Annotated in this window: 48 protein-coding genes (2 of these 48 running past the window's edge); 21 read left to right on the top strand and 27 right to left on the bottom strand. The window is 62.8% G+C overall.

Annotation, left to right across the window (positions count from 1 at the left end):
- On the bottom strand, window positions 1-1,055 hold the start of the coding sequence (locus PRZ03_RS14655) for a hypothetical protein (protein WP_273600981.1). It extends 2,329 nt beyond the left edge of the window; the window shows 1,055 of its 3,384 coding nt (coding positions 1-1,055); its start codon is at window positions 1,053-1,055; the stop codon falls past the left edge of the window.
- 5 nt (window positions 1,056-1,060) lie between these two features.
- Window positions 1,061-9,733, bottom strand: a complete 8,673-nt coding sequence (locus PRZ03_RS14650) for a DUF5979 domain-containing protein (protein ID WP_273600980.1) — start codon at window positions 9,731-9,733, stop codon at window positions 1,061-1,063.
- A gap of 276 nt (window positions 9,734-10,009) precedes the next feature.
- Here PRZ03_RS14650 and PRZ03_RS14645 point away from each other — a divergent pair, with 276 nt between their 5' ends.
- Both PRZ03_RS14645 and miaB read left to right on the top strand, forming a co-directional pair.
- On the top strand, window positions 10,010-10,408 hold the full coding sequence (locus tag PRZ03_RS14645) for a hypothetical protein (RefSeq protein ID WP_263531682.1): 399 nt from the start codon (window positions 10,010-10,012) through the stop codon (window positions 10,406-10,408).
- An 86-nt stretch (window positions 10,409-10,494) separates the two neighbouring features.
- On the top strand, window positions 10,495-11,844 hold the full coding sequence (gene miaB, locus PRZ03_RS14640) for a tRNA (N6-isopentenyl adenosine(37)-C2)-methylthiotransferase MiaB (RefSeq protein WP_273600979.1): 1,350 nt from the start codon (window positions 10,495-10,497) through the stop codon (window positions 11,842-11,844).
- On the opposite strand, the gene PRZ03_RS14635 is transcribed toward miaB, so the two are convergent.
- On the bottom strand, window positions 11,828-12,115 hold the full coding sequence (locus PRZ03_RS14635) for a hypothetical protein (protein ID WP_263531680.1): 288 nt from the start codon (window positions 12,113-12,115) through the stop codon (window positions 11,828-11,830). The genes miaB and PRZ03_RS14635 overlap by 17 nt on opposite strands.
- Window positions 12,116-12,243: 128 nt before the next feature.
- Between PRZ03_RS14635 and hemA the strand changes: the two genes are divergently transcribed.
- The 6 genes from hemA to PRZ03_RS14605 all read left to right on the top strand — a co-directional run bounded on the left by hemA (window position 12,244) and on the right by PRZ03_RS14605 (window position 17,320).
- Window positions 12,244-13,551, top strand: a complete 1,308-nt coding sequence (gene hemA / locus PRZ03_RS14630; RefSeq protein ID WP_273600978.1) for a glutamyl-tRNA reductase — start codon at window positions 12,244-12,246, stop codon at window positions 13,549-13,551.
- Between the two features lie 76 nt (window positions 13,552-13,627).
- On the top strand, window positions 13,628-14,713 hold the full coding sequence (gene prfA, locus PRZ03_RS14625) for a peptide chain release factor 1 (protein ID WP_273600977.1): 1,086 nt from the start codon (window positions 13,628-13,630) through the stop codon (window positions 14,711-14,713).
- Window positions 14,714-14,774: 61 nt separating this feature from the next.
- Entirely contained in the window at window positions 14,775-15,605 is an 831-nt protein-coding gene (gene prmC / locus PRZ03_RS14620; RefSeq protein WP_273600975.1) for a peptide chain release factor N(5)-glutamine methyltransferase, read from the top strand.
- 98 nt (window positions 15,606-15,703) lie between these two features.
- Complete coding sequence (locus PRZ03_RS14615) at window positions 15,704-16,324, top strand: hypothetical protein (protein WP_273600974.1); 621 nt, start codon at window positions 15,704-15,706, stop codon at window positions 16,322-16,324.
- Window positions 16,325-16,406: 82 nt separating this feature from the next.
- Window positions 16,407-16,721, top strand: coding sequence for a Grx4 family monothiol glutaredoxin (gene grxD / locus PRZ03_RS14610; RefSeq protein WP_273600973.1), 315 nt, complete (start codon window positions 16,407-16,409; stop codon window positions 16,719-16,721).
- Window positions 16,722-16,732: 11 nt separating this feature from the next.
- The gene (locus PRZ03_RS14605; protein WP_273600972.1) at window positions 16,733-17,320 is read left to right on the top strand and encodes a UbiX family flavin prenyltransferase; all 588 of its coding nucleotides are present in this window, start codon (window positions 16,733-16,735) and stop codon (window positions 17,318-17,320) included.
- A gap of 2 nt (window positions 17,321-17,322) precedes the next feature.
- Here PRZ03_RS14605 and PRZ03_RS14600 read toward each other — a convergent pair whose 3' ends face one another.
- Together PRZ03_RS14600 and PRZ03_RS14595 are read right to left on the bottom strand one after the other, a co-directional pair.
- The gene (locus tag PRZ03_RS14600; RefSeq protein ID WP_273600971.1) at window positions 17,323-17,958 is read right to left on the bottom strand and encodes a lytic transglycosylase domain-containing protein; all 636 of its coding nucleotides are present in this window, start codon (window positions 17,956-17,958) and stop codon (window positions 17,323-17,325) included.
- Complete coding sequence (locus PRZ03_RS14595; RefSeq protein ID WP_273600970.1) at window positions 17,955-19,700, bottom strand: proline--tRNA ligase; 1,746 nt, start codon at window positions 19,698-19,700, stop codon at window positions 17,955-17,957. Before PRZ03_RS14595 ends, PRZ03_RS14600 begins: the two co-directional genes overlap by 4 nt.
- 122 nt (window positions 19,701-19,822) lie before the next feature.
- Here PRZ03_RS14595 and PRZ03_RS14590 point away from each other — a divergent pair, with 122 nt between their 5' ends.
- Entirely contained in the window at window positions 19,823-20,452 is a 630-nt protein-coding gene (locus PRZ03_RS14590; protein WP_273601036.1) for an RNA pyrophosphohydrolase, read from the top strand.
- A 13-nt stretch (window positions 20,453-20,465) separates the two neighbouring features.
- Here PRZ03_RS14590 and proB read toward each other — a convergent pair whose 3' ends face one another.
- From proB to rplU, 4 genes are all read right to left on the bottom strand, one after another.
- Complete coding sequence (gene proB, locus PRZ03_RS14585; RefSeq protein ID WP_273600969.1) at window positions 20,466-21,587, bottom strand: glutamate 5-kinase; 1,122 nt, start codon at window positions 21,585-21,587, stop codon at window positions 20,466-20,468.
- Window positions 21,584-22,672, bottom strand: a complete 1,089-nt coding sequence (obgE, locus tag PRZ03_RS14580; RefSeq protein WP_273600968.1) for an Obg family GTPase CgtA — start codon at window positions 22,670-22,672, stop codon at window positions 21,584-21,586. Before obgE ends, proB begins: the two co-directional genes overlap by 4 nt.
- Window positions 22,673-22,851: 179 nt before the next feature.
- Window positions 22,852-23,109, bottom strand: coding sequence for a 50S ribosomal protein L27 (gene rpmA / locus PRZ03_RS14575; RefSeq protein WP_263531670.1), 258 nt, complete (start codon window positions 23,107-23,109; stop codon window positions 22,852-22,854).
- 42 nt (window positions 23,110-23,151) lie between these two features.
- Entirely contained in the window at window positions 23,152-23,463 is a 312-nt protein-coding gene (rplU, locus tag PRZ03_RS14570; protein ID WP_263531669.1) for a 50S ribosomal protein L21, read from the bottom strand.
- 334 nt (window positions 23,464-23,797) lie between these two features.
- Between rplU and PRZ03_RS14565 the strand changes: the two genes are divergently transcribed.
- Window positions 23,798-24,727, top strand: a complete 930-nt coding sequence (locus tag PRZ03_RS14565) for a polyprenyl synthetase family protein (protein ID WP_273600967.1) — start codon at window positions 23,798-23,800, stop codon at window positions 24,725-24,727.
- A gap of 4 nt (window positions 24,728-24,731) precedes the next feature.
- Here PRZ03_RS14565 and PRZ03_RS14560 read toward each other — a convergent pair whose 3' ends face one another.
- The 3 genes from PRZ03_RS14560 to PRZ03_RS14550 all read right to left on the bottom strand — a co-directional run bounded on the left by PRZ03_RS14560 (window position 24,732) and on the right by PRZ03_RS14550 (window position 28,783).
- Window positions 24,732-26,888 (bottom strand): diguanylate cyclase, encoded by a 2,157-nt coding sequence (locus PRZ03_RS14560; RefSeq protein ID WP_273600966.1) that lies wholly within the window; start codon window positions 26,886-26,888, stop codon window positions 24,732-24,734.
- A gap of 63 nt (window positions 26,889-26,951) precedes the next feature.
- A complete protein-coding gene (locus PRZ03_RS14555) occupies window positions 26,952-27,959 on the bottom strand; it encodes an NAD-dependent epimerase/dehydratase family protein (protein WP_273600965.1) in 1,008 nt (335 codons plus the stop codon).
- Window positions 27,960-27,973: 14 nt separating this feature from the next.
- Window positions 27,974-28,783 (bottom strand): AraC family transcriptional regulator, encoded by an 810-nt coding sequence (locus tag PRZ03_RS14550; RefSeq protein ID WP_273600963.1) that lies wholly within the window; start codon window positions 28,781-28,783, stop codon window positions 27,974-27,976.
- 223 nt (window positions 28,784-29,006) lie between these two features.
- On the opposite strand from PRZ03_RS14550, the gene PRZ03_RS14545 reads away from it, so the two are divergent.
- Complete coding sequence (locus tag PRZ03_RS14545; protein WP_273600962.1) at window positions 29,007-29,441, top strand: DUF3224 domain-containing protein; 435 nt, start codon at window positions 29,007-29,009, stop codon at window positions 29,439-29,441.
- Between the two features lie 11 nt (window positions 29,442-29,452).
- Here PRZ03_RS14545 and PRZ03_RS14540 read toward each other — a convergent pair whose 3' ends face one another.
- From PRZ03_RS14540 to PRZ03_RS14515, 6 genes are all read right to left on the bottom strand, one after another.
- Window positions 29,453-30,748, bottom strand: a complete 1,296-nt coding sequence (locus PRZ03_RS14540; protein ID WP_273600961.1) for an acetyl-CoA hydrolase/transferase family protein — start codon at window positions 30,746-30,748, stop codon at window positions 29,453-29,455.
- 108 nt (window positions 30,749-30,856) lie between these two features.
- Entirely contained in the window at window positions 30,857-31,402 is a 546-nt protein-coding gene (locus PRZ03_RS14535; protein WP_273600960.1) for a pseudouridine synthase, read from the bottom strand.
- Between the two features lie 41 nt (window positions 31,403-31,443).
- Window positions 31,444-32,049: a chemotaxis protein CheW gene (locus PRZ03_RS14530; protein ID WP_273600959.1), complete on the bottom strand. Its 606-nt coding sequence runs from the start codon at window positions 32,047-32,049 to the stop codon at window positions 31,444-31,446.
- A gap of 145 nt (window positions 32,050-32,194) precedes the next feature.
- Window positions 32,195-32,773: a GNAT family N-acetyltransferase gene (locus PRZ03_RS14525; protein WP_273600958.1), complete on the bottom strand. Its 579-nt coding sequence runs from the start codon at window positions 32,771-32,773 to the stop codon at window positions 32,195-32,197.
- A 6-nt stretch (window positions 32,774-32,779) separates the two neighbouring features.
- Window positions 32,780-34,135, bottom strand: coding sequence for an MFS transporter (locus tag PRZ03_RS14520; RefSeq protein ID WP_263531660.1), 1,356 nt, complete (start codon window positions 34,133-34,135; stop codon window positions 32,780-32,782).
- Window positions 34,136-34,553: 418 nt separating this feature from the next.
- Window positions 34,554-36,179 (bottom strand): gamma-glutamyltransferase family protein, encoded by a 1,626-nt coding sequence (locus tag PRZ03_RS14515; protein ID WP_273600957.1) that lies wholly within the window; start codon window positions 36,177-36,179, stop codon window positions 34,554-34,556.
- A 220-nt stretch (window positions 36,180-36,399) separates the two neighbouring features.
- Between PRZ03_RS14515 and PRZ03_RS14510 the strand changes: the two genes are divergently transcribed.
- The 4 genes from PRZ03_RS14510 to PRZ03_RS14495 all read left to right on the top strand — a co-directional run bounded on the left by PRZ03_RS14510 (window position 36,400) and on the right by PRZ03_RS14495 (window position 41,633).
- The gene (locus tag PRZ03_RS14510) at window positions 36,400-36,873 is read left to right on the top strand and encodes a hypothetical protein (protein ID WP_273600956.1); all 474 of its coding nucleotides are present in this window, start codon (window positions 36,400-36,402) and stop codon (window positions 36,871-36,873) included.
- A 737-nt stretch (window positions 36,874-37,610) separates the two neighbouring features.
- Window positions 37,611-38,705 carry a ribosome small subunit-dependent GTPase A gene (gene rsgA, locus PRZ03_RS14505; protein ID WP_273600955.1) on the top strand — a complete coding sequence of 365 codons (1,095 nt, stop codon included), beginning with the start codon at window positions 37,611-37,613 and terminating at the stop codon, window positions 38,703-38,705.
- A 116-nt stretch (window positions 38,706-38,821) separates the two neighbouring features.
- Window positions 38,822-39,166: a nuclear transport factor 2 family protein gene (locus PRZ03_RS14500; RefSeq protein ID WP_273600954.1), complete on the top strand. Its 345-nt coding sequence runs from the start codon at window positions 38,822-38,824 to the stop codon at window positions 39,164-39,166.
- A 169-nt stretch (window positions 39,167-39,335) separates the two neighbouring features.
- Window positions 39,336-41,633, top strand: coding sequence for a TonB-dependent receptor plug domain-containing protein (locus tag PRZ03_RS14495; protein WP_273600953.1), 2,298 nt, complete (start codon window positions 39,336-39,338; stop codon window positions 41,631-41,633).
- Here PRZ03_RS14495 and PRZ03_RS14490 read toward each other — a convergent pair whose 3' ends face one another.
- Both PRZ03_RS14490 and PRZ03_RS14485 read right to left on the bottom strand, forming a co-directional pair.
- The gene (locus PRZ03_RS14490) at window positions 41,634-41,828 is read right to left on the bottom strand and encodes a hypothetical protein (protein WP_273600952.1); all 195 of its coding nucleotides are present in this window, start codon (window positions 41,826-41,828) and stop codon (window positions 41,634-41,636) included.
- Window positions 41,829-41,920: 92 nt separating this feature from the next.
- Window positions 41,921-42,058 (bottom strand): hypothetical protein, encoded by a 138-nt coding sequence (locus PRZ03_RS14485; RefSeq protein ID WP_263531653.1) that lies wholly within the window; start codon window positions 42,056-42,058, stop codon window positions 41,921-41,923.
- Between the two features lie 168 nt (window positions 42,059-42,226).
- On the opposite strand from PRZ03_RS14485, the gene PRZ03_RS14480 reads away from it, so the two are divergent.
- Window positions 42,227-43,240 carry a formylglycine-generating enzyme family protein gene (locus PRZ03_RS14480; protein ID WP_273600951.1) on the top strand — a complete coding sequence of 338 codons (1,014 nt, stop codon included), beginning with the start codon at window positions 42,227-42,229 and terminating at the stop codon, window positions 43,238-43,240.
- A 14-nt stretch (window positions 43,241-43,254) separates the two neighbouring features.
- Here the strand turns inward: PRZ03_RS14480 and PRZ03_RS14475 are convergent, their stop codons facing one another.
- Window positions 43,255-43,929 carry a histidine phosphatase family protein gene (locus PRZ03_RS14475; RefSeq protein ID WP_263531651.1) on the bottom strand — a complete coding sequence of 225 codons (675 nt, stop codon included), beginning with the start codon at window positions 43,927-43,929 and terminating at the stop codon, window positions 43,255-43,257.
- A gap of 130 nt (window positions 43,930-44,059) precedes the next feature.
- Window positions 44,060-44,494 carry a hypothetical protein gene (locus tag PRZ03_RS14470; RefSeq protein WP_273600950.1) on the bottom strand — a complete coding sequence of 145 codons (435 nt, stop codon included), beginning with the start codon at window positions 44,492-44,494 and terminating at the stop codon, window positions 44,060-44,062.
- Window positions 44,495-44,737: 243 nt separating this feature from the next.
- Here PRZ03_RS14470 and PRZ03_RS14465 point away from each other — a divergent pair, with 243 nt between their 5' ends.
- A complete protein-coding gene (locus PRZ03_RS14465) occupies window positions 44,738-46,411 on the top strand; it encodes a hypothetical protein (RefSeq protein WP_273600949.1) in 1,674 nt (557 codons plus the stop codon).
- An 11-nt stretch (window positions 46,412-46,422) separates the two neighbouring features.
- Here PRZ03_RS14465 and argJ read toward each other — a convergent pair whose 3' ends face one another.
- From argJ to PRZ03_RS14440, 5 genes are read right to left on the bottom strand one after another with little or no spacing between them, the layout of a single operon-like run.
- The gene (gene argJ, locus PRZ03_RS14460; protein ID WP_263531648.1) at window positions 46,423-47,652 is read right to left on the bottom strand and encodes a bifunctional glutamate N-acetyltransferase/amino-acid acetyltransferase ArgJ; all 1,230 of its coding nucleotides are present in this window, start codon (window positions 47,650-47,652) and stop codon (window positions 46,423-46,425) included.
- Between the two features lie 48 nt (window positions 47,653-47,700).
- Window positions 47,701-48,717: a S49 family peptidase gene (locus tag PRZ03_RS14455; protein ID WP_263531647.1), complete on the bottom strand. Its 1,017-nt coding sequence runs from the start codon at window positions 48,715-48,717 to the stop codon at window positions 47,701-47,703.
- 29 nt (window positions 48,718-48,746) lie between these two features.
- Complete coding sequence (locus tag PRZ03_RS14450; RefSeq protein ID WP_409993966.1) at window positions 48,747-49,145, bottom strand: Rieske (2Fe-2S) protein; 399 nt, start codon at window positions 49,143-49,145, stop codon at window positions 48,747-48,749.
- The gene (locus PRZ03_RS14445; RefSeq protein WP_273600947.1) at window positions 49,138-49,797 is read right to left on the bottom strand and encodes an HAD-IA family hydrolase; all 660 of its coding nucleotides are present in this window, start codon (window positions 49,795-49,797) and stop codon (window positions 49,138-49,140) included. The genes PRZ03_RS14450 and PRZ03_RS14445 overlap by 8 nt, the downstream gene beginning before the upstream one ends.
- The gene (locus PRZ03_RS14440; RefSeq protein ID WP_318014093.1) at window positions 49,794-50,741 is read right to left on the bottom strand and encodes an RluA family pseudouridine synthase; all 948 of its coding nucleotides are present in this window, start codon (window positions 50,739-50,741) and stop codon (window positions 49,794-49,796) included. The genes PRZ03_RS14445 and PRZ03_RS14440 overlap by 4 nt, the downstream gene beginning before the upstream one ends.
- A 967-nt stretch (window positions 50,742-51,708) precedes the next feature.
- On the opposite strand from PRZ03_RS14440, the gene PRZ03_RS14435 reads away from it, so the two are divergent.
- From PRZ03_RS14435 to PRZ03_RS14420, 4 genes are all read left to right on the top strand, one after another.
- Complete coding sequence (locus PRZ03_RS14435) at window positions 51,709-54,762, top strand: Rne/Rng family ribonuclease (RefSeq protein WP_273600946.1); 3,054 nt, start codon at window positions 51,709-51,711, stop codon at window positions 54,760-54,762.
- Window positions 54,763-54,905: 143 nt separating this feature from the next.
- Entirely contained in the window at window positions 54,906-55,301 is a 396-nt protein-coding gene (locus PRZ03_RS14430) for a GntR family transcriptional regulator (RefSeq protein WP_273600945.1), read from the top strand.
- Entirely contained in the window at window positions 55,298-56,164 is an 867-nt protein-coding gene (locus PRZ03_RS14425) for an ABC transporter ATP-binding protein (RefSeq protein WP_273600944.1), read from the top strand. The genes PRZ03_RS14430 and PRZ03_RS14425 overlap by 4 nt, the downstream gene beginning before the upstream one ends.
- Window positions 56,161-56,865: the 5' portion of a hypothetical protein gene (locus PRZ03_RS14420; protein WP_273600943.1), read on the top strand. It continues 699 nt past the right edge of the window; 705 of the gene's 1,404 nt are visible here — the first part of the coding sequence; the start codon lies at window positions 56,161-56,163; the stop codon falls past the right edge of the window. Before PRZ03_RS14425 ends, PRZ03_RS14420 begins: the two co-directional genes overlap by 4 nt.

Here is a 56,865-nt window from a genome sequence, read left to right as displayed (position 1 = left end):
TTCAGGGTGCGGTTGTATTGGCCCAGCTGACTCAAGGGGCTGCCGGCCACCAGGCCCGCCCCACCCGTTTGGGCAAAGCCCGCGCCGGTGTTGAAGTCGCCATACAAAACGTAGGAGCGCTGCTTGTCGACCCGCACAAAGAGCCGGCCGGAGCTGCGCGCCTCAAAGCCGCTGATGCTGGCGTCACCATAGACCGGGTAATAGGCATCCGGGCGCACATCTTGCAGCAAGCCGGCGCGGGTTTCTTTTTCCGAGTCATAGGCCAGGGTCAGCAGCGCCTCGCCACTGATCTTGCCCTTCAAGAACACAGCCGCGCGCGCCGCTGCCGTGCCCTCGCCGCCCTTGAACTTGCGGCTCCAGGCCCGGAGCTCGCGCTCGAAGCCGTCGTCCAGCCGAGCGGGCGTGACATTGCTGTCGTAACTCTGCTTGTTGATGCGCAAAATGCCTTCAACCAAGCCGGCAGCAATCATCTGGCGCAGTTCTGCGTCGAAGGGCACCAAGCCGTCCACCACCGCTTCGCCGGCCGTGGCCCGCAGCCGCACATCTTGCGGGTTAGGCGGCGCGACCAGCACAAAGCGCGCGGCGCCGTTTTCGAGCTTGATTTGCGTGCCCGGTGTGCGGCGGTCTTGATCCAGACGCGGCGAAATCAGGCTGCCACTGCCACCCACTTGCTCAATACGCCCGCCCGAATGCTCGACCGTGATCCAGCCGGCATCGGGCGCGGGCGCGCCCGTGGCGGTGAAGGCCTGCACCTGCACCGTGACTCGGCTGATGCCGTCGGCGGGCACACCGGTGCCGCTGAGCGTCATCTCAAGCCGCACGATTTGCGCGTTGGCGGCAAAAGGGCCATCGCGCAGCGCGACCGGTTTGCTTTCAAACACCAGCTCGCCCGCCGGGGCGCGGTAAAGCGTCGGGCGCTCGCCCAAGTCGTTCATCATGCGCAGCTGCAATTGCGGCTGCGCTTGTTGCTGGGCGTGGGCCAAGTTCAGCCCAAGAGCCAGCCATGCTGCATGGCAAAGCAGGCTGCGCGTGAATGCTTTTTTGCTGTTTTTCATGGCCATCACTCCGCGCACTCAGGCAGTGAGGGGGCCATGGGCGGCAGCGGCGGCATGGGCGGCATAGGCAAACGAGCCGATGCCTTGGGCAAGGCCTTCTTGGGTGGCGCGGCGCGTGGGGGCACGTCCGGTTTGGACGTTGCCACCGCAGCAGCTTTGACCGGCGGCTTGAGCTTGGGCCTGGGCCGCTCGGGCGGCGGCATGGCCAAGACGGGCGCGCGGCGCGGCATGCACAGCGTCGCCAAGGGCGCTTGCGTGGCTTCGGTCAGGTCTGTAGGAGCCGCCAAAGCGACCGGCGCGGCGTTGCTGGCCGGCACTGTGGGTGTCTCAATGCCGGGGTCAAATCGCAGCGCCAGTGCAGCCGCTGCGGGCGTGCGAAGTGGCAGGCCGGTCTCGCCCTGATTGCGGCGGCGCTGCACCTCGGCCACGACGCCGGGGGCGCAACTGCCTTCGATGAAGTCGGCCCGCTGCAAATCACCATGGCGCAGATCGAGGAAAAGACTGGCCGCATCACCGGCATTGCGGTTGCTGCTGGTCACCAGCCGGCTGCCACGCGGCAAGGTGCTGGAGTCGGTCACCAAGACATGGGTGTGAGGACTGAGGCCGCAGCGGCTGTACTTGCCTTCGACATCGGTGACGCTATAGCTGCCGTCCTCCATATACAGGCGCACGCCTGGGATGCCGATTTCTTCGTCGTCCTGCATCTGGTTGTGATTGCAGTCCAGATAGACCTTGCCGATCACGCAAGCCTCTTGCGAGAACACACCGCCGCTGACCTTGACCTTGGCCTGCGCTTCGTTGGAGCAGAAGCTCTTGGCTCCACCCACGCAGGCCTGCACACGGTTGATACCCGTGCCCTGTTGGCTACCGACGCCGATACGCACCCGGTAGCTCAGGCGCACCAAGGCCTTGGCTTGCAGATTGCCCAGTTTGAAGTGCATTTCGCTGCCGCCGAATTGAAGCGGGTCGGCGATGGCGCGGCCGTCGGCCTGGGCCGTGCCCGGGATGTACTTGAAGCCGGCCGGCAGCTTGTCGATCACTTGCGCGTCGATCAGCGGCTCTGTGCCCGCATCCGCGCGTTTGACGGTGACGGCATAGCGCACGCTCTCCCCGACTTCGGCCACTTGGCGATCAACCGTCTTGGCCACAAACAATTGCGGCGCGCTACACGCATCCAGCGCGATGTGGTTGTTGACCACATCGGGGCCGCGCGCGGGGTCCAGCTTCAACTGCAAATAGTAGGGAGTTGGCTGATCGAGCGCCGGCGGGCCGGCTTGGTCTTGCACCGTACACACGCCGCTGCTGCTGGCCGCCGCGCCATTGCTGCAATTGGCCGGGGCCAGCAGGCTGCCCGGGCGCGGCGGAATCATGCTGCTGGGGCCGCTGCCATCTGCGGCGGTGACACGCAAGCGGTAGTCACCTGCGCCGGGGCAATCAGGCGGCGGCGGGTTGACCAAGAACAGGCTGTAGCCACCATCAACCACCCCGTTCATGCCGATTTGCGTGGTGACGCTGTTGACACCACCCACCATGCAAGCCGCCGGCACGAGCCCGCCTGCCTTGTCGAGCAACTCGACCTTGACACCGGCCATCGGTGCACGGGTGCTACTGCAATAGGCGACACCGGCCGGGTCCAAGGGCAGACTTTGCTGCAGCCGGCCCGGGCCGCAGGCCGGTACCGTTACGTTCTGGATGGTGCCGCCGGCCACCACGCCGACACCGGGCGTTGCGCTGGGGTCATTGCCACCGGCCGGATCGCGCGAGACCGGGCGGCCGAAATAAGCCCCACTGGCCGGGTCTTTGAAGCGAACGCTATAGCCCTCACCCGGCGCCAAACCGTCGATGCGGTATTGGCCTTGGGGGTCGCTCAAGCCACTGCCCGCCAAATTACCGAGCGAATCCAGCACTTCGACCAACACACCGCCCTTGCCGCCTTCGCCCGCGTTCTTTTGCCGATCGTGATTGACATCCAGCCACACTTCGCCGCTGATCGAGCTCAGCGGCTGCACCGAGGCCACATCTTCATAGCGGTTGTTGCCGGTGACGGCTGGGTCGCTGCCCTCGCCACCGCCCGACACGGTGACCACATTCGTCAAGGTGCGCGGTGCGACCGCACAGCTCAGGGCCGCTGCGCTGCCTTCGGCTTTGGCCACTACAACTTGCAGCCGGATGGGGTTGGGGTTGTCGACGGGTTTGGTGCCGGCGGCCGCAATCTGGGTGCTGCTGGTGCAGGAGGCTAGATTTGAGCCCAGCACGGTGGCACTGCAGTCCCAGCCCTGACCGGCAGGCAGGGCTGCCACCGTCAGCCCGGCAGGCAAGGTGTCGACGATGCTGTAGGGCGCCGTGGTCGCCGCAGCGCCGCGATTGCTGACCACCACGGTGTAAGTCGCGACTCGACCTTCGGTCAAAACGCCGGCACCATGGGATTTGCGCACGATCAGGTCAACCTGAGGATCGGGCGGCGTGATGCGGTTGATGACGGTCGCGTTGTTGCTGCCGGCCACGATCTGCAAGCGAGCGCTGGGGCTGAATTGCGCCGTGTTCGCGGCGGCCAGCACAAAGCCGCCACTGAGTTGCGCGCCGCTGACCAGGGTTTCGCTCAGTTCACAGCTTTCACCGATGGCCAAGCCACCGATGCTGCCTGTGGCCGGCGGCCTGAAAGTGATGCTTTGCAAACCGCTGCTGCTGCACTGCGCCTGCACGGTGATTTGCGGCTGCACCAGCAGCCGCGCAGTGTCGCCCTGGTAGGCCTTCGCCACGGTCAGCACTTGCGGCATCAAGACCGCGTTGCTGATGAGTACGGCGTTGTCGCCCGTTTGCACGGTCACCGAGGCTGCCGGCGTGATCAGCGCGGAGCTGACTGGGGCCAACACATGGCCGCCACTCAGCACGGCGCCGGTGGCGGCCGTCTCAGTCAAAAGACAGGTCTCGCCGCTGCTCAAGTCCTCAATCGCCCCGAGGGCCGGTGGCGTGAAGCTCACCGTCTTCAAGCCCGACACCGAGCAAGCTGCTTGCACGCTGATTTGCGGCATCTGCGTCAAGGCGGCTGCATTGCCGTCAAAGCGCTTGCTGATCAAAATCCGCGCGGGCTTGGGCGCCTGCAAGGGGTTGGTAAGCGTGACCTGGGTGTTGGCCTGCAGTGGCGTGCTGGCCAACAGGCTCACCGCCGCCGCGCTGACCGGGGCGAAGCTGTAACCCGGGGGCAAACTGCCACCCTCCAGGCGGGTTTCGCTCAGCGCGCAGGTTTCGCCCAGCACCAAGCCGCCAAGTCGCGCCGTCTCTGCGGCGCTGAAGGTGACCGACTTCAAGCCGCTGACCGAACACAGGGCTTGCACGGTGATCATCGGCGGCGTCAGCACCAGACTGGGTAGCGCATCGTTGGCCCAGCGCTTGCTGATATTGAGCGCAGCCGCACCCGGCGGCAGCAAGGGATTGCTCAAACTCACCTCGTTCAAAGCGCTCAAGGCTTCGTTCGGCGCCAGGCTGAACTGCGCGCTCGCGGGCGGCTCGAAGGCGTAGCCCCCTGCCAGTGCCCCGCCCTCCACCGCGGTCTCGCTGAGCTGACAGGTTTCACCAACCACCAGGCCCGTCATGCGGCCCACGCTGCTGCTGGGGAAGCTCAAGCTGTGCAGGCCGGTGATAGCACACTGCGCCCGCACCGTGATGGTGGGCGCCAGGGTGACACGGCTCGGACTCGCGTCATTGAGCCAGCGTTTGGTGAAACGCAGTTCAGCTGCCGCAGGAGCTTGCAGCAAGTTGGTGATGTTCACATCGGTACTGGCCGTCAGCGGTGTGCCGGCGGCCAAGCTGACCTGGGCGGTTTGAACCGGGGCGAAGCTATAGCCGTCGGCCAACGTGCCGCCCGAGACGGCTGTTTCGCTGACCGTGCAAATCTCGCCCTCCAACAAGCCCGAAATGGTGCCGATGCTGCCGGCGGTGAAGCTGGTGGTTTTCAAGCCACTGCTCGAACATTGCGCCTGCACAAAAATGCTGGGCTGCTGCAGTACCCGACTGGGCACCGTGTCGTTCGCATAGCTTTTGCTCAAGTTCAGCACCGCCCCGCCCGGTGGCAGCAGTTGATTGGTGATGGTGACCGGCGTCAGCCCGGTCAAAACACTGTTGGCCCCCAAGCTGATCAATGCCGCGCTGGACGGCGCAAAGCGATAACCCTCGCGCAAGCTGCCGCCGCTGATGGCGGTTTCGCTGAGCACACAGGTCTCGCCGGCCAGCAAATCATTGATTTCGCCCACGCTGCCGGCGCGGAATCTGACGCTGCGGCTACCACTGGCCGAGCATTGCGCCATCACGCTGATGTCAGGCGGCACCAAGACCGCAGAAGGGCTGCTGTCATTGGCAAACAATTTGCTCAGGCGCAGGCTGGCCGGCGCGGGCGGCGGCAGCAGCGGGTTGGTGACCACCACCGCAGTGTTGGCAGTCAAGGGGCTGCTGGAGGACAAACTGATTTGCGCGGCTGCCGGCGCTTGGAAACGGTAGCCACCCGACAGCGCACCGCCGCTGACGGCGGTTTCGGACAGGGCGCAAGTCTCACCGACCACCAAGCCGGCGATGACGCCCGTGGTGCCGGCGGTGAAACTGGTGGAGCGTGTGCCGCTGATCGTGCACTGCGCCTGCACGGTGATGGTCGGCGGCGCGCTGACTTTGCTGGGCACGGTGTCGTTGCTGAAGGCCTTCGTGATGCTCAGCTGCGCAGGGCTTGGTGCGAGCAAGGGGTTGGTGATGGTGACGGCGGTGTTGGCGCTCAAGGCCGTGTTGGCGCCCAGGCTGATAAGGGCCTGCGCCAACGGGCCAAAGCTGTAGCCACCCGTGAGCACGCCGCCGCTCAGGCCGGTCTCGCTCAAGGCACAGGTTTCACCCACCACCAAGCCCGCCAACGTGCCGACCGAGCCGGCATTGAAGCTCAGCGTTTTGACACCGCTGACGGAACATTGCGCCTGCACGCTGATCGTCGGCGGCGTGCTCACAAGGCTGGGGCTGGCGTCGTTGGCATAGCGTTTGCTGATACTCAGCACGGCCGCCCCTGGCGCCAGCAAGGGGTTGCTGATGGTGACGGCGTTACTGGCACTCAAGGCGGTGGTCGGCGCCAAGCTGACGGCAGCCGCCGTTGGAGCCGCAAAACCATAGCCGCCGCTCAGGGCACCGCCGCTGATGGCGGTCTCGGTGACGGTACAGGTCTCGCCGACGATCAGGCCGCTGATGCTGCCCGTGCCGTCGGCTAGAAAGCTCGTGCTTTTGAGGCCACTGACCGAACATTGCGCCTGCACGCTGATGGTGGGCGGCGTGCTGACCTTGCTCGGCACGGTATCGCCGGTGAATACCTTGCTGAAGTTCAAGACGGCTGGCTCTGGCGCCACCAAGGGATTGGTGATCGTCACCGCCGTACTAGCCGTCAAAGGCGTTGCGGCACTCAGGCTGACGGCCGCAGCCGTAGGCGACGCAAATCGGTAGCCCCCTGCCAGCGTGCCGCCGCTGATGCCGGTCTCGGTGACGGTACAGGTTTCTCCAACAATCAAGCCGGTGATGCTGCCGGTCGAATCCGCTGTGAAGCTGGTGCTTTTAACGCCACTGACCGAACAAATCGCCTGCACGCTGATGGTCGGCGGTGCCGTCACTTTGCTGGGTGCTGTGTCGTTGGTGTAGCGCTTGACGAAGCTCAGTTGCGCCGGCGTTGGCACTAGCAGAGGATTGGTGATGACCACCGCCGTGTTGGCAACCAAAGGCGTAGCGGCATTCAGGCTGACACTAGCGGCGGCGGGCGAGGCAAAGGCATAGCCCCCTGCCAGCGTTCCGCCACTGATGGCGGTCTCGGTCACGGTGCAGGTTTCGCCAACAATCAAGCCGGTGATGCTGCCGGTCGTGCCCGCCGTGAAGCTGGTACTTTTGACACCGCTGACCGAACAAACCGCTTGCACCGTGATTGAGGGTTGGCTCGTCACCTTGCTGGGCGCGGTGTCATTGCTGAACGCCTTGGTGAGGTTCAGCCGCGCCGGGGTGGGCGCCACCAAGGGGTTGGTGATCAGCACCGAAGTCGTGGCCGTCAGTGGGGTTGCGGCGCCTAAGCTGATGGTTGCGGCCGCAGGTGCGGCGAAGGCATAGCCCCCGCTCAGGGCGCCGCCGCTGATGGCGGTCTCGGTGACGGTGCAGGTTTCCCCCTGCACCAAGCCGGCAATCGTGCCAATGGTGCCGGCGTTAAAGCTGGTGGATTTGCTACCGCTGATGGAACATATCGCCTGCACCGAAATGCTGGGCAGGGTGCTGACCTTGCTCGGGCTGGTGTCGTTTGAAAATGCCTTGCTGATACTCAAGAGCGCGCTGCCCGGCGCCACCAGCGGGTTGGTGATGGTGACGGCCGTGCTGGCCACCAAGGGTGTTGACGGGCTCAGGCTGATGGTCGCGGCTGAGGGGCTGGAGAAGGTATAGCCGCCACTCAGGCTGCCACCGCTCACCGATGTCTCTGTGACCGTACAAGTCTCGCCCACCACCAAGCCGGTGATGCTGCCGGTGCTGCCGGCCGTGAAGCTCGTCGTCTTGCTGCCGCTGACCGAGCAGACCGCCCTGACGCCTATGGTGGGCTGAGCCGTCACGCGGCTGGGGCTGGTGTCGCCAGAATAGGCTTTGGTGAGCCGCAGCGCCGCAGGCGCCGGCGCCACCAAAGGGTTGGTGATGCTGACCGCTGTGTTCGCCACCAAGGGCGTGGAGGTGCCCAGGCTGATCACGGCAGCCGACGGCGCCGCAAAGCTGTAACCGCCCGACAAGGTACCGCCGCTGATGGCGGTTTCCGTGACCGTACAGGTTTCACCAACGATCAAGCCGCTGAGGGTGCCAGTGGTACCGGCTGTGAAACTGGTGGTCTTGGTGCCACTGACCGAACAGACCGCCTGCACATTGATGGTGGGCTGGGTGCTCACCCGGTTGGGACTGTTGTTGGAGAAGCTCTTGCTCAAGCTCAACACGGCCGGCGTGGGCGCCACCAAGGGGTTGGCGATGCTGACGGCCGTGTTGGCCGTCAAAGGCGTGGCGGCATTGAGGCTGATCACCGCGGCGGCGGGGCTACCAAAGCTGTAGCCGCCGGACAGCGAGCCACCGGTGATGGCGGTTTCGGTCACCGTGCAGGTTTCTCCGACGATCAAGCCGCTGATCGTGCCGGTGCTGCCCGCCGTGAAGCTGGTCGTCCTGGTGCCGCTGACCGAACAAACCGCTTGCACAGTGATGCTGGGCTGCGTGCTCACGCGGTTGGGGCTGTTGTTGGAGTAACTCTTGGTGAGACTCAAGACGGCCGGTGTTGGCGCGATCAGCGGATTGCTGACCGTCACGGCATTGCTGCCGGCACTCAAAACCCGGGGATTGCTGCCGCTGAAACTGGCTGCACTGAGCACTGAAAACTTGTAGCCCCCGCTCAAACTGCCGCCGCTCAGGGCCGTTTCAGACAAGGTGCAAGACTCTCCCGAACTCAGACCCGCGATCGTGCCCGTGGCGGGCGGCGTAAAGGTCACCGTGCGCGTACCTGCCGCGCTACACACCGCGCGCACAGTGATAGCGGGCTGGCTGCTGATCTTGCTGGGACTGGGGTTGTTGGTGTAGGCCTTGGTGAACACCAGGCTGGCGGGGCTGGGCGGATTGGGCAAGTCGCCGGTGAAGTCATAGCTGTGAAACTCGCTGCCTGCGCTGTTTTGCGTCAAGTCGCCGGACACAATCAAGCGCCCATTGGTGCCCGGTACGGCTTGCATCAAGCTGCCATTGGGCACGACGACACTGCCCTTGAACTGTGCCGTGCCGGTTAAATTCACTTGGCTTGCGTTGGCGAAATTCCAGACGATACGGCGAGTCAAGCTGGTGCTGAAACTGCCCAGATTCTCAAAAAAAGCATTGCTGTTGATACTCACCGTGCCTGCTGCGGTGACGTTGATCAACACCGTCGCATTGGCGGGTATGGATTGAAAATCAATCGCCACGCCGGACACACCGGCACTCAAGGTGAACACCTGCAGGCTGGCGCTGCCCGAGCCGGTGAAGGTCAGCGTGCCGAATTGATTGACCGTGCTGCCGTTGGCGGGCAAGCTGGCCCAGTAGGCGCTGTTGCTGCGCAAACTGGCAAAGTCCACCGGCGAGGCCGGCACCAAGGCGCCGTAGTTGATGGCACCCAGGGAGGTAACCTGGCCGGTGCCTGATTTAGTGCCGCCGACGAGCGCATTGGTCACCAAGCCCAAGCCATCCAGCGCAAAGGTGGACCCCGAACCGACGCTGATGCCGCCGCCGACGACCAAACCCGGCTGCCCGGTCACGCTGGAATTGCGCGGCACCACGCAACTGCCTGCGCCGACCGCAATCAGGTTGTAGAAACGGCTCGGCGCGATGCTCAGACTGCCGCCGATATACATCCGCCCTTCGGCCTCCGAGCCCTGGCTGATGTCCATATTGCCGCCGGTGACGATGGCGTAGCCCTCGTCATAACCGTTAGCACCCAGGGCACCACAGGCATTGACAGCGGGATAGCTGACCGGGCAAGCAGAGCCCAAGCAGGCGCTGGTTTGTGCACCCAGATTGGCGGCCAAAGCCTGCGCGCTGAACAGCAACTGCCCCAGTACCAGGGCCAGCGGGAGCGCCATCGGGAGGCGCGAGGCCCACCCAAAACGCAAGCTTCGGCTCGTCTTCACAGTCATCGTCAGGTTCCCGGCTATTGTGTTTTTCTGCCCCCGACGCTGCGCCCGGCCCAGCAGGCGCATCCCCCGCAGAGGGTCAGAAATTGTCGCCAGCACGCAGACTAGACAGACCGACCAAAAGCACCTGGAAAGCCGGTCTTTATTGGCAGTTCGAGCAAGGCAGCGCCGATGATTCGCACCCAATGCCTTGTTGCCACCGTGCGCAAAGAGGGGGCTCGACTACAATCCCCCACCCTTTTGCCCCGTTCATCCCTTCAACAGCCACTGGAAAATACCATGTACCGCTGTGCCCAATCCCTGGTCTCGTGCGCCTTTGTTATAGCAACGCTGACCGTCAGCGCCCCGGCCCTGGCGCAGACCCATCGCCCTTTCCCTGCGCAGGCCTTGCGCGGCGACTTGGTGATTTTGCAAACGCCTGATGTCAGCTTGAACGGCCATGCCGCCAGGCTGGCCCCCGGTGCCCGCGTTCGTGGCGACACCAACCTCTTGCAGCAACCAGCCTCCTTGAGTGGCGTCAAGCTGACCGTCCATTACACGCTGGACCCATCGGGGCTGCTGATGGATGTCTGGGTGCTGAACCCGGTCGAATTGGCCAACAAACCTTGGCCACGCAATCTGCAAGAAGCCGAAAGCTGGTCCTTCGATCAGGCGTCTCAGGTCTGGACCAAGCGCTGATTGAGCGCTGCCCTGCTTTTCCATTGAATACCAGGTCGGCACGCAGCTCTTGCGCGCGCCGATCTACACACAATCGTGAGTCCCCCATGTCCAAAAAAGTCTTCATCAAAACCTTCGGCTGCCAAATGAACGAGTACGACTCGGGCAAGATGGCCGACGTGCTGGGCGCGGCCCAAGGCTACGAAAAGACCGATGACGTCGAGCAGGCCGATCTGATTCTGTTCAACACCTGCTCGGTGCGCGAGAAGGCGCAGGAGAAGGTCTTCTCCGATCTGGGCCGGGTCAAGCACTTGAAGGACAAAGGCGTGTTGATAGGCGTCGGCGGCTGCGTGGCCAGCCAAGAGGGTTCGGCCATCATCGACCGCGCACCCTATGTCGATCTGGTCTTCGGCCCGCAAACCCTGCATCGCCTGCCACAGATGATCAAGGCGCGCCAGGATGAGTTGCGCCCGCAGGTCGACATCAGCTTCCCCGAGATCGAGAAGTTCGACAATCTGCCGCCCGCCAAGGTCGAGGGCGCCTCGGCCTTTGTTTCCATCATGGAGGGTTGCTCCAAATATTGCTCCTACTGCGTCGTACCCTATACGCGCGGCGAAGAGGTGTCGCGGCCCTTTGACGACGTCTTGACCGAGATTGCCGGCCTGGCCGACCAAGGCGTGCTGGAGATCAATCTGCTGGGCCAAAACGTCAATGCTTACCGGGGCAAGATGGGAGATTCGGGCGAATATGCGGATCTGGCCTTGCTGCTGGAATACGCGGCCGAGATCCCCGGCATTCAGCGCCTGCGCTTCACGACCAGCCACCCTAACGAGTTCAGTCAGCGGCTGGTGGATGCCTATGCCAAGATTCCGCAGCTGGTCAACCATCTGCATCTGCCGGTCCAGCATGGCAGCGACCGCATCCTGATGGCGATGAAGCGCGGCTACACCGGCATCGAGTTCAAAAGCACGATCCGCAAGCTGCGCGCGATCCGCCCGGACATCCGCATCGCCAGCGACTTCATCATCGGCTTCCCTGGTGAGACCGAGGACGACCATGCCAAGCTGATGAAGCTGGTCGACGAAGTGGGCTTCGACGCGTCCTTCAGCTTCATCTACAGCCAGCGTCCGGGCACGCCGGCGGCCAACTTGGAAGACTTGGTCACGTACCAAGTCAAGCTGCGCCGCTTGCAGGAGCTGCAGGACGTCATCGAGGCCAATACCCTGGCGATCAGCCGGACCATGGTCGGCAAGACCCAGCGCATCTTGGTGACCGGCAATGCGCGCAAGGATGCGTCCGAGCTGATGGGCCGCACCGAGTGCAACCGCATCGTCAACTTCAAGGGTAATCCGCGCCTGATGAACAAGCTGGTGGACGTCAACATCACCGAGGCTTTTGCGCATTCGCTGCGCGCCGAGGTCTTGACCGTGGAGGACGCTGCTATTTCGGCAGCCTGAGCTGTCTGAGCTGCAGCGCCCATTGCGGCAAAGCGACGCCCAAGAGCATCAAGCCATAGCCCAGCATCTTGCCGTCGCGGCCCAGCAGCACCAAGGCGAGCAGCAGCCCTAAGCTGCCGCCGACACCGCCCCACAAGGCCAAGCGGCGCCAAGCGATTGCGCGCAAGGCTTGGCGCCACAGCAGCTTGGCAAACATCGCCAGCAAGGCGGCCACGAACCAGGCCGGAGCAAAGAGGTTGGCGAGGTGCCAAAAGGCGTCGAGAGGATTCACGTGGGGCGATGCCTTGGGAATACAGAAACAAGTGGGATTGCCGAATACTTGATGCAAGTCAAGTCTAGCCATGGCGCAACAATCAATCCGGCGCCGGGCTGTTTGAAACTCAATTTTATAATCCGTCCATGACAGTGTTTGCCCTAGGCTTGAATCACAACTCCGCGCCGCTGGATTTGCGCGGGCGTTTCACATTCTCGCTGGAGCAGCTCGCACCCACACTGCATGGTTTTCGTGACCAGCTCTTGGCAACCAAGCTGGGCAAATCCGGCCCCGAGGCGGCGATTCTGTCGACCTGCAATCGCACCGAACTCTATGTCGCCGGCAGCCAAGGCATGGTGCAGCCGGCCGTGGACTGGCTGGCTCGTATCGGCGGCGTCAGCAGCGCCTCGCTGATGGATCATGCCTATGTGGTGGAAGGCAGCGCGGCGGCCCGCCACGCGTTTCGCGTCGCCAGCGGTTTGGACTCCATGGTCTTGGGCGAGCCGCAAATCCTCGGCCAGATGAAGCAAGCGGTCCGCGAGGCAACACAGGCCGGCACCGTCGGCTCGACCCTACATCAGCTGTTTCAGCGCGGCTTTTCGGTCGCCAAAGAGGTGCGCAGCTCGACCGAGATCGGCGCGCATTCGATCAGCATGGCGGCGGCCTCGGTGCGCTTGGCCGCACAGCTGTTTGAAGACCTGAGTCAGATCAAGGTGCTGTTTGTCGGCGCGGGCGAAATGATCGAGTTGGTCGCCACCCACTTTGCCGCCAAGACGCCGAAGGCGATGGCGGTTGCCAACCGCACGCTGGAGCGCGGCGAAAAGCTCGCCGGCCGCTTGGGCGCCGAAGCGATTCGCTTGGCCGACCTGCCCCAGCGCCTGCACGAGTTTGACGCGGTGATTTCTTGCACCGCCAGCAGCCTGCCCTTGATCGGCCTGGGTGCCGTTGAGCGCGCGCTCAAAGCCCGCAAACACCGGCCGATGTTCATGGTCGACTTGGCGGTGCCGCGCGATATCGAGCCCGAAGTCGCCAAGCTTGATGACGTTTATCTCTACACCGTCGATGAATTGGCGGGTCTGGTGCAGTCGGCTGGTGAGAAGCGTCAGGCCGCCGTCGCGCAGGCCGAAGCCATCATCGAAACCGGCGTGCAGAGTTTTGTGCATTGGCTGGGTCAGCGCAATACCGTGCCCTTGATTCAGGCCTTGAACGCGCAGGCCGATGACTGGCGCGAGCATGAAGTCGCACGTGCGCGCAAGCAGTTGGCGCGCGGCGCCAATGTCGACGAGGTGCTGGAAGCCTTGTCGCGCGGCCTGACGCAGAAGATGCTACACGGCGCCCTGGCCGAGTTGCATGCCAGCGACGGCGAGCAGCGCGTCCAACTGGCGCAGACCGTCTCACGGCTTTTTTTGCGCAGCAGCAGCCGAAATCCGGCGGAAACTCCCAGCGAGCATTAGCGGCACGGCGCTTAACGCCCTACCGGCCTGCCTATTGCGAGCCGGCCTTGCCGCCTCCCGCTGAAAGTTCTCCCCCATGAAAGAATCACTGCGCCAGCAGTTTGACCGCCTCGGCTACCGCCTGAGCGAGCTCGACACCATTTTGAGCGACGGCAGCGTTGCCGCCGATATGAAGCGTTACCGGGCGCTGACCAAGGAGCAATCCGAAGTCGCCGAGCTGGATGCGCAATATCGCCAATATGTGCAGCGCGAGGCCGATCTGGCCGAGGCACGGCTGCTGCTGGACGATCCAGAAATGGCAGAAATGGCCGCCGAGGAAATCAAGGCAGCCGAGGCCGACCTGGAACGTCTGCACGCAGCCCTGCAGCTGGCCCTGGTGCCGCGCGACCCGGATGACGACAGGCCGGCCTTTCTGGAAATTCGCGCCGGTGCCGGTGGCGATGAATCGGCGCTGTTTGCCGCCGACCTAGCTCGCATGTATCTGCGCTACGCCGAACGCATGGGTTGGAAAACCGAGATTCTGTCCAGCAGCGACTCCGATCTGGGCGGCTACAAGGAACTGGTCGTGCGCATCGAGGGCGAGCGCGTCTACGGGCGGCTAAAGTTCGAGTCCGGCGGCCACCGCGTGCAGCGCGTGCCGGCGACCGAGTCGCAGGGCCGCATCCACACCAGTGCCTGCACGGTAGCGGTCATTGCCGAGCCTGACGCGACCGAAGAAGTGACGCTGAACCCGGCCGACCTGCGCATCGACACCTACCGCGCCAGCGGAGCCGGTGGCCAGCACATCAACAAGACCGACAGCGCCGTGCGCATCACCCATGTGCCGACCGGCTTGGTGGCCGAATGCCAGGACGACCGCAGCCAGCACCGCAACAAGGCCAAGGCGATGCTGGTGCTGGCGGCTCGGGTGCGCGACAAGGACCGCGTTGCCCGAGAGGCGCAAGACGCCGCCAACCGCAAGAGCCTGATCGGCACCGGCGACCGCAGCGACCGCATCCGCACCTACAACTTTCCGCAAGGCCGCCTGACCGACCACCGCATCAACCTGACGCTGTACAAGCTCGGCGCCATCATGGACGGCGATCTGGACGATGTGGCCGCCGGCCTGCAAGCGGCACAGGCTGCCGAGCAACTGGCCTTGCTGGAAGAAGGCCGGACATGAGCCCCCGCCCGGCCGCCCCGAAGGGGGCTCGCACCGCAGTGCGCAGCACGGAGGCCAAGCAATGAGCGCACCCGTCGACGTGCGCTCGGCCCTGAGCCTGGCGCGCTCGCTCGGGCTTGATAGGCTGGACGCACAACTGCTGCTGGCCGCCGCCCTCCAGCAAAACCGCGCTTGGCTGATCAGCCATGACGACGCGCCGCTGGCGCCGGCGCTGGCCGCAACACTCGTCGAGCAGATGACACAGCGCGCGGCCGGCATGCCCTTGGCCTATTTGCTCGGGGAACAGGAATTCCACGGCCTGCGCTTGACCGTCACCCAGGACACCTTGGTGCCCAGAGCAGATACCGAAACCTTGGTGGACTGGGCGCTTGAATTGTTGGCACCCATCGGCGGCGCGCCAAGCCTGGTTGACCTGGGCACCGGCAGCGGTGCGATTGCGCTGGCCATCAAGGCCAGCTTTCCCGAAGCCGTCGTCAGCGCGGTCGACCTCAGCGCAGCGGCCCTGGCGGTGGCGCAGGGCAATGCCAAACGGCTGAATCTGGATGTGACTTTTCACCAGGGCGACTGGTGGCAGCCCTTGGCCGGCCAGCGCTTCGACATCATCGTCAGCAACCCACCCTATATCGCCGGCGGCGACCCACATCTGCCGGCGCTCAAGCATGAACCCATCGGCGCCTTGACGCCCGGCGGCGACGGCTTGTCGGACTTGCGGCAATTGATTGAAGGCGCGCCGGCGCATTTGCGGCCCGGCGGCTGGCTGCTGCTGGAGCATGGCTATGACCAGGCACCAGCGGTGGCTGAGGCCTTGCGCGCCAGGGGTTTTTCCGAACTGGGCTTGCGTCGAGACCTCGGCGGCCAGCCGCGTGTCAGCGCTGGCCGTTGGCCGATTTGATCGGCACAACAGAATGTGTATTTGTTGGTAATTTGATCTCCACAGCGATCAGTTGCGGGCGTAGCATGGACTCAGTCCCATCGCCGCAGGAGAACGCTATGAGCTTCGCAAGTTTTACTCCAAGTGCTGCCGCCTTCGCTTTGTTGGCGGCCCTTAGCGTCAATTCTTGGGCGGTCGACCCGGGCCAAAACCCGGCTCAGGCTGTGCCCAGCTGGCAGGCCAGACTGCAGCTGAGCAGTCTTGAGCCTGTACCGGCCGGCTATTACGAGGCGCAGCACTACACCGGCTCCCGCCTGCTGAGCGCCAATCTCTTGGGCGACTATTACTTGACCGGATCCGGTCTGAATGGCGTGCAGGGCGGTTTGCGCGCCACCGGTGGCCTGATGCTGGGCTCTCTCTCACAAAGCAGCGCTAGCCTGGCGCTGGGGGCGAACAGCGGCGGCGGGCAGTATTGGTCGGTGGGCCAACGCAGTATCAGCCTACTCTCACCACTGATTGATGCCAACGACCCCTACGGCTCGATGTCATATCTTGGGATTGGCTACACAGGCCAATCCTTGAAGGGTGGCTGGGGCTTCAGCGCCGACCTCGGCCTGGTCAACGGCAGTGCGACCAGCGGTCTGCGCCTGGGCAGCAACCGCAGCCAAGGTATGGAAGATCTGCTGCGCGATATGCGCTACCGGCCGGTCCTGCAGCTCGGCCTGTCCTACAGTTATTGAGCTCTTTCGGGCCGCAGCCGATAGGCTCGGCCCGGCTCGTCGATAATCGCGCCTGAGATTCCACTTTTTGGCGAGATAGCAAATGAGCGACGTGCAGCAACGTATTGACGACTTGGTAAAGAACAACCGTGTGATGCTCTTCATGAAGGGTTCGGCCCAGTTCCCGATGTGCGGTTTTTCCGGTCGCGCAATCCAGATCCTGAAGGCCTGCGGCGCCACCGATTTGAAGACCTTCAATGTGCTGGACGACGCCGAAGTGCGTCAAGGCATCAAGGACTACGCCAACTGGCCGACCATTCCCCAGCTCTATATCAACGGCGAATTCGTCGGTGGCTCGGACATCATGATGGAGATGTACGAGTCGGGCGAGTTGCAGCAAGCGCTGGACGCCAAGTAAGACCACCGAGCGTGACCACAACTCCGCTGCAGCGACTGGTCGTCGGCATCACCGGCGCAACCGGCGCGGCCTACGGCCTGCGGCTCTTGCGGCGTGGCCGCGAGCTTGGCCTGGAGACTCATCTGATCGTGACGCCGGCAGGCGTGCTGAACGCTCATCATGAGTTGGGTCTGAGCCGCCATGAGCTGGAGCGCGAAGCGAGCTTTTGCTATGCGCCCGGCGATGTCGGGGCCTGCATTGCCAGTGGCAGCTTTGCGACCGCAGCGATGGTGATTGCGCCCTGCTCGATGAAGACGCTGGCCTCGGTAGCCCATGGCTTCGGGGACAACCTGCTCACGCGCGCGGCAGACGTCACGCTGAAGGAGCGCCGCCGGCTGATTTTGATGGTGCGCGAGACGCCCTTCAACCTGGCGCATCTGCGCAATATGGTGGCCGCAACCGAGATGGGCGCCATCATCTTCCCGCCGCTGCCGGCCTTTTATCACCACCCGAAAAGCATCGAAGAGCTGGTCAACGAAAGCGCCGAGCGGGTGCTGGAGTTGAGCGGCGTGCTGGGTGCGCGTCCGCAGGCCTGGGCCGGCTTGAACAACAAGAGCTGAGTTCAGCTCTCGCCTGGGGCGAGCCATTGGCGGCGGGCGCCAAACACCGCATTCGGGTACTCGGGCCGGCCACGGCTGCCGTTGTAGCGCCCCAGCGCCAGATACATATCACCCTTCTCGCGGTCCAAATAGTGACGCAAGATCACGCAGCCAAAGCGCAGATTCGTCTGCATATGGAAGAGCCGCGAGGCCTGGCCGTCACCGATCAACTGGGCCCAGAACGGCATCACCTGCGTGTAACCCCGAGCACCGGCGCTGCTGATGGCGTATTTGCGAAAGCCGCTCTCGACTTGCACCAAGCCCAGCATCAAGCTGGGGTCCAGGCCAGCCCGCTTGGCCTCGTACCAAACCGACTCCAAGAATTCGATGCGCGTTTGCACCTCGCTCTTGCGGCTTTTGAGCTTTTCACTGGTGGCGCCCAACCAGCGCAAATAAGCCAAGCGCGCCTCGATATTGTCGAAACGCGGCTTGGGCGGCGCACTATAGGCAACCGCCGCGGTCAAGGCCGAGCGCACGGCATCGGCCAGCGGCTCCTCGGCCTGCGTGCCCGCCTGGCTGAGGCGCGGCAGGCCTGCCCCAGCCAAGGCAAGGGCAGCGCCGCCCAGCAGGCTGCGCCGCTGCAAAACCAGCGGCTTCAAGGCTTGAGCTTGCCCTTCAAATGGGCAAGCACGTCAACCAGCGCCAGCTTCGAGGCCTCGGCATCACGCCGGCCTTGATATTCGACCTGACCCTCTTTCAGCCCACGATCGGAGATGACCACGCGGTGCGGCACCCCGATCAGCTCCCAGTCTGCAAACATCGCGCCGGGGCGCTCGCCACGGTCGTCCAGCAGCACGTCGATGCCTAGCGCCTGCAAGTCATCATGCAGCTTGTGAGCGGCCGCCTTGACCTCTTCGCTGCGGTCCATGCCGATCGGGCAGACGACCACGCTGAATGGCGCAATCGCGTCCGGCCAGATGATGCCGCGCTCGTCATGGCTTTGCTCGATGGCAGCGCCCAAAATGCGCGTGACGCCGATGCCGTAGCAGCCCATTACCATCAGCTGCGGTTTGCCGTTTTCGTCCAGGAAGGTGGCCTTCATATCGGCCGAATACTTGGTGCCGAGCAAGAACACATGGCCAACCTCGATACCGCGCTGAATCGCCAGCACGCCTTTGCCGTCCGGTGAAGGATCACCGACCACCACATTGCGCAGGTCGGCGATCAAGTCAGGCTCGGGCAGATCGCGGCCCCAGTTGGCGCCGGTGAAGTGGTAGTCCACTTGATTGGCGCCGCAGACGAAGTCGCTCATCATGGCAACGGTGCGATCGGCGATGACCTTGACGGGTTTAATCAAATTGATCGGGCCCAGATAGCCAGGCTTGCAGCCGAAGTGATCCTCGATCTCGCCAACAGTGGCGAAACGGAAGCCTGCTTTCAGCCCGTCGACCTTGCCGGCCTTGACCTCGTTCAAGTCATGATCACCGCGCAGCAGCAAGAGCCACACAGTCGACTTGATGATCTCGCCCTTGTCGTTCAGCTCATCCGTGGCCAAGACCAGGGACTTGACCGTCTGTGCCAAAGGCAGGGCCAACAAGGCTGCAACTTCCTCGCAAGTGCTCTTGCCCGGTGTGGCGGTCTTGGTCAAAGCCTGGGCAGCAGCCGCGCGCTCGGTAGCCAAGGCCACCCCTTCGGCCAACTCGATATTGGCGGCGTAATCGCTGGTCGGGCAATAGACGATCGCGTCTTCGCCGGTGTCGGCAATGACCTGGAACTCATGCGAGATTTCACCGCCGATGGCGCCGGTATCGGCGGCCACCGCACGGTATTGCAGGCCGAAGCGATCGAAGATGCGCTGGTAAGCCGCATACATGCCCTGGTAGCTGACGGTTGCAGCGGCGACATCACGGTCGAAGGAATAGGCATCCTTCATCGTGAATTCGCGACCACGCATGACGCCGAAGCGTGGGCGGCGCTCATCCCGGAACTTGGTCTGGATGTGATAGAAATTCTTCGGCAACTGCTTGTAGCTGCGCAGTTCTTGGCGGGCGATGTCGGTCATCACCTCCTCGGAAGTGGGCTGGATGATGAAGTCGCGGCCATGGCGATCTTTCACGCGCATCAGCTCGGGGCCCATCTTGTCAAAGCGGCCGGTTTCTTGCCATAGCTCGGCCGGCTGCACCACCGGCATCAGCAACTCGACCGCACCGGCGCGGGTCATTTCTTCGCGGATGATGGCCTCGACCTTGCGGATAACGCGCAGGCCCATGGGCATGTAGTTATAGATGCCGGCGCCGATACGTTTGATCATGCCGGCTCGCATCATCAGTTTGTGGCTGACAACTTCGGCATCGGCGGGTGCTTCTTTGAGCGTGGAGACAAAAAACTGGCTGGCTTTCATGGCGCTTAGCAAGGCTCGGCCGCAAAGGCCAAGCAGGGTTTGGTGAGTGAGGGTTAGCGATGAGGCTGCCGAGGTGGCAACCCAATGCAATAATTGACACAACTAAAGATTCGAGGTTGATTATGCTCGACCGTGACGGCTTCCGCCCCAACGTCGGCATCATCCTGCTCAACCACAGGAATGAAGTGTTTTGGGGTAAGCGTATCCGCACCCATTCCTGGCAGTTCCCGCAAGGGGGCATTAACTATGGTGAAACGCCTGAGCAGGCGATGTTCCGTGAGCTCCATGAAGAAGTGGGGCTTGTTCCTGACCATGTGCAAATCATCGCGCGCACGCGTGATTGGCTGCGCTATGAGGTGCCCGACCACTTCATCAGACGAGATGCCCGAGGGCATTACCGTGGTCAAAAACAGATCTGGTTTCTGCTGCAATTGATGGGTCGCGACAGCGATATGAATTTGCGCGCCACCAATCACCCGGAGTTCGACGCCTGGCGTTGGAATGACTACTGGGTGCCGCTGGAAGCGGTGATCGAGTTCAAGCGCGGTGTCTACGAGAACGCCCTGACCGAGTTGGCGCGCTATTTGCCGCGCATCAACCATCACAACCGCTATCTGCGCGGCGGCATGCGGCCGCATTCGCATCGCGGCGACCATGGGCAACAAACTGAGGCAATAGCGCCGGCGAAGGCTGAGCCTGAGCAGGAACAGTTGCCGCCTGCTGGCTCAAGCGAACCGCCGATACGCCCCTGACAGCCCTAAGCGATCAACCGAGCAAGACCAAATTGTCCCGGTGGATCAGTTCGGGCTCGGCCGTATAGCCGAGCAAGCGCTCGAACTCGCTCGACGGTTTGCGCATGATCAGACGCGCTTCTGCGCTGGAGTAATTCGTTAGCCCTCGGGCCAGCTCGCGCCCGGCGTGGTCGCGCACCGCGATCACATCGCCGCGCTGGAAGTCGCCCTGCACCTCGTGCACGCCAATCGGCAACAAGCTCTTGCCCTCGCCCTGCAGCTTGGCCGCCGCGCCGGCATCGATGTTGACGGCTCCGCGCATTTGCAGATGATCGACCATCCACTGCTTGCGCGCAGCCAACTTGGGCGTGGTCGCCAGCAATGCAGTACCTATCGCTTCACCGGCCAGCAGGCGGATCAACACATCGGGCTCTCGCCCCCATGCGATCACTGTGTTGGCGCCGCTGCCGGCCGCACGCTTGGCAGCCAAAATCTTGGTGATCATGCCGCCGCGGCCCAGGCTTGATCCCGCTCCGCCGGCCATCTGCTCCAGCTCGGGCGTGCCCGCCACCGCTTCGGCAATGAAGCGAGCCTGCGGGTCGCGCCTGGGGTCGGCCGAGTACAAGCCTTTTTGATCGGTCAAGATGATCAAGGCATCGGCCTCGATCAGATTTGCGACCAAGGCGCCGAGGGTGTCGTTGTCACCGAACTTGATTTCGTCATTGACGACGGTATCGTTCTCGTTGATGACCGGCAGCACGCGGTGCTGCAGCAAGGTCAGCAGGGTCGAACGCGCATTCAGATAGCGTTCGCGGTCGGCCAGATCGGCATGAGTCAAGAGCACTTGCGCGCTGCCCATGCCCTGCTCGCGCAGCTTGCTCTCATACATCTGAGCCAGGCCCATTTGGCCCACCGCCGCAGCAGCTTGCAACTCATGCAATTCTTTGGGGCGCACGGCCCAGCCCAAGCGCTTCATGCCTTCGGCAATTGCGCCGCTCGACACCATTACCAGCTCGCGACCGTCACTCGCCAAGGCGGCCAACTGACGGCACCAATTGCCGATCGCGTCGGCATCGACGCCGCGACCTTCATTGGTCACCAGGCTGGAGCCAACCTTGACGACGATGCGCCGAGCGCCCGCGAGCGCGCGGCTCATTCCGCTTCGTCGGCAGGCGCCGCGTTGACAGGCTTCCCTTCAGGGAAACGCGGATCAACTTCAACAATCACCTTGTGCGCTGTCGCCACATGGTCATAGATGGCATGGATCAGCGGTTGGCAACCATCGCGGGTCAGGGCCGAGATCTCAAACACCGGGCCCTTCCACTTGTAGCGCTTGACGAAGTCCTTGACACGCTTGGCACGCTCATCTTCAGGCACCATGTCCAGCTTGTTCAGCACCAACCACCGTGGCTTGTTGTACAACTCCTCGTCGTACTTCTTCAGCTCATTGACGATGGCCTTGGCCTCGACAACCGGGTCCACCGCCGGATCAAACGGGGCAAGATCAACCACATGCAAGAGCAGCCTAGTGCGCTGCAAATGACGCAGGAACTGATGACCCAGACCTGCACCTTCGGAAGCTCCCTCGATCAGTCCAGGGATGTCGGCGACGACAAAGCTCTTCTCCGGCCCGACACGCACCACACCCAGATTCGGGTACAGCGTTGTGAAAGGGTAATCGGCAATCTTGGGGCGGGCGTTGGAGATCGCCGTGATCAAGGTGGACTTGCCTGCGTTGGGCTGCCCCAACAGACCGACGTCGGCCAGCACGCGCAGCTCCAGCTTGACCTTCTTGGCCTCGCCGGGCCAGCCCGGCGTCTTTTGGCGCGGAGCACGGTTGGTGCTGGTCTTGAAATGCAGATTGCCAAAGCCGCCATCGCCGCCCTTGGCCAACAAGATCTTCTCGCCCGGCTCAATCAGCTCGGCGATCACGGTGTCGGTTTCCAGGTCTTTGACGATGGTGCCGACCGGCATGCGCAGGACGATGTCATCCGACGCTGCGCCGTATTGGTCGGAACCCCGACCGGCCTCGCCGTTACGGGCCTCGTGGCGGCGCGCGTAGCGGTAATCGATCAGCGTATTGAGATTGCTGTCGGCCACGGCAAAGACGCTGCCACCCCTGCCGCCATCGCCGCCGTCCGGCCCGCCAAACGGGATGAACTTTTCGCGCCGAAAGCTCGCACAGCCGGCACCACCATTGCCGGCCACGATGTCGATGGTGGCTTCGTCTATGAACTTCATAATGCTTTACGCCCTTTGAGGCTGATGTTAAGGCAAAGCGGCGCCCATCCGAGGGGACGAACACAGGCCTTGCTGCAGCCTCAAAAAGCAAAAGCCCCGGCTAGGCGGGGCTTTTGCGTCACCTGATGCAAGCGGTCGGCTGCTGCCCTCCGCTTGCGGTGCTCATCGGCTATCTAAGTTTAGACAGCGGTGACAAAAACCGTCTGACGGCTCTTTTCACCCTTGATGGCGAACGACACTTGGCCGTCGATCAAGGCAAACAGCGTGTGGTCCTTGCCGATACCGACATTGGTGCCGGGATGGAACTTGGTGCCGCGCTGACGCACGATGATGGAACCTGCCGAGATGGATTGGCCGCCATAGACCTTCACACCGAGCATCTTAGGTTTGGAGTCGCGGCCGTTTCGTGTTGAACCGCCGCCCTTTTTCTGTGCCATGGATTATCTCCTTGAACTGTTGGCTAAAAAGTCAGCTCTCGATCAGCCGTTCACCGTGCTGATCAACAGCTCGGTATACGTCTGGCGATGGCCTTGACTCTTCTTGTAGTGCTTACGACGACGCATCTTGAAGATGCGCACTTTGTCGTGCTTACCGTGAGCCACAACAGTGGCATTGACGCTTGCGCCAGCAACCAAGGGAGTGCCAACCTTCAGATCCGCGCCGCTACCAACGGCGAGAACTTGGTCGATCACAATCTCTTGGCCAACATCCGCAGCAATCTGTTCTATTTTGATCTTTTCGCCGGCAGCAACTTTATATTGCTTACCGCCGGTTTTTATGACCGCGTACATATCAGCCCTTTCAATTAAACCACCCGTAAAGCTTGATCGACTCTCAAAGCCGAAAGCCCACAGGCCTCAACCCCGCACCTTTCCAAAAGGCGCAGAGCCGACGAGTTTAGCACGGAAGCGGAATTTCGACAAGCTGCGCTCGCGCAGGACATTTTTGTTGCAACGCTGAAGCACAATCCACGCCACGCGCAGCCCGCCTTCACTCGGGCTGCTCCCTATAATGAACGCTTCATTCAACTGAGATCCGAGCGTGCACGCTGCGTCTGCTTCGACCCCTTCGGCCCCTTCCAACGGCCCCGCAAATAATGAAGTGCTAGCCACCTTGGCGGCCGAAATGCAACAGGTCGATTCCGTGATCGCGGATCGCCTCGGATCCGAGGTTGCACTGATCAATCAGATCGCCGGCTACATCGTCCACGCAGGCGGCAAGCGCATGCGACCCAAGTTGGTGCTGCTGTTCGCCAACGCGCTCGGCTTCACAGGCCCGCAGCGTTTCGAGCTGGCCGCTGTGGTGGAGTTCATCCACACCGCCACATTGCTGCATGACGATGTGGTTGACGAGTCCTCACTGCGCCGCGGCAAGCAGACCGCCAACGCTTTATTCGGCAACGCTGCCAGCGTGCTCGTCGGTGACTTCCTCTACTCACGCGCCTTCCAGATGATGGTCTCGGTCGACCGCATGCGCGTCTTGGAAGTATTGGCCGAAGCGACCAATGTGATCGCCGAGGGTGAAGTTCTGCAGCTGATGAATATGCATGACCCGGACATCAGCGTAGACAGTTACCTGCGCGTGATTCGCTTCAAGACAGCCAAGCTTTTTGAGGCGAGCGCGCGCCTGGGCGCCGTTTTGGCCGACAGCAGCCCCGAAATTGAAGAAGCTTGTGCAGGCTATGGCCGCGCGCTCGGCACAGCTTTCCAACTGATTGACGATGTGCTTGACTATGAAGGCGACAGCCAGGCGCTGGGCAAGAACGTGGGCGACGATCTGCGGGAAGGCAAGACGACGCTGCCCTTGTTGATTGCCATGGAGCGCAGCACCAGTGAACAGCGCTTGCTGCTGCGACACGCGATCGAACATGGCGAACAGGAGCGCTTGAACGAGATCGTCGCCATCGTGCGCTCGACCGGCGCCCTTGAAGCGACTCGCGAAGCGGCCCGAGCCGAAGCCAAATTGGCGCGAGACTGCCTGAGCCTGTTGCCGCATTCCAAATGGCGTGAATCGCTGATGGATTTCGCCGCACAGTCGGTTGAGCGCTCTTCCTGAGCTGCTATTCGTCGGTACTGCGTTTTTTCATGCTCGCCTTGGCCGCGTACATGCGTGCGTCGGCCTGCGCGATACAGGCTTGCAAGGCGCTTTGAGCATCAAGCCTCGATGCATGACCTAAGGCTGCGCTTGGGCTGACCCAAAGCTGCGGCGCCACCTCAAAACGAGCCTGCTGGCAGCGCTGCTTCAGGGCCTCCAGCTCGCGCAAAACCTGCTCCTCTGAGCAGTGCGGTAAGAGAAACAAAAACTCGTCGCCGCCAATCCGGTAATGCGTGGCCTGCGGCCATTGCGCGCGCGCAGCTTCGGCAAATGCCTTGATCAAGGCATCGCCGGCCGCATGGCCATGGCTGTCATTGACACGTTTGAGATTGTTCATATCGGCGACCACGATCGCCTGCGGGAAGTCCGTGCTCATCACCGAATCGGCCTTTTGGCTGAAATAGTTGCGGTTGTAAAAACCGGTCAGGCTGTCGGTGTAGAGCAGGTGCTCGCGCTCGCGCAAAAACTGCGTCTTGGCCTTTTGCTCCGCCAGCTTGCGTACTGTACGAAGGGTCACGACAAGAATCACCAGCAGCGCCAGCGCCAGCGCAGCCAGCAACTGCGTCAGCTGCAAATTGGCCTCATTGCGCAAGGTCGGCACCGTCTGCATACCTAAATACTTCATCTCCTCAAACTGAATCAAGGGAATGACCTTATCCAGAATCGAAGCCAGCTCCGGCTGCTGGCGCGTGACACCAAAGTAGATGAAAGAATCCTTGGACGTGTTGCCTCGCTTGACCAGATCGGTATAGCCCAGGCCGTTGATGTAGAACTCAAGCACGGTGGGGTTTTCGATCACATAGTCCACCTCGCCGGCGCGCAACAGGCGCAGCGAAGCCATGATGTCGGCGGTCTTGACGATGTTGGGGTTCTTCAGGTTTTTGCGCAGATATTCTTCATGCCAAAAACCATCGATAACGGCCACCCGCTTGCCGTCAAGGCCATAAACATCTTGCACCGGCGGGCTGCTCTTGAGCCCGACGATGATGTCGCGCTCGGTACTGATGGCACGCGGAAAGAGAAAATGTTGCTGCCGCTCATCGGTCTTGGCCAGGTTCAGCACCTGGACCTCGCCCGCTTGAGCGCGCTCCAGCATTTTTGCAAACGCGCCGCTGACGACCTTGAAGCGGATGCCGATCAAATCGGCAATGCGGTCCAGCGTGGCGCCGGCAATGCCTTTATATTCGCCTTTGTCAAAATAGTCGAAGGGCAGATAGTCTTCCGCCACCCCCACGACAGCCTCGCCGTTTTTCGCCAACCAGGCGAGTTCGGCCTCGTTGAGGCGCAGCACCTTGCGGTTGTAATTGCGCCGGGCTTCACGGGCGAGGTTTTGGATGATGAGCTGGCGATGGTCCAGATAGCGGTCAATGATCTGGGCCAAGATAGCCCGGTCCTTGGCCACAGCGAAGGTCATGTCCGAGGTGATGGCCTTGATTTCGGCGATCAAAATCAAATCGGGGAAATCATTCAGAAACTCGTACTCAACGCCGCCCCCGGCAGTTACAAAGCCGTCTACATCACCGGCCACCAAGGCCCTCAAGCCTTCGCGCTGATCCTCAAAGCTCGCCGCCCGCACCTGCACATTTGGGAATTCGGCGGGCAGCCGCTCGATCACAAAGTCATTGGCTAAAAAACCAACCGGCTTGCCGTCCAGGTCGCCCAAGGTTTGCACCAGCGAATCCTTGCGGGCGAACACCACATAGGGATATTTTTGCGCGGCCTGCGTGAAGCGCATGACCTTCTCGCGCTCGGCCGTCGGGTTGGCGCCGTATAGCAGATCAATCTTGCCGGCCAGAAAACGGCCGTAGGCATCATCCCAATTTTTGACCTCTGCCGGCAGCAAGCGCAAACCCAGCTGGGTCTGCATATCTTCCAGCAAGGCCGGCAAGAGACCGATACGGCGGCCCTGGAACTCGAAACTGTCGAAGCCTGCCTCGGGGTCAAAGCCGACGCTCAAAACCCGGTCCTTGTGTTCGTTGATCCAGGCGCGCTGGGCAGCGTCAAGCGCCACTGCGCCATTGCCGACTGGTGACTTTTGCGCCCACCCCAGTGAGCACAGCAAGGCAAACAGGGCCGCAAGACACAATCGCAGCAAGGCGTTCATAGGCATCAATTTGGGCAAATCATGACTCCCTTTGGACTGGCAAGCCCAGCTGCGCCGGTACCATCTTCATGCTAGCCCAGATCAGCGGCCAAGCAAAAGTTCCTGTTCACGCTTCCGGCTCAGGGTGCTGGCCAATAGGGGTGGCTGGCCCCGCAAGCCGTCGGCAGTATCTAGCAGCGAGTTCAACAGCGGCCTCAAGCACAGGCCCGCTGCGACAGCCGCAACGCTGCGCGCCTCCATCATCGCGTTGTCGGCGTCAAGCAACCAATAGGGCAAATCTTGAAAAGGCACAGCGCCGGCGGCCACAAGCTCGGCCTCGCTGCACCAGACCAGCTCGGCCTTCAGCCCGGTAGCGGCTCTGCAAGCCAGCAGCAAGTCCCCCATCGTCTGCCCGTCTGGGCCGGTGGCATTGAAGATGCCTCCCGTGCGAGCCTGCGCCAGCGCCAAGCACCAAGCAGCAATATCGCGCGCATCAATCAAACGCACTGCCCGCCCTGGCCGGCCCGGCGCGAGCACTCGCCCGCCCTCGCTCATGCGCTCCAGCCAATAGCGCAGGCGTGGGCTGTAGTCATAGGGGCCAATGATGAAGCCAGGTCGCACAATCAGCGCGCGCGAGCCCATCACACGGCTGAGTTCACGCTCGCACAAGGCCTTTAGCCCACCATAGGCCGCGCCATAGCCGCCGCCCGACTGCGAGCCTAGGCCTGTGGCCTGCGCTTCAGCCGCCGCCAATTGTTCGGCCGACAATTGCGCCAAACGTGATGTCTCGACGGTATCGACATTGATTTGCGGGAAGACCGAAATCGAGCTGATCAAACAATAGTGCTCAACCGCATCGGCCAGCAGCTCGGCGCTGCGTCGGGCGGCGCTGGGCAAATAGCAACTGGCGTCGAACACCGCATCCCAACGCCGCCCGCGCAGGGCTGAGAGATCCAGCAAACGATCGCCTCGGATCTGTTCGGCCGCCGGGAACAGATCGTGGCCATGATTGCCACGGTTGAACAGCGTCACTTCATGGCCGGCAGCCAGCGCCAGCGCTGCCATATGCCGGCCCAGGAATTGTGTGCCGCCGAGTATCAGTATTTTCATCGTTAGGCCCCAACTCATGCATTCGGATGCGGGCCATTCTCCATGCTGCGGTTTAGCGTTTCACGGTACTGAGCCGGCGTATGCCCGGTGGTTTGCCGAAAACAGCGGCTGAAATGCGCTTGATCGCAAAACCCCAGACGTAGCGCCAACTCTGCCAAGCTCGGTGCCTGCTGTTGCGCCAAGGCCTGCAGCGCGTCTTGCAGTCGGGCGCGCTGAATCACCCATTTGGGCGAGACACCGACGCTGTCGGAGAAGCGGCGTTGCAAGCTGCGCTCGCTGCCTGCATCCAAACCCAGCAAGGCTTGCAAATCAGCGACCCTTGTGAGGCTGCTGTCTTGCATCACCTGCTGCACAGCCGCGTCGAGCCGAGCCACCCAGGGGTCGACGGCGGGCAGATGCGCCAGCAAAAAGGCTTCGGCGGCCGCGACGGCCAGGTGTTGCGAGCCGGCGCCGAGCACCGCTTGCTCCGTGCTCAAGACATGCGCCGGTTCAGCCCAAGCAAACGTTTCGGCAAGCGGCACTTGGCGCCCGCTCAAGGTCTGCACCGAGCCATTCAACCAGGCACGCAGACCGCCGCATTTGAAGCGCAGGCCATGCACTCGGCCTCGCCCCTGCAGGCGCCGCACAAAGACACCGCTCGCCACACCATGCAGCGCGCTGGCCCCGGCCTCGAAAACCAGATGCGCATTGGGAAAGGGCAGCACGCGCTGACTGTGATGCAGCCCGCCCGGCAGATCCCATTCGATCAACCAGTGAAAGTCCAGCCAAGGAGACAGCGCCACGCTGACCGGATAGCGATGCAATTGAAACGGCGGCTCAGTCATTCCCGCTGCCATTCCCCCTGACGCATCGGCTGCCGGCGCCAACAGCGCACGCTCATTCAAGCGCAAATTTTGCGCCGCGCCGAGTTCGTTTGTCGGATTTGTACAAGCCGGCGAAGCAACAAGCGTCGATGATGCGTTCATGCAAAAAATGAGTCAAAACAAAGTCCAACGCCGCAGCTTGCTGGCAAGCATGGGCGGCCTCATCACATTGTGGAGTCAATCAATGAACGCAACAGCCAGCACGGCCAAGCCCGCAGCAACCGCCCTCAGCGCCAAGGGCACCTTCGAAGTCAAGATCGGCCCACCCGAGCCGCTCGTAAGCCCGGCCAACGGTACGCCGCTGTTCAAGCGCAGCCTGAGCAAGCAGTACAGCGGCGGCCTGGTGGGCAGCGCGATCGGCGAAATGCAGCTGGCCGGCCAACCCCAGCTGGGCGAGGCCGCCTACACAGCGCTTGAGTCTTTTGTCGGCGAGTTGCGGGGCCGCAAGGGCAGCTTTGCACTCGCTCATCTGGGGCTGATGAGTGGCGGCAAGCAGGACTTGCGCATCCACATCGTGCCAGGCTCAGGCCTGGGTGAGCTGGCGGGCATCAGCGGCGAGTTGATGCTGCGCATCGAGGCCGGTGTGCATTTCTACGAGCTGAACTACCGCCTGGCCTAAACGTTACGCCACTACAGCAGATTGATCGCCTTGGCCGCCTCCCGCAACTCGGCGCGGAAATCCGGGTGGGCAATGGCGATCAACTCCTGCGCCCGCTGTTTGGCTGATTTGCCACGCAGCTGAGCGACACCGAACTCGCTGACCACATAGTTGATGTCGTTCTTGCTGGTGCTCATATGAGTACCCGGCGTCAGCGTCGGCACGATGCGGCTGATGCTGTCGCCCTTGGCCGTAGACGGCAGCACGATAAAGGCCTTGCCGCCCTTGGAGCGGTTGGCGGCGCGCACAAAGTCGCTTTGCCCGCCGGTGCCAGAGTAAGGCGTCGGCCCCAAGGACTCCGACCCGCATTGGCCCAGCAAGTCAATCTGCAAGGTCGCGTTGATGGCAACCAGCTTGTCGTTCTGGCCGGCCAGATAGGGGTCGTTAGTGAAGTCAACCGGGTGCATCTCCAGACCCGGATTACGGTCCATAAAGCGGTAGAGCTTTTGTGAACCCAAGGCAAAGGTCGCCACCATCTTGCCGGGGAGATAGTTCTTGCGCCGGTTGGTGACAGCGCCGCATTCCACCAAACTCAAAATACCATCACCAATCATCTCGGTATGCACACCCAGATCGTGCTTGGCGCTGAGTTGCATCACCACCGCATCGGGGATGCCACCATAGCCGATCTGCAAGGTCGAGCCGTCATCGATCATATCGGCCACGTACTTGCCAATGGCCTCCTGCACCGGCCCAATCTTGGGCAGGCCCACCTCAGTCACCGGCTCGCTGCTCTCGATCAAGGCCGTCACCTGTGAGATATGGATCTGGCAATTGCCATTGGCAAAGGGCACATTCGGATTGACCTCCAGCACGATGGCACGCGCCTGCTTCAATGCGGCCATCGTGTAGTCCGCCCCCAGGCTGAGCGAGAAATAACCATGCTGATCCATCGGCGAGGCCATGCTCAAAACCACATCGGCCGGAATCAGCTTGCGCTCGATCAGGCCGGGCATTTCGGAAAAATAGCTGGGGATGAAGTCTACCCAGCCGGCCTGCCCGCCGGCGCGCGAGGCGGCGCCGTAGAAAAAAGACACATGACGCACATGTTCGACGGTCTCGGGGTCGAAGTAGCCGTATTTGCGCACGGCCAGAATCTGCCCCAGCTTGATGTCGTGGAAGCGCCGGCGCGCGTCGGACAAGGCCGTCAACAGCGTCGGCGGCTCGCCCACGCCGGTCGGGATGATGATGAAGTCGCCGTCGCGCAGCAGCCCCAGCGCGTCCTCACAAGTGGCCAACTTCTTGCGGTACAGGTCTTGATGAGACATGGGCTGCCTTCCTCTCAGTGCGTTGCTGGATATCAGCTCTGCATACTAGGCTCGCCGGCTTGCTGCTTTCTTGCAAAGGCCGCTCTTTTGCAAGCCTGTCCAGACGCTTTAGGTCGGCAACTGCAGCCATTCGCCCGGCAGCAAGGGGTGGCTGAGCAAGGAGCAAGGTCCGATCGCGCTGCGAATCAAGCGTAGCGTCGGGAAGCCCACCGCCGCCGTCATGCGCCGGACCTGGCGGTTTTTACCTTCCTTGAGCGTAATGCTGAGCCAGCTGGTCGGGATGCTCAGGCGCTTGCGCACCGGCGGGTCGCGCGGCCACAGCCAATCCGGCTCGGCTATCTGCTCGACCCGGCAGGGCTGGGTGACAAAGTCACGCAGATCCAAGGGCTGGCTCAGGCGCAGCAGCGCCTGCTCGTCAGGCACGCCTTCGACCTGCACCGTGTAGGTCTTCGCTTCCTTGTGCTTGGGATGGCTGATCTGGTGCTGCAGTCGCCCGTCATCGGTCAGCAGCATCAGGCCCTCACTGTCGGCGTCAAGACGTCCGGCGGGGTAGATGTCGGGAATCTGCAAATAGTTGGCCAAGGTCTCGCGGCCGGCTTGCGGCGAGAACTGGCTCATGACTTGGAAGGGCTTGTTGAAAAGAATCAGCTTCATGGGCGGGCAAAAATCGGATTGCCGCCAGTATCGCGGCAGACTCAGGCCAAGCAGGCGTCCAGCTCTTGCGCCGCATCTTCTTCCTTGCCCTCATCCCTTGCATTCCTTGCCTCGGAGTCCCCCGCGCCCCCCAAGTTGCGCCCGCCCAGCAGGCGGTTCAAATCCAAGAGCAGCAACATGCGCGGCCCGATGGAGCCAATGCCCATGATGTGGCCATCATTGGCCATGCCGGTCATCGCCGGCATGTTGCGCTGCTGCTCAGGGCCGAGGTCAACGACTTCATTGACGTTGTCGACAACGATGCCCACGCTGCGCTGAGCCAGATTGACGACGATGGTCACCGTCGCTGCCGTGACCTCGGCCGTGGGCATGTGAAAGCACTGACGCAGATCGACCACCGGTAGAACTTCCCCGCGCAGGTCCAGCACACCCAGCAACTCGGCGCTGGCACCGGCCAAACGCGTCGGAGCCTGGAAGGAGCGAATCTCCTGCACGCAACTCAGCGGTATGCCGTACTCCTCTTTGCCGAGGTGAAAAGACAGGACCTCGACGCGCAGCTTCGCCATCGCCGTTTGAGCAACATCCTTTGCGGGCGCCGCCAAAGCTCGCGACGCGGATGGGGTCTGACTCAGTTGCTGTGCGCTCATGGCGGGTGCTCCGGGGGGATGCCAGCAGATGCTGGTGTCTCGATGATAGGGAGCAAGCCGATGCCGCGCGCTTCAAAGCTTTGGCTTTGCGCGGCGGATCTCACGTTCGCGGCCGAATTGGAACGAAACCCAAGCTGGCGCCCTGTCAAAGCCCCAAACGCGCATAGACGCAGGTATTTCTGACTTCACCGGCCGGCGTCAGGCTGTCGCGCCGCAAGATGCCTTCAAGTTCGAAGCCACAGCGTTCGGCCACTGCACGGCTGCGCAAATTGACATCGTCCATGCGAATCTCAACCCGGCGCGCCTGCAACTGCTCAAATGCCAGCCTTGTGAGCGCCATCACCGCTTCACTGACAAAGCCTTGACCCTGCGCGCTGCTACGAATCCAGTAGCCGATCTCAAAGCGCCGCACCTCCCAATCCAGCCGGTGCAGGCCGCAGCCGCCCAGCAGGCGCCTACCTTCGGCGACGCGGTCATAGATTTGATAGGTCAAATCACGGCGGGCCATGAAATCCGCGCAGAGGCGGCGCGCCACCGCCTCGCTGTCCTCGAAGCTGGGCACTTGCTGAGCCCAGGGCATCCAAGGGCTCAGCTGCACCAGCGATTCAGCGATCGCCACGGCAAGTGCCGGGCCTATGCCGGGGCGCGGCGCACACAAAATCAGCCGTTCGGTTTCAAGAACCTCGGGCACCTCGATCAGAATGGGGTCAGGACTTGCGCTCATGGCTACTCACTTGCTGGGCATCAGCTCGGCGGGCCCACCCGGTGTGGCCTCGGCACCGAGGGCTGGCTCGTCTTCATCCGGCGTGGGCAACTCGCGCACCGCGCGCAACACGGGATGGCGCCAGGCGATCAGGCTCAGCACCAAGGTGCCGACGCCCGCAAACAGCAAGGCCGAACGCAGCCCCATATGCTCACCCAGCCAGCCACCGGCGAGCGCGCCTGGGCCGGCCGGAATCAGGATCAGCCAACGCATGGTGCTGGTCATACGGCCCAGCATCGGCGCCGGCGTTACTGCTTGGCGCAGCGACAAAAAGTTGATGAAAATCAGCACCGCGCCGACACCAAAAGCAAACAGCATGAAGGCAAAGGCCGCGATACCGAATGTATTGGACGGCACCAGGGCCAGTAGCAGCCAACCCAGGCCAGTGACCGCAATACCGAGTACCAGGCAAGGGCCGGGGCCGAGCCGGCGGCTGATTCGGTGGCCCAAGATGCTGGTCAAGACCGTGCCGGCGCCCAGCGCCACATAGCTCAAACCGACCTGCTGCGCACTCAGGCCCAGCGTGCGGGTGGCGAACAGAATCTGCACCACCTGGGCGGCGTTGTTGAACAGCTGCCAGCTGCCCACCGCACAGGCCAGGCCGATCAACAAAGCGCGCTCGCGCACAAAGCGTACGCCCGCTTTCAAGTCGCGCCAAAAGGCCGCGCCGTCACCCTTGTGCAAGACTTCATCGACCTTGATGCCGCGCAGAATCAGCGCCGAAATCAAGACCAAGATCGCATCCACCGCCAAAGTCATCGGCGCGCCCATCAGCTTGATCAACATGCCGGCAAGACCTGGCCCCGCCACCTCGGCGCCGCTGGAGGCCAGCGCATTCTTGGCATGGGCCTCAACCAAGCGGTCGCGGCTGACCACTTGGGTCAAGACGATTTGCGCAGCGCTGCCTGCCGTGGTGTAGACGGTGCCCAGCACAAAGCCCACCACATAAAGCCAGGTCATGGTCAGCCAACCCATCAGCGCGGCCAAGGGCACGGTGGCCACGGCCAAGGCCAGCAACGTCTCGCCCCAGATGTACACAGGCAGCTTGCGGACGCGGTCCAACCACACGCCCGAGGGCAGGGAGAACAGCACGAAAGGCAAGATCTCCATCGTCGTCAACAAGCCCATCTGGGTCGGGCTGGCATTAAGCAACACGGCGGCGGTCAGGGGCAGCGCCAGCATCGTGATCTGCCCACCCAAGGAACTGATCAGGATGGACGACCACAGGCGCCGGTAAACGGCGTCGCGCAACAAGTCGGTCGCCGGCAGTGTCAGCGCACGCCGTATTCGTTCAAACCAAGAACTGAGCAGGGTTTGCTGCATGGGAATGTCTCCAAATTGCGGGCCACAACGCTGGGGTAAAGCGAGGGCCGGGCATAAATCTGCTGTATTTGTTGCGAAACCCGGACGGGTACAAGTTTCGCTGGGTAGCGCGGGAAACAGCGCGGATAAAAGCGCGGATAAAAATCACGCGCCGGGCTGGCCGAGCACCGTCAATGCGCAAGCACCGGCGCGGGCCGACCAGCCTTGCCCGCGCGAGCGCGCACGCCAGCGGCACGGGGCGTGCTGCGTCGGGTGCGGTCGAGGAGTTTGGTCATGGCTTGGCGGTATTTTGGATTGACTTCCGTCAACTTTGAACGCCATCGTAGCAGCCCCAGACCTGCCTGAACAAGTGAAAAAAGACATGTGCCGGGCGATCTGCAGCGGACTCAGCACACCACACAGAACCTTCGGCCCGCGCTTAAAAACCCACGGCGGCACCGTCCCGGCGCGGATCACTGGCCGCCACATAGCCTTGCGCATCAGGGTCGCCCATTCGCCAGATGAACTGGCCGGCGCCGAAGTCTTGATAGCTGTCGTGGATATCGCCGATTTGATGGCCTAAAGCGCGCAGACCGTCAATGGTGGCCGCCGGCATATGCGGCTCAATATTCAGCGACAGCCCCTCGTTGAAGCGCCAGCGCGGCGCATCACAGGCGGCTTGCGGATTCTGGCCAAAGTCCAGCATACGCACCAAGGTCTGCATATGGCCTTGCGGCTGCATATTGCCGCCCATCACGCCGTAGCTCATCACCGGCCGACCATCTCGCATCAGGAATGCCGGGATGATCGTGTGGAAGGGCCGCTTGCCCGGCGCCACGACGTTCGGATGGCCGGCTTCCAAATTGAAGCAGTGCCCCCGGTTTTGCAAAGACACGCCGTAACCCGGCACCACCAAGCCCGAGCCAAAGCCCATGTAGTTGCTTTGAATAAAGCTGACCATCATGCCGCTCTCGTCGGCGGTCGTGAGGTAGATGGTGCCGCCCTTGACCGGGTTTCCGCATTTAAAGTCCTGAGCCCGGCCCATGTCCACCAGCTTGGCGCGCTGCGCCAAATAGCTGGGCTCCAGCATTTCGGCCGCCGTCACTTTCATGCTGCGGGGGTCGCTGACATAACGGTATACATCGGCGAATGCCAGCTTCATCGCCTCAATCTGCATATGTTGTGCAGCCACGCCATCCACCTCTTGCGAAGGCAGATCCAGATGCTTGAGGATGCCCAGCGCAATCAAGGCCGCAATGCCCTGCCCGTTGGGCGGTATCTCATGCAGATCATGACCTGCATAGCTTTGCGAGATCGTCTCCACCCACTCGGGCTTGTAGTCCGCAAAGTCGGCCGCCGTCATCGCGCCGCCGGTCTCGCGGGAAAATTTCTGCACCGCCTCGGCCACCTCGCCACGGTAAAAGGCCTCGCCCTTGGTCTGCGCAATCAAACGCAAAGTTCGAGCGGCATCGGGGAACTTGAACAACTCGCCCACTGCGGGTGCCCGGCCTCGCGGCAAAAAAGCCTGGGCGAAACCGGGCTGCTCGGTCAACTCGGCCAGGGCTGCGGCCAGCGCCCATTTGCTCTGCACGATCACAGGCACCGCATAGCCACGCTCGGCAATCTCTATCGCCGGCGCCATCAAATCAGCAAAAGCCAGTTTGCCAAAACGCTCGCTCAAAGCGACCCAGCCGGCCACCGCGCCGGGCACCGTCACGCCGCCCCACCCGCGCTTGGGAGGCGCCTTGAGATCGCGCCCATAGGTCTTGGAAAAATGCTCAGGCGTCCAGGCAGCGGGTGCCGTGCCCGAGGCATTCAGGCCATGCAACTGGGCGCCATCCCACAAGATGCAAAAAGCGTCCGATCCCAGGCCATTGCTGCAGGGCTCGACCAGGGTCATGCAAGCTGCGGTGGCGATAGCAGCGTCAACCGCGTTGCCGCCTTGCGCCAGGATGCGCAAGCCCGCTTGCGCCGCCAAGGGGTGCGAGGTCGACACGATATTGCGCGCAAACACAGGGCTGCGCACGCTGGCGTAACTCTTGTTCCAGTTGAAAGGACTCGTCATGCTTGGCTCTCCCAGTGATTGGCCCGACTGTGCATTGTGAGGGGGCCGGCGCGGTGGCTGAAGTGTTCGGCGCGAACAACGCACAAGACCCCTGCTTTGCCTGATCTCGATTCTCTGCTGGGCTGTTTGTAACGCTTTGCAACGCTGCGGCAACAGGGTCAACCCTTGCATCCGCAGCGTCGTTGAACCGCTACCTTTCGCAACCCTTGGAGAAATCCTGATGAAGACCACCATGAAAAATGCAATGATCCCCGCTCTGCTGGCTTTCACAGTGGGCGCCGCAATGGCACAAACGGGCGCTAACGCTAGCCCTGCAGTGACAGCTACCGCCACTTCTACAGCGACAAAAGTTGCGAGCAAAGCAGCGACCGACCCAGCCGCAGCCGCGCAGAAGTCCACCCTCAGCATGACCAGCACGACCACCACGACTACGGCCGCTCCCGTCAGTGCCGCAGCACCGACAGCTGTAACGGCGACAAGAACGGCAACAACAGCGGCAACGACCACTGCGCCAGCGGCTGCACCGGAGGCCAAGCATTCGGCCAAACATGGTCACAAGCACAAGGCCCTCAGCAAGCCCACCGACGCGACACCCAGCAGCGCCAGCGCTAGCACCTTGCCCGTGAAGACGGAAGCGACAAGCGCCAGCAAAAGTGCTGAGCTGAAGAAGGCCGAGGCGCCTGCCAAGTCTTGAATTGACAGATGGGTTTCTGACCTTGCAATGAAGCGTTAGGGCCGGCGAGACAGAATTTCGATCAGCGATGCTTTTTCTTTGCTTTTCGTCAAAACGCTGTCACAAAAGCCCCGCACAATAGCGTTCATTCAAGGCAAGAACCGGCTGCAGATTGGGCAGAGTTCTGGAACCCGTCACCAGTGCCAAGAAAACCGTCGCCATCCTTGATGGTGTCCGGAAGTCAGAAGGGCCACAAACCGAAAGGTGGTGGCCCTTTGCTTTTGTGCTGGCAATTTCCTTGCAGCCCATATTGCTTGCCTTGTTGCTTGCCCCTCACGCTCTTGCTTACGGCACTTGACCCAGGCCCGGCCGCGCAGGCACACTGCGCCGCTTCCACCCCTCAACTCATCAAGGAGCACAGCATGGCCACAATTGATATTGCCTTCTCGTCGTCGGCCGCCTTGCTCCAGCAACGGGCACTTCCCGCTGCGCGATTTATTGAGCAGGCTCTCGCCACTGCATGATTGTTTGAATGCTTGAAGCAGCGCCGCCTTGATGGCGACCCAACTGCTGCTCTGGCTCGTGATCAAGCAGGCTTGAACTGCCGCCCGAACTCGCAAGTTCGCTCGCGGCCGACGTTTCGCATCCCCCGCTCCGTTTGAGCCCGGCCTTGATTTGGCCTGGTTCTGCGGTCATGCCCTGTGCCGCCCAATTTTTGGGACCGCCACGGGCTGGATACGTTCACCGTCAACACCCTCATGTTCAATTTAGAAGCCCATAGTTTCGAAAAACTACGCACACTCGGACTCAATTTCACTCAACTTCGCCCTGCCCTTGCGGCCCTGGACTGGAGCGGCGGCGCCCGGCTCTGCCGCCTGACCGAGGTGCACCGGGATTCATTCGGCCTGCAGTCCGCCGATTCGCTGCCGCAGCAAGCCCGCGCGCTACCCGCTTTGACTCAATCGCTGCACGCAGCAGGCGAGAACTTGAGCGTCGGCGATTGGGTGCTGGTCAGGCAAAACGATTTCGGCGAAAGCTGGATTCACGCTCGCGCCGCGCCGCTCAATAGCTTGAGCAGACGCGACCCCGAAGGGCGGCGCCAAGCCTTGGTCACCAATGTCGACCTGGCAGTGCTGGTGATGGGTTTGGACCATGACTTCAAACTCGCCCGCCTCGACCGCTATCTGGTGCTCACGCATTCGGCCGGCGTGCCCGCCCTGATCGTCTTGAGCAAGGCCGATTTATGCCCTGATGTGGCCGCTCGAGTCGCCGAGGTGCGCGCGCACCTGAGCCGCAGCCACGGCGGCGTGCTGGACATTCTGGCCGTGGACGGCAGCGCTGCCAGCACCCGCGCGCTGCTGCAACCCTGGCTGGGGCTAGGCCAAACCCTGGTGCTCTTGGGATCCAGCGGCGCGGGTAAGTCGACGCTGACCAATACGCTGTGCCAAGCGCCCTTGCAGGCCGTCGGCAGCGTGCGCGCGGATGACAGCCGAGGCCGCCACACCACCACCGGGCGCAGCCTAAAGCGTTGCCTGGGCGGTGCCTGCATCATCGATACACCGGGTCTGCGCAGCCTGGCTTTGGACGGCGATGTTGCCAGCTTGAAGCTGGCTTTTGATGACGTCAGCGAACTGGCCAGCGGCTGCAAGTTCCGCAATTGCGCGCATCAAGGCGAGCCCGGGTGTGCGGTTCAGGGAACGCTCAGCCCGGCTAGGCTGAAGAGCTTTCAAAAGCTGCAACGCGAGGCGGCGCGCGATCAGATGAGCTATCTGGACAAGCGCGAGCAACTGGCCGTTCGCAAAATCTGGGGCCGCATTGGCAACGCCGCTGTGCGGGCAAAGCGCGGCAGCTAAGCAAGGCGGCGGCTAAGCAAAGCAGCGGCTAAGCAGCTACGGCAGCCAGGGCGGGCGCATGCGAAACTGCGCCCGCCTCTCAATCGAGGCCCAAAAGCAGACAGGAACGCACCACCATGAACCGCACACCGACCGAACTCGCTCAGGACCAGTTACTGGCCTATAACGCCAAGGATCTCGACGCTTTTGTCGCCTGCTACAGCGAGGATGTGAAGGTTTGGCGCATGCCGGCGGAGGTGCCGAATCTGGTCGGACGCGCCGCTTTTCGGGCCAGTTACCAAGCCGGGCCGTTTGCTCAGCCGCAGGTGCAGGCCGAAATCGCCCAGCGCATCGTGATGGGCAATACCGTCATCGACCATGAACTGGTGCATGGTCGCGGCGACTCGGCCCAGCAGGTCGGCGTGGTCTACCGCTGCCGCGACGGGCTGATTGCCGAGGTCTATTTTTTCGGTGCCGACTGAGGGCGAAGTTCGCACGCATGGGTACATCTTGGTAAAGAAGTTAAAACCCGAGGCCATCAAACCCGAATAGTTGCACTGGTATGAGATGCTTGCGCCCTCAGGGTATTTTGAGTTTTCGCCGCCGCAGGCTCTGCCCCTCCTGTCGACACGAATTCGCCTTTTACTCCAGATGTATTCCTCAAAAATTCTCGCCACTCCACTGGCGTTCTTGCTGCTGACGAGTGCCGCGCAAGCCCAAACAAAAACCGAAGCCAGCGTCGAACCAGCGCCGGCTGCCAGCGCAGCCAAGCCATCAACACCAACCAAGGCCGAGCCGAAAGCAGCTCAACTTGAGCGCGTCGAAGTCAGCGGTAACGCCAGCGATGACGCTGCCAGACGTGCCTCGAGTGCATCCAAGATCATCATTGGCCGCGACGAGATCGAACGCTTTGGCGACGCCACCGTGGGCGAGGTGCTCAAGCGCCTGCCCGGCGTGACGACGGGCGGGCGCCCCGGGCGCGGCGGCGACATCCGCATGCGCGGCATGGGCAATGGCTACACGCAATTTCTCGTCAACGGCGAGCGCATGTCGCCGGGCTTCTCGCTCGATCAGCTGCCGCCCGAACAGGTCGAGCGCATCGAGGTGATGCGCGCACCGACGGCCGAATACGGCGCACGCGCGGTGGCCGGCACCATCAATGTGGTGCTGCGCGAAGCCTTGGCCAAACGCCTCAATGATCTGCGCCTGGGCCTGGCCTCGGAGCGCGGCCAGTTGCGCCCTAACGCCGGCTGGACCCGCAGCGACAAGCTGGATGAGCATGGCGGCGCCTATAACCTGAGCGTCAACCTGCAACAGGCCGACACGCTAGATGACCTGAACACCATCAACCTCACGCGTGACCTGCACAGCCAAGAAGTCAGCAGCCTGCGAACACGGGCGCAAACCAAGGGGCAGCGCCAGGCGGTGAACCTGAGCGCCCGATTGCAATGGCGTTTGGGCGAGGGCGAGACTTTCAATCTGCAGCCCTTTGCGATCGCCTCACGCAATAGCAGCGACAACAACTCGCAACTGACGCACCAGCCCTTGCCGACTGACGGCAGCTATTACTACGACCACTCGCAAAGCCATGGCGACAGCCGCAATGAAATGCTGCGCTTGAACACGCAGTGGCAAAAACAGCTCGACGAAAGCAGCAAGATCGATCTGCGCGCCGGCTTGGGGGCCGCGCAGGCCAATGGCAGCAGCACGCTGCGACAGTATCTGGGCGTCGCCCACAAGCAAGTGCGCGAGCAGGTCGATCACAACGACAGCCGCGACCGCAGCTGGAGCCTCAACGGCAAATACTCGCACCAATTGGAAAACGAGCACAGCCTGGTCGGCGGTCTGGAAGGCGAAGGCACGCAGCGCGATCAAACCAAGACCTGCGTGCAAGACGGTCTGAGCTGCCGCAGCCAGCTGGAGTTTGGCGATGAGCTCTCGGCCAGCAGCCAACGCATCGCGGCTTACGCGCAAGACGAATGGAGCGTGGGCAAGCAGTGGTCGTTCTACGTCGGCTTGCGCGGCGAGACGATTGCCACCAAGAGCAGCTCCGTCGCCTATGCGGTCAGCAACCGCTCCAGCGTCTGGACACCGCTCTTACATGGCGTTTGGAAGTTTGATGAAAAAAGTCGCGACCAATTGCGCGCCAGCCTGACGCGCAGCTATCGGTCTCCCAATTTGCAAGACCTGATCGCCCAACCGGCCATCAACTCACAATACCCCTGCCCGGCCAATCAGCCTTGTGGCCCCAATACCGTTGACCACGCCGACCGTTCGGGTAACCCGAACCTCAAGCCTGAGTTAGCCACCGGGATTGATGTAGCCTACGAGAACTATCTGAGCAAGGGCGGCATTCTCAGCGCCAGCGCCTTTGTGCGCCGCATCAACGACCTGATGCGCAATGTGACCTCGCTGCAAAACGTCGCCTGGGCGGACGTGCCGCGCTGGGTGTCGCAGCCCATGAACATCGGCCGGGCCACGACCTACGGCCTGGAACTCGAAGCCAAATTCCGCCTTGACGAATTCTTCAGCGAGGCTTGGGCCCTGCAGGTGCGCAGCAATCTGAGCCTGTTCCGATCTTCTGTGGACGGCATCCCCGGCCCGAACAACAAGCTCGATCAGCAGCCCAAAGCCACAGCCAATCTTGGCGCCGACTACCGCCTGCGCAGCCTGCCGCTGAGCCTGGGCGCCAGCGTCAATTGGACGCCTGCCAACACGGTGCAGCAAACCTTGCTTACTGAGGCCAGCACCAGCCGCAAATTGGTGGCCGATGCGTTCGCCCTGTGGACCGTCAATCAGCAAACCTCCTTGCGCCTCTCGGCCAGCAACTTGGCGCCGCTGGACTACAGCAATGGCAGCGTCACGCTGACGCCCGACAGCCAAGTGACGAGCAAGTCAAGCGGCGCCAGCTACACCCAATGGGCGTTGCGGCTGGAAATCAAAATCTGATCAATGCTTGCTGCTGCCGAGCAAACGCGCGGGCAAGTGCAAAAGCGTGCGCAGAAAGTCAAACAAGGCGTCCACGCTGATGCCGATCAATCTGAAGGGCAGGCTCAAGAGCCACAACAGGGGCCAAAGCAGCAGCGCGAACAAGGCCAGCGGCCAGCACAGGACCAGCAAAATCAGCCAGAGCAGTAAGTTCATGAGGGCTCGCACCGGTTCATTGGATGGCCCCATCATAAAAACAGCTGCCGCCACAAGGAGGCAACTTTGCGACCAAGCGGTGTTTGGGCGGTTCAGGCCGCAAGAGCGGTCACCGCATGCGGCGGCGCCTCAGACTCCGGCAGGCCGATATAGCCCTGCGCAAACGCTTGGGCCGCCAAGCTCAGGGCCAGCAAAATCGACCAGGGCACAGTGCGGCTCGCCTTCTTCATTTCGACTCCTTTCAAGGGCAGACGCCGCGATTGTGTGGGCAGCAAAGCCGGCTCAGGCCCATCGGTCACCGACTGTTACCGCTGTACACTTGAGCTAACAGTTTTACTCAGCTGACAAGCGCGGGTAACACCTGAAAAGACGAGGCCCCAAGTAGCCAGGATGCTGTCATGAACGCAATTCCTTTTGTTTTGGCAAGCGCGCAACTGCTGATCTCTTTGGCGTCCGACGCTGCTGAGCCCGGCCAAGCACAGACGCTCAACAGCATTGGCATGCAGTTGGTGCGCATTCCGGCGGGCAACTTCATCATGGGTAGCGAGGAATCTGCCGACAGCTTGGCCAAGGCCTTCCCGCATTTGCCGCGCAAGCGTTTCGAGAACTTGCAGGATGAGGCGCCCGCCCACCCTGTGCGCATCAGCCGTGACTTTTGGTTAGGTGCCCATGAGGTGACGGTGGGCCAGTTTCGACGCTTTGTCGAGGCGAGCGGCTTTGTGCCCGAGTCCATCCAGGATGGCACTGGCGCCTATGGCTATCGCAAAGACTACGACCCCAGCCTAACCGTGCGCGGCGACGCCTTCGAGGGTCGAAACCCACGCTACTCCTGGTTGAACCCGGGCTTCGCGCAGACCGACGCGCACCCGGTCGTCAACATCAGCTATGCCGATGCCCAGAGCTTCGCCGCTTGGTTGAGCCGGCTTGAGGGCCAACACTATCGTCTGCCGACCGAGGCGGAGTGGGAGTATGCGGCCCGCGCCGGTACGCGCACGCGCTACCACTCCGGCGACGACCCGGCTTCCCTGCTCAAGGTCGCCAATGTGTTCGACGCCGACAGCGCGGTCAATTGGCCCCGCTGGACAGACATGGCCTTGAGCGGCTCAGACGGCTACGCCTTCACCGCGCCGGTCGGCAGCTTCGCGCCCAATGCTTGGGGGCTGTTTGACATGCATGGCAATGCCTGGGAATGGGTGTCGGACTGGCATGACGATGACTATTACGCCAAGTCACCCGAAGTCGACCCACAAGGCCCGGCCACCGGGGACGCGCGGGTGCGGCGCGGCGGCTCCTGGCACACCTGGCCGTTTTACGCCCGTGCCAGCTACCGCAACTACAACGAGCCCAGTTCCCGCTACACCTTGCTGGGTTTCAGAGTGGTGCGCGAAATCAGCAGCTCTGGCACACCCTGAACGCCTCGCCGGCCCTAGGCTGAAGTGATCAAGGCCTGCCCCTGAGGCGAATCAAGATGGGGCACAGTGTTGAAGGTCAGCATGGCGTGGCGCTTAGGCCCGAAGCTGAATTCGCTGACCGCGCTATTGCGGATGCGCAGATTCAGGTCAATGACGGCCTCGCAGGACGCTTGCAAGAGCTGACCGATAGCGCTGGAAATGGGCCCGCCGCTGGACACCAGCAAGACCTGACCCTCGCATTGCTCACGCACCTCGGTCAGCACGGCGGCGATGCCGGCCGAGAACTCGGCGTAACTTGGCATGCCCTCGGGCTCGGTCTGGCCCGACATCCAAGCCCGCAGGCCTGCCCGCAGCAGGCGGAAGTACTGGCGCGCTGATTCCGCGTCGCGCGGCCTGTCCAACGGCCCGCTGAACACGCTGCGGATCAAGGCCTCACTGTCATATTCGTTCAAACCGGGGCGACGCTGCACGGCCGGCAACTCGGCTTGCCCCAAGCCCTCGGCTATGGCGGCCAGCGACTGCGCATGGCGCTTCATACCGCCGCACAAGACCGCATCAAAGCGCAGGCCGCGGCTGCGCCAATACTCGCCCAATAGGCGGCATTGCTGCTCACCGAGCGGGCTGAGTTGGTCGTAATCGGACGCCCCCAAGGAGGCCTGACCATGGCGGACGAGATAGAGAGTTCCCATGCCTCACATCATGAGGGCAAGAGGAAGGAAGCGCTGTCGCAAGTGCGACCGCCTCCACTGCAAGCACCGCGCACCAAGGAGTGGCGGCACGCACCAAGAAGGCGCGGCCACAGCTACACACCAAGGTCCGTCAAATATCGCTCATCACGATCAACCATTGCCCTTCGCCCATCGTGGCGGCATCCGCCTCGTGCAGCCTGAAACTCAGGCGCTTGCTCAGGCTCTGCTTGCGCGCATTGCTGGGCACATGGGCGGCAGACAGGGTGGGGTTGTAGGTGCTGGGGGTTTGCGCCAAGACCGTCAAATCCTGAGCCGGTGCGCCCGCACGCCGCCGCAGCGCCTCCCGGTGCAGCCACAGCAGCAACTCCGGCGGCAAATAGCCCCTCTCGAAATGCCCGCCAATAAAGTACTCCGCCATTAAGCGGCGCGCCAAAGGACTGCGCCACAGGCAGCGTCCGTCGGCCTGCGCGACGGTCAAACAGGCATAGCCAAAAGCATCCAAGGCGGCGCGTGGCGCGTCGATGGCGGGGTCACTGTCCGGGAAGTGGGCATGCACTGCGTTCATAGATGAGCAAGCTATGCAAGCCGCGTGCCAAGGCTTGTGACGCTCGAATTGAAGGTCAGCCGAGCTGGCATTTGCTTTTCCCCTTCTTTTCCCGCTATCAATTCAGACCTCAGCGCTGCCGCAGGGCTTAGAGTTCAGGCACCATGACAGGGTCTGCCGATTGATCGTGCAGCGCACTGCCAATGATCGTTGCACAGGCTTTCAAGCGGCCCTTTTATCTAAATCCCCAAAATAACCGCATCCATGGATCGACTGGCCGAGCAGGTGGTGGCATGGCATAACCGCCACCCCCTTGCAAAACGGATCACCATTTACGACGTCCACACGATTGGCGTCGTGGCTTTGCCGTTCATGCGCAACGCGCAGGCCGATGCGGCCGCGCGCGGCCGCGGCGCCAAGGGCAAGGTCGAGCCGGTATTGACCGATGAGATCTCGCCCGAGAGCTTGGCGGCCGCCTGGGATGAGGAAGGCCTGACGATAGCGGTAGACCCCAACGCCGCCCACCTCGACGCGCTCGCTGACCAAGAGCCGCCGCCCAAGCAAGGCCAGCCCAGTTGGCGCGAACGGTTGAGCCGATTCGCTTTTTGGCGCAAGCCAAGCGCTACAGAGGCCAAGTCATGGCCGGTGTTCAGCGAACGCTTTGTCAGCCATTTGTCGCCCAAACGGATTGCCGCGTTCGCACAAGCGCATGGCTACACCAGCCAACCCGGCGATGCATCCTGGCCGCAGCGCATCATTCCGATCGACGAGACACTGATGGACAGCGGCGGGAAAGCCGGCTCAAAAGGTGGCGGCGCTTGGCCCTTCGAGCTCTATGTGATGAGCGCTGCGATAGACGCCGGCCGCTCGCGCAGCCGCATCTTGCTAGGCCGAGGCCGCCAGCCGGCCATCACCGGGCGCCGCTGTTTGAGCCCGCGCCGTTTGGCCTTGGTCGCCTTGCTGCTGCTGGCTTTGCTGGGCGCAGGCGCTGGGCTGCTGCTGCCCAGCGCGAAGAAAGCGGCACCGGCCTTGGGCCCGGACCCCGCTGCTTCGGCTGCGGCAACTACCGCCTCGGCTGCGGCCTCCCCGCCTGCCCCGCTGCCCGCCCCTGAACAGGCTTCTGCGCCACCGCAAGCCGCTTCAGAAGCGGCCTCAAGCACTGCGCCGGCAGGCTTGCCACTGACACCGCTGAACGCCACCAGCGTCGATGGCAGCGGGGCCGCGGCCTCAGCAGCGGCATCTGCAGCAGTAACGGGCTCTGCTGCTGCACCCCAAGAAGCAGCATCGCCGGAAGAGCCCAGCATGCTGAAGCCGGACATCCGGCCGATGTTCATCAAACCTATTCCGGGCCGCACAGCGCCGCCGCTGGGCGCGCCGCCCAAGCAGGTGCAACTGGCCGAGCCCGATGAGGCCAAAAAAGAAGACAAGAAGCCTGAGGACAAGAAGGCCGCTGCCGACCTGAAAGCCCAGCCCGAGCCGGCTCAAGAGGAGCCGCCAAAGCCCAAGGCCAAGTCTGCGCTGGCTCATGTCCACAAGCCCAAACTGAGCTCAGAAAGCAGCGAAACAGCCGCGCCGAATGGTTCGGCTGCGACACCCGCCGCGACCACGCCAGCTGGCAAAACAGAGACAGCGACAACTGCGCCGCCCAGCGGCAAGGCCATCGCCAAGGCGGCCGCCTTGGCCAACAAACCCGTGGTTGCTCTGGTCGGCCCCATCAGCGCCAACAAGGCCGATGCAGAAGCCACCCTGGCTCGCATGCGGGCGATGCTGTCCCCGCAACAAGGCGGGGCCGGCGGTACGACCTTGCAGGCGCAGGTGTTTCAAACACCCGAAGGCTGGCGCCCGGCGGTCTGGCCTTTTGCCAGCCGCGAGGAGGCTCAGCTGATCAACGCCACCTTGATCGCGCGCGGCATGCGCACGCGGGCGGTGGACTTCTGATCAACGAACGGTCAAGACCGGTAGTCGGCGTTGATGCTGACGTAATCGTGGCTCAAGTCGCAGGTCCACACGGTGGCCGAGGCCGCGCCGCGATGGAGGCTGACGCGCACCGTGATCTCGGCCTGCTTCATCACGCGGGAGCCGTCTTCTTCGCGGTAGGCTGGGTGACGCCCGCCCGCCTGCACGACCAAGACCTCGTCCAGATGCATATCGATCAGGGTCTGGTCCAGATCATCGATGCCGGCATAGCCGACCGCCGCCAGAATACGGCCCAGATTCGGGTCGCTGGCGAAAAAGGCCGTCTTGACCAGAGGTGAATGCGCAATGCAATAGGCCGCCTGTTTGCACTCGGCCTCACTGCGCCCGCCCTCGACGACGATGGTGATGAACTTGGTCGCGCCCTCACCATCACGCACGATGGCTTGCGCCAGCTGCTGCGACAGCTCAATCAGCGCCGCGCGCAAGGCCTGTCCCTCGGCCGAGTCCAGGGACTCGATGCGCGCATGCTTGGCTTGGTGCGTGGCGATCAGCACAAAGGAGTCATTGGTGGAGGTGTCGCCGTCAATCGTGATGCGATTGAATGAGGCGTCAGCGGCTTCGGTCACCAGCGCCTGCATCAGCGACGGATTGATGTTGGCGTCGGTCGCGACATAGCCCAACATGGTCGCCATATTCGGGCGGATCATGCCAGCCCCCTTGCTGATGCCGGTGAGGGTGACCGTTTGGCCCTGGATCTGAATCTGGCGCGACGCGGCCTTCGGGATCGTGTCGGTGGTCATGATGCCCAAGGCCGCCTGCCCCCAAGCATCCGCGCTCAAGGCGGCAATGGCCGCAGGCAAGCCGGCAATGATGCGATCGACCGGCAAAGTCTCCATGATCACTCCGGTCGAGAAGGGCAGGATTTGCTCAGACCGCACGCCCATCAAGCCGGCCAGCGCTTCGCAGCTCTGCTGGGCGCGAGCCAGGCCATCGGCGCCGGTGCCGGCGTTGGCATTGCCGGTATTGACCAGGATCGCGCGGATGGCATGGCCGGCAGCCAAATGCTGGCGGCAGAGTTGTACGGGTGCTGCGCAAAAGCGGTTGCTGGTGAAGACGCCAGCGACGCTGCTGCCCTCGACCAACTCGATCACGCTGAGGTCACGCCGGTCGGCCTTGCGTATACCGGCCATCGTGACACCTAAACGGACGCCGGGCACGGCATGCAAGGAGGCGGGATCGGGTGCGTGGAGATTGACGGGCATGGTGAAAAACTCTATTCAAAAAAATATAAAAATGACTGCGTCCGGGCTTCAGCGAATCGGTGCCAAATTGCGCACCGCATGAATAGCGCCCTCGCCCATGGCCGCACCAAAGCGCTTGGCCAGCCGTTCGGCGACGTTGTCGCGCGGGGTGTAGTCGATCACCTCTTCGGCCTTGACGACCTCGCGGGCCACATAGTCGAGATTGCCAAAATGGTCGGCCAAGCCCAGCGTGACCGCCTGCTCGCCGTTCCAGAACAAGCCAGAGAAGGTCTCCGGTGTTTCCTTCAAGCGCTTGCCGCGCCCTTCACGCACGACCGCGATGAACTGCTGGTGAATTTGGTCCAGCATCGCCTGCGCAAAGGCTTGTTGCTTAGGGCTGACCGGCGAGAACGGGTCCAGCATGCCCTTGTTGGCGCCGGCCGTCAGCAGGCGACGCTCGACACCGAGCTTGCCCATCAGGTCGGTGAAGCCAAAGCCGTCCATCAAAACACCGATCGAGCCGACCACCGAGGCCTTGTCCACATAGATTTCGTCCGCCGCAGCCGCGATGTAGTAAGCGCCCGACGCGCACATTTCCTCCACCACCGCATAGACCTTTTTGCCATGCTTCACTTTGAGGCGCTTGATCTCGTCATAGACGATGCCGGCCTGAACCGGGCTGCCGCCGGGTGAATTGATGCGCAAGACCACAGCCTGCGAGCCGCTGTCTTCAAACGCGCTCTTCAAGGCGGACAGCAGCAATTCGGCGCTGGCCTCGGTATCGGCTGCGATCTCGCCACGCACCTCAACCAAGGCGGTGTGAGGGGCATTCGGGTTTTGCATATGGTGACGCTGCAAGAACAGCGACCAAACCACCACCGCGATCAGCGCCAGCCAGAGCAGCCTGAAAAACAGCTTCCAGCGCCGCTCGTTGCGCTTGTCCAGCAGGTACTCGCGAGCGAACTGGGCCAGCAAAGGCTCGTAGCTCGCGGCGCTGGGCCGGGGTGATTCAGGGGAGGCTGTTTGTGCCGTGATGCCCGCCTGCGGGTCATGGATGGGCTTGGGCAAATCGTCGGATGAGTTCATTGTTGTAATTGTGAGGTCGTTCGCTGGGTTCAGTCTTCGAAAGCCGGTTTGGTGTCGCGTGAAGGGTACCAATAGACCTGACCTTCACGTTCCTGCACCTCGATTTTCGTCAGCCCTATGCGCCCGCACATGCCCGTCACGCAGCGCCCGGTCAGCGGGTCATAGACCGCACCATGGATGGAGCACATGATGAATTGCTTGTCGCCGTCGAGAAACTCGCCCTCTTGCCAATCCATCTCGGTCGGCACATGGGCGCAGCGGTTCAAGTAGGCGACCACCTGACCCTCGAAGCGCAAGGCAAAGGCGCGCGCCGGTTGGCGGTACTGCAGCACGTCGAAGCTGTGTGCCTTGCCGCGCTCGACCAAGTCGTCAGAAGAGCAAAGCGGCAGCGCGGGTGTGGATTCTTCGGTGGGATTCATATCAGGCATTCTTGATCAGCCAATCGTGCAGTTCACGCACCGAATGCGCCACATGCAAAGGGGCAAACTCGCCAAAGCTGCCATGGTCATGGGCGCCATAAGAAACGCCGACGCTGGCCGTGCCGGCATTGCGGGCCAGTTGCAGGTCGTGCGTCGTGTCGCCAATCATCAAAGTCCGCTCCGGCTCGACAGCAAATTCACGCATCAGCTCGTTCAACATCTGCGGATTGGGCTTGCCGGCGGTCTCGTCGGCCGTGCGGGTGCCGTCAAACACGCCGCGCAAGCTGTCCACATCCAGCACCTCGTCCAAGCCGCGCCGGCTTTTGCCGGTCGCCACCGCCAGCCAATGGTGGCGCGCCTTCAAGGCGGCCAACAAGTCCAGCACGCCGTCGAACAGCGTCACCTGGTGTTGGGCAGCGAGGTAATGATGGCGATAGCGCTGGCCCAGCTCGGGGTAGCGGTCCGGGCTCAATTCCGGCACCGCATAGGCCAAGGCTTCCTGCAGCCCCAAACCGATCACATAGCTGGCTTGCGCGTGACTGGGCTGGGCCAAGCCCAGGTCTACAGCGGCGGCCTGGATGCTGCGGGTGATCACGGCGGTCGAGTCGAATAGGGTGCCGTCCCAGTCGAACACGATCAGGTCAAACTGTTGAGGTCTCATTTTTTCTTCAAGGCCAGAATCAATTGCTCACATTCGAGCGGCAGCGGCGCAGTCAACTCCAGCTCGCCCGTGCCGGCCGGGTGCATGAAGCGCAGGCGCTTCGCATGCAAGAACATCCGCTCAAAGCGAAGTGCCCCGCGGGCCAAAGCACGGTTGGCCTCGAAATCGCCATACTTGGGGTCACCGACGATGGCATGGCCACCATAAGCCAGGTGAACCCGAATCTGGTGGGTCCGGCCGGTCTTGATGGTCACGTCAAGCAAGCTGTAGCCATTCAGGCGCTGCGCCACCTTGACCAAGCTGATTGAGCGCTTGGCTTGGTCTGCGGACGGATCGTTCGGATTGGGCAGCGCCCTGACCCAGCGCTCGCCGTCACTGCCGATGAACTTCAGCAGCGGCACGTCGATGACTTTTTTATTGTCGGCCCAGTCGCCTGCCACCAGAGCCGCGTAAGTCTTGCCGGTCTCGCGCTCGCGGAATTGTTCTTGCAGGGCGACCAAGGCGCTACGCTTTTTGGCGATCAAGAGCAGGCCCGAGGTTTCCTTGTCCAGCCGGTGCACCAATTCCAGAAACTTGGCCAACGGCCGCGCTTGACGCAGCTGCTCGATAACGCCAAAGCTGACACCGGAGCCGCCGTGCACGGCCACGCCGGCCGGTTTGTTGATGGCGAGCAGGTGTTCGTCCTCGAACACGACCTCGAATTCGCGCGCCGGCACATAGTCGGGCCGCTCCAACACGCGCTCGGGCAGGCGCACCGGCGGCACGCGCACCTCGTCGCCCAGTTCCAGCCGGGTGTCGGCGTGCGCCCTGCCCTTGTTGACGCGCACCTCGCCAGCCCGGATGACGCGGTAGATATGCGTCTTGGGCACGCCTTTGAGCTCGCGCAATAGAAAGTTGTCAAGGCGCTGCCCGGCGGAGTTTTCATCCACTGTGACGCGGCGCACGGCCGGTGCCACTGCAGGGGAAGGCGCGGCGACCACCTGTGCGGGCGCCGGCGCCACCGGGCTTGCTGCCGGCCTGGTCGCAGTTTGCACTCGCTCACTTCGCACCTGGCCTCGTACAGGGCTGTTAGTCCCGCGCGCAGGCAGCCCGCTGCCGGCCCGCGCAGCCGCTTTTCTGCGGGTTTGTGTGGCGGCCGGCGCTTTGGCTTTAGCCCTTATAATGTTGCTCACCACGTTATAGCCGTAAGTATTTGATTTATCTGATTTTACCTGGGCCATGGCCACAGGCAGTTTTGCTGAAATCAAAGCTGAAACCTAGATAGATCAGTGGCGAACAGGTGGCATACAAAGCGCTAAAGTCGCGCCTCGTATGGAACAAATAGGTGATGCAACGCGCATCGGCTGTAAGCGGGCCTTGTCCCCATGTGACAAGGCGGCTTCGGGTGTAGCGCGGCAGAGCAATAAAGATAGAGCCACGCTGATGCGACTTGCAGTTCGAATAAGAACAAGAGCCGCCTCGGTATAGACAAGGTTTTTTAAAGACATGAGGCAGTTCGGGTCAAGAGCCTAAGCGCCTCGGTTTAGCGTCCAACAGTCCTCGCGGATGATCGCCAATCCCCTCACCCCCCACCGCTCATCTCGAACACAGCCCCGGCCCAGCGCCGGCGAGGCTGTTGGGATTGGCCGTGGCCGGGCCGCGCAGCACCACCGGGCCTCGGCCCGGGCTGCGCGTTCATGGGACGGGCCATCCGCGCCGCCTGCTGCGTCGCACGCGCCAACGCTGAATTGCTGATCGCACGCCGAACCCGGTAGCGTCTCAATTCAGTCCAGGGCGATTCCTTCCTCGGTTCATCGACTATTGCTCGTGCATCAATGTGTTGCCGCAGCGGCCGCCTGAGCGGGGCTGCTGCTGCAACGTGTTGTAGCGCGTTCGCGGGCTTGATGCCCCGGGCGCAACAGGAGTAATGACATGAAACGCATGTTGATCAACGCGACGCAGGCTGAAGAGCGTCGCTTGGCCATTGTTGATGGCCAAAAGCTGATGGACTTCGAGACCGAAATCGAAGGCCGTGAGCAACGCAAGGGCAATATCTACAAGGCCGTTGTGACCCGCGTCGAGCCCTCGCTCGAAGCTTGCTTTGTCGACTACGGCGAAGACCGCCACGGTTTCCTGCCCTTCAAGGAAATCGCCCGCCAATACTTCCGCGAAGGCGTGGACGTGCGCACCGCGCGCATCCAGGACTGCATCCGCGAAGGCCAGGAACTGCTGGTTCAGGTCGAAAAAGAAGAGCGCGGCAACAAGGGCGCAGCACTGACGACTTTTGTCTCGCTGGCAGGCCGTTATCTGGTTTTGATGCCTAACAACCCACGCGGCGGTGGCGTGAGCCGCCGCATCGAAGGCGAAGACCGCGAAGAGCTGAAAGAAAACCTCGACCAGCTCGAGTACCCGAAAGGCATGTCGCTGATCGCCCGCACTGCCGGCATTGGCCGCTCAGCCGCCGAGCTGCAGTGGGACCTGAACTACATGCTCAAGCTCTGGACCGCCATCGACGATGCGGCCAAGGGTGGCAAGGGCGCCTACCTGATTTATCAGGAATCCTCGCTGGTGATCCGCGCGATCCGCGATTACTTCACCGCCGACGTCGGTGAAATCCTGATCGACACCGATGACCTGTTCGAACAGGCGCATCAGTTCATGAACCACGTGATGCCCGATCAGGGTCACCGCGTGAAGCGCTACCGCGATGACGCGCCGCTGTTCAGCCGTTTCCAGATCGAGCACCAGATCGAAACCGCCTTCAGCCGTACCGTCAACCTGCCTTCCGGCGGCGCGATCGTGATTGACCACACCGAAGCCTTGGTTTCGGTCGACGTCAACTCGGCCCGCTCGACGCGCGGCAGCGACATCGAAGAAACCGCCACCCGCACCAATCTGGAAGCGGCCGACGAAATCGCCCGCCAGATGCGCTTGCGTGACCTGGGCGGCCTGATCGTGGTCGACTTCATCGACATGGAAGAGTCGAAGAACCGCCGCGAGGTCGAGCAACGCCTGCGCGACGCGCTGCGCCCCGACCGCGCCCGCGTGCAGTTCGCTTCGATCAGCAAGTTCGGCCTGCTCGAAATGAGCCGCCAGCGCCTGCGCCCAAGCCTGAGCGACGGCAACCACATCACCTGCCCACGCTGCAACGGCACCGGCCACATCCGCGACACCGAATCCAGCGCGCTGCAAATCCTGCGCATGGTGCAAGAAGAGTCGATGAAGGACAACACGGCGGCCGTGCATGTGCAGGTGCCGGTCGAAGTGACCAGCTTCTTGCTCAACGAGAAGCGCACCGAGATCACCAAGATCGAACTCAAGCAGCGCGTCACCGTGCTGCTGGTGCCAAACAAGCACCTCGACACGCCTAACTACAAGCTCGAGCGCCTGCGCCATGACGACCCGCGCCTGGAGAACTTGCAGGCCAGTTACACCATGATCGAAGAGCCGCAGGATGAGGTGGGTATCACCCGCCGCAACGATGCAGACAAGATCAAGAACAAGCAAGAGCCTGTCATCAAGGGCGTCTTGCCCGAGATGCCACCTCCGACTCCGGTGGCACCGGTTGCCAAGGCCGCTGCGCCGGTCGCAGCGCCTGCGGCAGCGCCGGCCGAAGCCAGCGGTGGCTTCTTTGGTTGGATCAAGAGCCTGTTCGGCGTCAGCAGCCCAGCTCCGGTGGAAGCGCCGGCTGCACCGGCCAAGCCAGCCGTCGGCGGCGAGCGCAAGCGTGAAGGTGGACGCGATGGCGGCCGAGACGGTGGTCGCGACGGCGGCCGCGGTGGCCGTGGTCGCAACGGCGAGCGTGGTGGCGAGCGCAGCGGTTCAGACCGTGGCGAGCGCAATGCCAAGCGCGACGGCGCACGCAGCGAACGTCCGCAAGAAGCCCGTCCGGAAGGCCAGAGCCAAGCTCAGGGTCAGCGCCCAGAGCGCAGTGAACGTGGTGAGCGTGGTGAGCGTGGCAGCAATCGTCGCCCAGACCGGGCCGACAAGCCCGCCGAAGGCGGCAATGAGGTTCGCGCCGAACGTGGTGAGCGTGGCGAACGTCCAGACCGCAGCGAGCGCCCAGAAGGCGGACGCCGCCCACGTAGCGAACGTACCGAGCGCAATGAGGAAGGCCGGAATGCCGCGCCTCTGGCCGCCACAGGCGCTGCAGCCAATGTCGCCAGCTCAGCAACACTGAGTGACTATGACGCGGCGGCCTTGGATCAAAGCCAGGCCGAGATCAATAACGCAGCCATCGCCGAGGCCACAGGCCAGAGCGAAGACCGCGGTGCCCGTGGTGGTCGCCGTCGTCGGCGCGGTGGTCGTGACCGTGAAGACGGTCGGCCAGCAGAAGCCGGCGAAGTGCGTGAGAACAGCGAAGGCAACGCAGCACAAGCCGCTGGCGCCGAAGCCGAAGCCAGCAGCGAGACCGCTCAAGGCAGCGAAAGCGAAGGCAATACCGACGGCCAAGCCAATGACGGCCGCCGCCGCCGTGGTGGACGCGACCGCGTGCGCCGTGAGCGCCGCGACGATGCACCGGCCGCCGAAGTTGGCGCCGATGCGACCGCTGTGGTCGCTGAGGCCGCCAAGGTCGAGGCCGGCGCAGCCGAAGCTGTCGTAGAGGCTGTAGTCACTGCTGCGCCGGCAGCAGTTGTCGAAATCGCTACTGCCACTCCTGCTGCACCTGCAGTTGCCCCGCCTGCTGTTGTGGCGGCGCCGACTCCAGCGCCAGCGGCTGCCGTCGCAGCCGTAGCAGCAACTGTCGCAGCGCCGTTCGTGCTGGAAATCGATGCCTTGCAGGCCGTCGCTCAGTCCAGCGGCTTGCAGTGGGTCAACTCGGATGCAGAAAAGATCCGCGCCGCCCAGGAAGCCATCGCTGCCGAGGTAAAGCCGGTCCATGTGCCGCGCGAACGCGCTGCCGTCGTCAGCATCGAAGAAGGCCCGCTGGTCTTGGTCGAGACCAAGAAGGATCTGGCTCAGATCAAGCTGCCGTTCGAGCATTGATGCGGGTCGCTGCCTAACTCGCAGCACTTAACAGAAACGCCGCCGGGGTGAAAACCTCGGTGGCGTTTTCTTTTGCTTAAACCCTTCTCTACGTGTATTATTGAATCAATACACCAATGCACGTATCGATCTCGTAACCGCCCATGCACTTCGACATCAAACCCAGCGACACCTTGCCGATCTACCGGCAGATCGTCGAGCAGGTGCAGCGCATGATCGCCGGCGGCGCCTGCCGGCCCGGCGATGAGCTGCCCAGCGTGCGCGCGCTGGCGCAAGCCCATGCGATCAATCCGATGACGGTCAGCAAGGCCTATAGCCTGCTGGAGGGGGAGGGCCTGCTGGAGCGCCGGCGCGGCGTCGGCATGCTAGTCGCGGCCCAGGTGAGGCCCAAGCGTGACCGCGCGCAATGCCTGAGTTTGCTCAAGCCGGCGACCGAAGCGGCCGCCGCGCAGGCGCTGCAGTTGGGCGTCGACGCCGATGCGGCGGTCGCCCTGCTGCGTCAATGTTTTGCTGAAATTCAATCAAGGAAGCCGGAATGAATTCGAGACCTGATAGCGCGCATATCACACCGATCAGCGCCACCGGCCTGCATCTAAGCCTGGGCGCCAATATGGTGCTGCGCGGCCTCGATCTAGCCGTGCCGGCCGGCGCGGTGGTCGCCCTCTTGGGCCGCAACGGCGCAGGCAAAAGCACCTTGATCCGCTGCCTGGTGGGCCTGAGCGTGCCCGATGTCGGCGCCTGCAATCTGGCCGGTTGCCCTTCCATGGTCTTGAGCGAGGCGGTGCGCCAGGGCCTGGGCTATGTGTCGCAAACGCCGGATCTGCTGGACTGGCTGACCGGCTATGAGCATCTAGAGCAACTCGGCGGCCTCTATGCCGGCTGGGACAACAGCCATGCCCTATGCCTGGCCGCCCTGCTGCAATTGCCCTTGGGCGTCAAGGCCAAGAACTTGTCGCTTGGCGACCAGCAAAAACTCAGTCTGGTGCTGGCGCTGGGCCACCGGCCCGAACTGCTGATCCTGGACGAGCCCGCCGCCAGCCTGGACCCAATCGCCCGGCGCGCCTTCATGAACGCCTTGTTCGACGATCCGGCCGGCGCCGCGCCGCGCACGGTGCTGATCTCCAGCCACTTGCTGGCCGATGTGGAACGGCTGGCCAGCCATCTCGCCTTCATGCGCGACGGCCGCATCCAGCTGTTCGGCGAGCGCGATGAGCTGAGCGAGCATCTGCGCCTGCTTGAATGCGCGCCCGCGCAAGTCAGCGCCGAGCTGAGCGCGCAGGCGCTGCACCAACGCTGGACCGACGGGCGCCTGCATCTGCTGCTGGATGGGCGCGTCTCGGCGCAAGCCGAACAAGGCCGGCCGCTGAGTTTGGACGAGTTGTTTTTGGAGCTCAACCAATGAGCCCCTGGCGAGTCGCAAAGCCCCCGGCCCTGCTTGCCACCCCACCGCTGGGGCAGGTCTGGTTGATGATCGAGCTCTTCTGCCTCGCACTCAGCGGCATGGTCATCAGCCAGACCATCGGCGACGCGCAGCGCCATCCGGCCAACTACGCTGCCGGCCAACATGGCGGCCTGCTTTTGACGATGGCGCTGCTGAGCCTGGCGCTGGTGCCGGCCTTTTTGTCGCGCTTGCCGACGCTGGAACGCGTGTTGCGCCAACGCGTCGCGCCCGACGACAGCTTTGAGCGCTGCTTGCGGCAAGCCCTGCGGCGGCTGCTGACGGGCTGGCTGCTGCTAAGCCTGCCCTTGGCGATTGAAGCGGCACTGCTGACCGATCTCACCACGCCGACCGTGTTGGCCGGGCCGGCCTGGCTCGCGTTGACCTTGCTGTGCAGCCTCTGGACTTTCGCCGCCTGGCATGGCTGGATCGCAGCCGGCTGGCTGTTGCCGCTGGCCCCGCTGCTGGTGCTGAGCCTGTTCGGCCAAGCCAGCCAGTGGCAGGCCTGGCGTGAGCTGGGCTGGGGCGCCCATCTGGCCGGCTGCCTGCTGCTGCCGCTAAGCCTGTGGCGCTTGAAATGTCAGTTAGCACAGAGCCAAAAACAAACCAGGTCACCGGCCCAGCGACTCGGCGCTTGGTTGAGCCAAACGCTGCGGCGCGGGCGC

Source organism: Roseateles albus (genome assembly GCF_028595345.1).
GTDB classification, from domain to species: Bacteria; Pseudomonadota; Gammaproteobacteria; order Burkholderiales; family Burkholderiaceae_C; genus Paucibacter_A; species Paucibacter_A albus.
The sequence above is the reverse complement of the archived record's forward strand: the minus strand, read 5'-3'. Positions and strand labels throughout refer to the sequence as shown.

What these genes read in the sequence shown, in the direction of transcription:
- rplU (WP_263531669.1), bottom strand. Translation starts at nt 23,463, where the DNA reads ATGTACGCGGTCATAAAAACCGGCGGTAAGCAATATAAAGTTGCTGCC.
- PRZ03_RS14475 (WP_263531651.1), bottom strand. Translation starts at nt 43,929, where the DNA reads ATGGGAACTCTCTATCTCGTCCGCCATGGTCAGGCCTCCTTGGGGGCG.
- obgE (WP_273600968.1), bottom strand. Translation starts at nt 22,672, where the DNA reads ATGAAGTTCATAGACGAAGCCACCATCGACATCGTGGCCGGCAATGGT.
- PRZ03_RS14615 (WP_273600974.1), top strand. Translation starts at nt 15,704, where the DNA reads ATGAGCTTCGCAAGTTTTACTCCAAGTGCTGCCGCCTTCGCTTTGTTG.
- PRZ03_RS14435 (WP_273600946.1), top strand. Translation starts at nt 51,709, where the DNA reads ATGAAACGCATGTTGATCAACGCGACGCAGGCTGAAGAGCGTCGCTTG.
- prfA (WP_273600977.1), top strand. Translation starts at nt 13,628, where the DNA reads ATGAAAGAATCACTGCGCCAGCAGTTTGACCGCCTCGGCTACCGCCTG.
- PRZ03_RS14470 (WP_273600950.1), bottom strand. Translation starts at nt 44,494, where the DNA reads ATGAACGCAGTGCATGCCCACTTCCCGGACAGTGACCCCGCCATCGAC.
- argJ (WP_263531648.1), bottom strand. Translation starts at nt 47,652, where the DNA reads ATGCCCGTCAATCTCCACGCACCCGATCCCGCCTCCTTGCATGCCGTG.
- PRZ03_RS14465 (WP_273600949.1), top strand. Translation starts at nt 44,738, where the DNA reads ATGGATCGACTGGCCGAGCAGGTGGTGGCATGGCATAACCGCCACCCC.
- PRZ03_RS14555 (WP_273600965.1), bottom strand. Translation starts at nt 27,959, where the DNA reads ATGAAAATACTGATACTCGGCGGCACACAATTCCTGGGCCGGCATATG.
- PRZ03_RS14500 (WP_273600954.1), top strand. Translation starts at nt 38,822, where the DNA reads ATGAACCGCACACCGACCGAACTCGCTCAGGACCAGTTACTGGCCTAT.
- PRZ03_RS14485 (WP_263531653.1), bottom strand. Translation starts at nt 42,058, where the DNA reads ATGAAGAAGGCGAGCCGCACTGTGCCCTGGTCGATTTTGCTGGCCCTG.
- PRZ03_RS14450 (WP_409993966.1), bottom strand. Translation starts at nt 49,145, where the DNA reads ATGCCTGATATGAATCCCACCGAAGAATCCACACCCGCGCTGCCGCTT.
- PRZ03_RS14645 (WP_263531682.1), top strand. Translation starts at nt 10,010, where the DNA reads ATGTACCGCTGTGCCCAATCCCTGGTCTCGTGCGCCTTTGTTATAGCA.
- PRZ03_RS14540 (WP_273600961.1), bottom strand. Translation starts at nt 30,748, where the DNA reads ATGTCTCATCAAGACCTGTACCGCAAGAAGTTGGCCACTTGTGAGGAC.
- PRZ03_RS14520 (WP_263531660.1), bottom strand. Translation starts at nt 34,135, where the DNA reads ATGCAGCAAACCCTGCTCAGTTCTTGGTTTGAACGAATACGGCGTGCG.
- PRZ03_RS14455 (WP_263531647.1), bottom strand. Translation starts at nt 48,717, where the DNA reads ATGAACTCATCCGACGATTTGCCCAAGCCCATCCATGACCCGCAGGCG.
- PRZ03_RS14590 (WP_273601036.1), top strand. Translation starts at nt 19,823, where the DNA reads ATGCTCGACCGTGACGGCTTCCGCCCCAACGTCGGCATCATCCTGCTC.
- prmC (WP_273600975.1), top strand. Translation starts at nt 14,775, where the DNA reads ATGAGCGCACCCGTCGACGTGCGCTCGGCCCTGAGCCTGGCGCGCTCG.
- PRZ03_RS14595 (WP_273600970.1), bottom strand. Translation starts at nt 19,700, where the DNA reads ATGAAAGCCAGCCAGTTTTTTGTCTCCACGCTCAAAGAAGCACCCGCC.
- PRZ03_RS14490 (WP_273600952.1), bottom strand. Translation starts at nt 41,828, where the DNA reads ATGAACTTACTGCTCTGGCTGATTTTGCTGGTCCTGTGCTGGCCGCTG.
- PRZ03_RS14430 (WP_273600945.1), top strand. Translation starts at nt 54,906, where the DNA reads ATGCACTTCGACATCAAACCCAGCGACACCTTGCCGATCTACCGGCAG.
- PRZ03_RS14515 (WP_273600957.1), bottom strand. Translation starts at nt 36,179, where the DNA reads ATGACGAGTCCTTTCAACTGGAACAAGAGTTACGCCAGCGTGCGCAGC.
- PRZ03_RS14495 (WP_273600953.1), top strand. Translation starts at nt 39,336, where the DNA reads ATGTATTCCTCAAAAATTCTCGCCACTCCACTGGCGTTCTTGCTGCTG.
- PRZ03_RS14425 (WP_273600944.1), top strand. Translation starts at nt 55,298, where the DNA reads ATGAATTCGAGACCTGATAGCGCGCATATCACACCGATCAGCGCCACC.
- rsgA (WP_273600955.1), top strand. Translation starts at nt 37,611, where the DNA reads ATGTTCAATTTAGAAGCCCATAGTTTCGAAAAACTACGCACACTCGGA.
- PRZ03_RS14510 (WP_273600956.1), top strand. Translation starts at nt 36,400, where the DNA reads ATGAAGACCACCATGAAAAATGCAATGATCCCCGCTCTGCTGGCTTTC.
- rpmA (WP_263531670.1), bottom strand. Translation starts at nt 23,109, where the DNA reads ATGGCACAGAAAAAGGGCGGCGGTTCAACACGAAACGGCCGCGACTCC.
- PRZ03_RS14480 (WP_273600951.1), top strand. Translation starts at nt 42,227, where the DNA reads ATGAACGCAATTCCTTTTGTTTTGGCAAGCGCGCAACTGCTGATCTCT.
- PRZ03_RS14565 (WP_273600967.1), top strand. Translation starts at nt 23,798, where the DNA reads ATGCAACAGGTCGATTCCGTGATCGCGGATCGCCTCGGATCCGAGGTT.
- proB (WP_273600969.1), bottom strand. Translation starts at nt 21,587, where the DNA reads ATGAGCCGCGCGCTCGCGGGCGCTCGGCGCATCGTCGTCAAGGTTGGC.
- PRZ03_RS14545 (WP_273600962.1), top strand. Translation starts at nt 29,007, where the DNA reads ATGAACGCAACAGCCAGCACGGCCAAGCCCGCAGCAACCGCCCTCAGC.
- PRZ03_RS14550 (WP_273600963.1), bottom strand. Translation starts at nt 28,783, where the DNA reads ATGACTGAGCCGCCGTTTCAATTGCATCGCTATCCGGTCAGCGTGGCG.
- grxD (WP_273600973.1), top strand. Translation starts at nt 16,407, where the DNA reads ATGAGCGACGTGCAGCAACGTATTGACGACTTGGTAAAGAACAACCGT.
- PRZ03_RS14445 (WP_273600947.1), bottom strand. Translation starts at nt 49,797, where the DNA reads ATGAGACCTCAACAGTTTGACCTGATCGTGTTCGACTGGGACGGCACC.
- PRZ03_RS14525 (WP_273600958.1), bottom strand. Translation starts at nt 32,773, where the DNA reads ATGAGCGCAAGTCCTGACCCCATTCTGATCGAGGTGCCCGAGGTTCTT.
- PRZ03_RS14535 (WP_273600960.1), bottom strand. Translation starts at nt 31,402, where the DNA reads ATGAAGCTGATTCTTTTCAACAAGCCCTTCCAAGTCATGAGCCAGTTC.
- PRZ03_RS14650 (WP_273600980.1), bottom strand. Translation starts at nt 9,733, where the DNA reads ATGACTGTGAAGACGAGCCGAAGCTTGCGTTTTGGGTGGGCCTCGCGC.
- PRZ03_RS14530 (WP_273600959.1), bottom strand. Translation starts at nt 32,049, where the DNA reads ATGAGCGCACAGCAACTGAGTCAGACCCCATCCGCGTCGCGAGCTTTG.
- hemA (WP_273600978.1), top strand. Translation starts at nt 12,244, where the DNA reads ATGACAGTGTTTGCCCTAGGCTTGAATCACAACTCCGCGCCGCTGGAT.
- miaB (WP_273600979.1), top strand. Translation starts at nt 10,495, where the DNA reads ATGTCCAAAAAAGTCTTCATCAAAACCTTCGGCTGCCAAATGAACGAG.